The organism is Paraglaciecola arctica, assembly GCF_018861065.1.
Lineage (GTDB): Bacteria > Pseudomonadota > Gammaproteobacteria > Enterobacterales > Alteromonadaceae > Paraglaciecola > Paraglaciecola arctica_B.
Map to the genome: position 1 here is coordinate 163,743 of NZ_JAHKQO010000019.1, position 55,218 is coordinate 218,960.

General features: G+C 39.9%; 47 protein-coding genes and 1 pseudogene (1 of these 48 cut by a window edge). 31 read left to right on the plus strand and 17 right to left on the minus strand.

Going from position 1 to position 55,218, the window contains the following annotated elements; genetic code table 11:
* Window positions 1-387, plus strand: the 3' portion of a protein-coding gene (locus KO534_RS08230) for an NADPH-dependent FMN reductase (protein ID WP_215929166.1). 186 nt of this gene lie to the left of the window's left edge; the window shows 387 of its 573 coding nt (coding positions 187-573); its start codon lies beyond the left edge, outside the window; the stop codon is at window positions 385-387.
* A 47-nt stretch (window positions 388-434) separates the two neighbouring features.
* On the opposite strand, the gene KO534_RS08235 is transcribed toward KO534_RS08230, so the two are convergent.
* A complete protein-coding gene (locus tag KO534_RS08235; protein ID WP_215929167.1) occupies window positions 435-875 on the minus strand; it encodes an ATP-dependent zinc protease family protein in 441 nt (146 codons plus the stop codon).
* 12 nt (window positions 876-887) lie between these two features.
* Complete coding sequence (locus KO534_RS08240) at window positions 888-1,925, minus strand: succinylglutamate desuccinylase/aspartoacylase family protein (RefSeq protein WP_215929168.1); 1,038 nt, start codon at window positions 1,923-1,925, stop codon at window positions 888-890.
* A 243-nt stretch (window positions 1,926-2,168) separates the two neighbouring features.
* On the opposite strand from KO534_RS08240, the gene KO534_RS08245 reads away from it, so the two are divergent.
* The 5 genes from KO534_RS08245 to lysS all read left to right on the plus strand — a co-directional run bounded on the left by KO534_RS08245 (window position 2,169) and on the right by lysS (window position 12,248).
* Window positions 2,169-2,993: a mechanosensitive ion channel family protein gene (locus KO534_RS08245; protein ID WP_215929169.1), complete on the plus strand. Its 825-nt coding sequence runs from the start codon at window positions 2,169-2,171 to the stop codon at window positions 2,991-2,993.
* Window positions 2,994-3,257: 264 nt separating this feature from the next.
* The gene (locus KO534_RS08250; protein ID WP_215929170.1) at window positions 3,258-7,085 is read left to right on the plus strand and encodes a hypothetical protein; all 3,828 of its coding nucleotides are present in this window, start codon (window positions 3,258-3,260) and stop codon (window positions 7,083-7,085) included.
* A 263-nt stretch (window positions 7,086-7,348) separates the two neighbouring features.
* Complete coding sequence (locus KO534_RS08255; protein ID WP_215929171.1) at window positions 7,349-9,484, plus strand: winged helix-turn-helix domain-containing protein; 2,136 nt, start codon at window positions 7,349-7,351, stop codon at window positions 9,482-9,484.
* Window positions 9,485-9,570: 86 nt separating this feature from the next.
* Window positions 9,571-10,669 (plus strand): peptide chain release factor 2 gene (gene prfB, locus KO534_RS08260; protein WP_215929172.1). Its coding sequence is split into 2 segments (ribosomal slippage): window positions 9,571-9,645 and window positions 9,647-10,669, totalling 1,098 coding nucleotides; the frame shifts between segments, so codons are not numbered across the junction.
* A gap of 34 nt (window positions 10,670-10,703) precedes the next feature.
* Window positions 10,704-12,248 (plus strand): lysine--tRNA ligase, encoded by a 1,545-nt coding sequence (gene lysS / locus KO534_RS08265; protein ID WP_215929173.1) that lies wholly within the window; start codon window positions 10,704-10,706, stop codon window positions 12,246-12,248.
* A 96-nt stretch (window positions 12,249-12,344) separates the two neighbouring features.
* On the opposite strand, the gene KO534_RS08270 is transcribed toward lysS, so the two are convergent.
* The 3 genes from KO534_RS08270 to KO534_RS08280 are packed head-to-tail and all read right to left on the minus strand — an operon-like array spanning window position 12,345 to window position 14,523.
* Window positions 12,345-13,253, minus strand: a complete 909-nt coding sequence (locus tag KO534_RS08270) for a ketopantoate reductase family protein (RefSeq protein WP_215929174.1) — start codon at window positions 13,251-13,253, stop codon at window positions 12,345-12,347.
* On the minus strand, window positions 13,243-13,953 hold the full coding sequence (locus KO534_RS08275) for a TIGR01621 family pseudouridine synthase (RefSeq protein ID WP_215929175.1): 711 nt from the start codon (window positions 13,951-13,953) through the stop codon (window positions 13,243-13,245). Before KO534_RS08275 ends, KO534_RS08270 begins: the two co-directional genes overlap by 11 nt.
* Before the next feature lie 21 nt (window positions 13,954-13,974).
* The gene (locus KO534_RS08280; RefSeq protein ID WP_215929176.1) at window positions 13,975-14,523 is read right to left on the minus strand and encodes an Hpt domain-containing protein; all 549 of its coding nucleotides are present in this window, start codon (window positions 14,521-14,523) and stop codon (window positions 13,975-13,977) included.
* Between the two features lie 223 nt (window positions 14,524-14,746).
* On the opposite strand from KO534_RS08280, the gene gshA reads away from it, so the two are divergent.
* Window positions 14,747-16,336, plus strand: coding sequence for a glutamate--cysteine ligase (gshA, locus tag KO534_RS08285; protein WP_215929177.1), 1,590 nt, complete (start codon window positions 14,747-14,749; stop codon window positions 16,334-16,336).
* A 99-nt stretch (window positions 16,337-16,435) separates the two neighbouring features.
* Window positions 16,436-17,080, plus strand: coding sequence for a hypothetical protein (locus KO534_RS08290; RefSeq protein WP_215929178.1), 645 nt, complete (start codon window positions 16,436-16,438; stop codon window positions 17,078-17,080).
* Window positions 17,081-17,225: 145 nt separating this feature from the next.
* Here the strand turns inward: KO534_RS08290 and KO534_RS08295 are convergent, their stop codons facing one another.
* Window positions 17,226-17,972: a hypothetical protein gene (locus tag KO534_RS08295; protein ID WP_215929179.1), complete on the minus strand. Its 747-nt coding sequence runs from the start codon at window positions 17,970-17,972 to the stop codon at window positions 17,226-17,228.
* A 365-nt stretch (window positions 17,973-18,337) separates the two neighbouring features.
* Between KO534_RS08295 and KO534_RS08300 the strand changes: the two genes are divergently transcribed.
* Both KO534_RS08300 and KO534_RS08305 read left to right on the plus strand, forming a co-directional pair.
* On the plus strand, window positions 18,338-18,880 hold the full coding sequence (locus KO534_RS08300; protein ID WP_215929180.1) for a heme NO-binding domain-containing protein: 543 nt from the start codon (window positions 18,338-18,340) through the stop codon (window positions 18,878-18,880).
* Entirely contained in the window at window positions 18,877-20,403 is a 1,527-nt protein-coding gene (locus KO534_RS08305; RefSeq protein ID WP_252732020.1) for a sensor histidine kinase, read from the plus strand. The genes KO534_RS08300 and KO534_RS08305 overlap by 4 nt, the downstream gene beginning before the upstream one ends.
* Window position 20,404: 1 nt before the next feature.
* Here the strand turns inward: KO534_RS08305 and KO534_RS08310 are convergent, their stop codons facing one another.
* From KO534_RS08310 to KO534_RS08325, 4 genes are read right to left on the minus strand one after another with little or no spacing between them, the layout of a single operon-like run.
* Window positions 20,405-21,700 carry a response regulator gene (locus KO534_RS08310; RefSeq protein WP_215929181.1) on the minus strand — a complete coding sequence of 432 codons (1,296 nt, stop codon included), beginning with the start codon at window positions 21,698-21,700 and terminating at the stop codon, window positions 20,405-20,407.
* Complete coding sequence (locus tag KO534_RS08315) at window positions 21,693-23,354, minus strand: HAMP domain-containing sensor histidine kinase (protein ID WP_215929182.1); 1,662 nt, start codon at window positions 23,352-23,354, stop codon at window positions 21,693-21,695. Before KO534_RS08315 ends, KO534_RS08310 begins: the two co-directional genes overlap by 8 nt.
* Before the next feature lie 8 nt (window positions 23,355-23,362).
* A complete protein-coding gene (locus tag KO534_RS08320) occupies window positions 23,363-24,214 on the minus strand; it encodes a phosphate/phosphite/phosphonate ABC transporter substrate-binding protein (RefSeq protein WP_252732021.1) in 852 nt (283 codons plus the stop codon).
* A 20-nt stretch (window positions 24,215-24,234) separates the two neighbouring features.
* The gene (locus KO534_RS08325; RefSeq protein WP_252732022.1) at window positions 24,235-24,798 is read right to left on the minus strand and encodes a response regulator; all 564 of its coding nucleotides are present in this window, start codon (window positions 24,796-24,798) and stop codon (window positions 24,235-24,237) included.
* 201 nt (window positions 24,799-24,999) lie between these two features.
* Here KO534_RS08325 and KO534_RS08330 point away from each other — a divergent pair, with 201 nt between their 5' ends.
* Window positions 25,000-26,031 (plus strand): hypothetical protein, encoded by a 1,032-nt coding sequence (locus KO534_RS08330; protein ID WP_215929183.1) that lies wholly within the window; start codon window positions 25,000-25,002, stop codon window positions 26,029-26,031.
* A 22-nt stretch (window positions 26,032-26,053) separates the two neighbouring features.
* Window positions 26,054-27,793 carry an EAL domain-containing response regulator gene (locus KO534_RS08335; RefSeq protein WP_215929184.1) on the plus strand — a complete coding sequence of 580 codons (1,740 nt, stop codon included), beginning with the start codon at window positions 26,054-26,056 and terminating at the stop codon, window positions 27,791-27,793.
* A 211-nt stretch (window positions 27,794-28,004) separates the two neighbouring features.
* Here the strand turns inward: KO534_RS08335 and KO534_RS08340 are convergent, their stop codons facing one another.
* The gene (locus KO534_RS08340; protein ID WP_215929185.1) at window positions 28,005-28,166 is read right to left on the minus strand and encodes a DUF2986 domain-containing protein; all 162 of its coding nucleotides are present in this window, start codon (window positions 28,164-28,166) and stop codon (window positions 28,005-28,007) included.
* Window positions 28,167-28,312: 146 nt separating this feature from the next.
* On the opposite strand from KO534_RS08340, the gene KO534_RS08345 reads away from it, so the two are divergent.
* Together KO534_RS08345 and KO534_RS08350 are read left to right on the plus strand one after the other, a co-directional pair.
* Window positions 28,313-28,570: a Rho-binding antiterminator gene (locus KO534_RS08345; protein WP_215929186.1), complete on the plus strand. Its 258-nt coding sequence runs from the start codon at window positions 28,313-28,315 to the stop codon at window positions 28,568-28,570.
* 90 nt (window positions 28,571-28,660) lie between these two features.
* A pseudogene (locus KO534_RS08350) lies at window positions 28,661-28,992 on the plus strand (DMT family transporter).
* Between the two features lie 80 nt (window positions 28,993-29,072).
* Here KO534_RS08350 and smrB read toward each other — a convergent pair.
* The gene (gene smrB, locus KO534_RS08355; RefSeq protein ID WP_215929187.1) at window positions 29,073-29,648 is read right to left on the minus strand and encodes an endonuclease SmrB; all 576 of its coding nucleotides are present in this window, start codon (window positions 29,646-29,648) and stop codon (window positions 29,073-29,075) included.
* Between the two features lie 100 nt (window positions 29,649-29,748).
* Between smrB and prmB the strand changes: the two genes are divergently transcribed.
* The 4 genes from prmB to KO534_RS08375 all read left to right on the plus strand — a co-directional run bounded on the left by prmB (window position 29,749) and on the right by KO534_RS08375 (window position 33,686).
* Window positions 29,749-30,702 carry a 50S ribosomal protein L3 N(5)-glutamine methyltransferase gene (gene prmB, locus KO534_RS08360; protein WP_215929188.1) on the plus strand — a complete coding sequence of 318 codons (954 nt, stop codon included), beginning with the start codon at window positions 29,749-29,751 and terminating at the stop codon, window positions 30,700-30,702.
* A 55-nt stretch (window positions 30,703-30,757) separates the two neighbouring features.
* Window positions 30,758-31,864 carry a chorismate synthase gene (aroC, locus tag KO534_RS08365; protein ID WP_215929189.1) on the plus strand — a complete coding sequence of 369 codons (1,107 nt, stop codon included), beginning with the start codon at window positions 30,758-30,760 and terminating at the stop codon, window positions 31,862-31,864.
* 65 nt (window positions 31,865-31,929) lie between these two features.
* A complete protein-coding gene (locus KO534_RS08370) occupies window positions 31,930-33,099 on the plus strand; it encodes an MFS transporter (RefSeq protein ID WP_436836578.1) in 1,170 nt (389 codons plus the stop codon).
* 380 nt (window positions 33,100-33,479) lie between these two features.
* The gene (locus KO534_RS08375; protein ID WP_007617424.1) at window positions 33,480-33,686 is read left to right on the plus strand and encodes a cold-shock protein; all 207 of its coding nucleotides are present in this window, start codon (window positions 33,480-33,482) and stop codon (window positions 33,684-33,686) included.
* 451 nt (window positions 33,687-34,137) lie between these two features.
* Here KO534_RS08375 and ansA read toward each other — a convergent pair whose 3' ends face one another.
* Complete coding sequence (gene ansA / locus KO534_RS08380) at window positions 34,138-35,145, minus strand: asparaginase (RefSeq protein ID WP_215929191.1); 1,008 nt, start codon at window positions 35,143-35,145, stop codon at window positions 34,138-34,140.
* Between the two features lie 188 nt (window positions 35,146-35,333).
* Here ansA and KO534_RS08385 point away from each other — a divergent pair, with 188 nt between their 5' ends.
* Complete coding sequence (locus KO534_RS08385; RefSeq protein WP_215929192.1) at window positions 35,334-37,169, plus strand: DUF885 domain-containing protein; 1,836 nt, start codon at window positions 35,334-35,336, stop codon at window positions 37,167-37,169.
* Window positions 37,170-37,316: 147 nt separating this feature from the next.
* On the opposite strand, the gene KO534_RS08390 is transcribed toward KO534_RS08385, so the two are convergent.
* From KO534_RS08390 to KO534_RS08400, 3 genes are all read right to left on the minus strand, one after another.
* Window positions 37,317-37,862, minus strand: coding sequence for a hypothetical protein (locus KO534_RS08390; RefSeq protein ID WP_215929193.1), 546 nt, complete (start codon window positions 37,860-37,862; stop codon window positions 37,317-37,319).
* Window positions 37,863-38,155: 293 nt separating this feature from the next.
* A complete protein-coding gene (locus tag KO534_RS23395; RefSeq protein WP_252732023.1) occupies window positions 38,156-38,914 on the minus strand; it encodes a hypothetical protein in 759 nt (252 codons plus the stop codon).
* A 73-nt stretch (window positions 38,915-38,987) separates the two neighbouring features.
* Window positions 38,988-39,728, minus strand: coding sequence for a dienelactone hydrolase family protein (locus KO534_RS08400; protein ID WP_215929194.1), 741 nt, complete (start codon window positions 39,726-39,728; stop codon window positions 38,988-38,990).
* A 133-nt stretch (window positions 39,729-39,861) separates the two neighbouring features.
* On the opposite strand from KO534_RS08400, the gene KO534_RS08405 reads away from it, so the two are divergent.
* From KO534_RS08405 to KO534_RS08460, 12 genes are all read left to right on the plus strand, one after another.
* Window positions 39,862-40,329, plus strand: coding sequence for a hypothetical protein (locus KO534_RS08405; protein ID WP_215929195.1), 468 nt, complete (start codon window positions 39,862-39,864; stop codon window positions 40,327-40,329).
* Window positions 40,330-40,426: 97 nt separating this feature from the next.
* The gene (locus KO534_RS08410) at window positions 40,427-40,669 is read left to right on the plus strand and encodes a hypothetical protein (protein WP_215929196.1); all 243 of its coding nucleotides are present in this window, start codon (window positions 40,427-40,429) and stop codon (window positions 40,667-40,669) included.
* A gap of 290 nt (window positions 40,670-40,959) precedes the next feature.
* A complete protein-coding gene (locus tag KO534_RS08415) occupies window positions 40,960-42,156 on the plus strand; it encodes a capsule biosynthesis protein (RefSeq protein WP_215929197.1) in 1,197 nt (398 codons plus the stop codon).
* Window positions 42,157-42,323: 167 nt separating this feature from the next.
* The gene (locus KO534_RS08420) at window positions 42,324-43,364 is read left to right on the plus strand and encodes a KpsF/GutQ family sugar-phosphate isomerase (RefSeq protein ID WP_252732024.1); all 1,041 of its coding nucleotides are present in this window, start codon (window positions 42,324-42,326) and stop codon (window positions 43,362-43,364) included.
* On the plus strand, window positions 43,364-44,170 hold the full coding sequence (locus KO534_RS08425; RefSeq protein WP_215929198.1) for an ABC transporter permease: 807 nt from the start codon (window positions 43,364-43,366) through the stop codon (window positions 44,168-44,170). Before KO534_RS08420 ends, KO534_RS08425 begins: the two co-directional genes overlap by 1 nt.
* Window positions 44,170-44,838 (plus strand): ABC transporter ATP-binding protein, encoded by a 669-nt coding sequence (locus tag KO534_RS08430; RefSeq protein WP_215929199.1) that lies wholly within the window; start codon window positions 44,170-44,172, stop codon window positions 44,836-44,838. Before KO534_RS08425 ends, KO534_RS08430 begins: the two co-directional genes overlap by 1 nt.
* Window positions 44,798-46,024: a lipopolysaccharide biosynthesis protein gene (locus tag KO534_RS08435; RefSeq protein ID WP_215929200.1), complete on the plus strand. Its 1,227-nt coding sequence runs from the start codon at window positions 44,798-44,800 to the stop codon at window positions 46,022-46,024. The genes KO534_RS08430 and KO534_RS08435 overlap by 41 nt, the downstream gene beginning before the upstream one ends.
* On the plus strand, window positions 46,021-47,643 hold the full coding sequence (locus tag KO534_RS08440) for a polysaccharide biosynthesis/export family protein (protein WP_215929201.1): 1,623 nt from the start codon (window positions 46,021-46,023) through the stop codon (window positions 47,641-47,643). The genes KO534_RS08435 and KO534_RS08440 overlap by 4 nt, the downstream gene beginning before the upstream one ends.
* 15 nt (window positions 47,644-47,658) lie before the next feature.
* On the plus strand, window positions 47,659-49,881 hold the full coding sequence (locus tag KO534_RS08445; RefSeq protein ID WP_215929202.1) for a glycosyltransferase: 2,223 nt from the start codon (window positions 47,659-47,661) through the stop codon (window positions 49,879-49,881).
* Window positions 49,882-49,984: 103 nt separating this feature from the next.
* Entirely contained in the window at window positions 49,985-51,988 is a 2,004-nt protein-coding gene (locus tag KO534_RS08450) for a capsular polysaccharide biosynthesis protein (RefSeq protein WP_215929203.1), read from the plus strand.
* Between the two features lie 211 nt (window positions 51,989-52,199).
* Window positions 52,200-52,481 (plus strand): pyrimidine/purine nucleoside phosphorylase, encoded by a 282-nt coding sequence (locus KO534_RS08455; protein ID WP_215929204.1) that lies wholly within the window; start codon window positions 52,200-52,202, stop codon window positions 52,479-52,481.
* Between the two features lie 14 nt (window positions 52,482-52,495).
* On the plus strand, window positions 52,496-52,843 hold the full coding sequence (locus KO534_RS08460) for a Fis family transcriptional regulator (RefSeq protein WP_215929205.1): 348 nt from the start codon (window positions 52,496-52,498) through the stop codon (window positions 52,841-52,843).
* A 133-nt stretch (window positions 52,844-52,976) separates the two neighbouring features.
* Here KO534_RS08460 and KO534_RS08465 read toward each other — a convergent pair.
* Window positions 52,977-55,218, minus strand: a 2,242-nt coding sequence (locus KO534_RS08465) for a ligand-binding sensor domain-containing protein (protein WP_215929206.1), incomplete at its 5' end; no start/stop codon positions are given.

Sequence of the window (55,218 nt, forward strand, 5' to 3'; positions counted from 1 at the left end):
CAAAACTTCAAAGAGTTACTCATTAGTCATGATGGCTTTTTGATATCCTCTCCAGAATACAATAGCTCCTACAGTAGTTTGTTCAAAAATGCGATTGACTGGGCCTCAAGAAAAACCGCTGACGAAGCCCCTATGGCAGCGTATCGAGGTAAGATTGCAGCTATTATGGCGGCGTCACCCGGTGGACTAGGAGGAATGCGGGTTTTAGTAGTATTACGTATGTTACTTGAAAACTTGGGAACTATGGTGTTGCCTAATCAAAAAGCGGTAAGTGGCGCATTTTCCAAATTTGACAGTGATGGAAATATCACCGATGAAAAAACCGAAAAGGCGTTAAAGTCCCTAGGTAAAGAGCTAGTAGAAACCCTAACTAAGTTACAAGGTTAAGCTTAGTTAGGGGTCCACTCATTGAGTGAATAGAGCTGTCATATCAGTTAATGATTATTGGCTTCGGTCAATAGAAATTCATGTTCTGGATCAACAATTAAGCGTCCAGACATGGCTTCTCTGCCAAGTAACATCAGGTATTTCATTTCAGAGCGGTCTGTTAGTGTAAGCTCAATACTCCATTGCATGTCTGCTATAAAAATATCGGTTTCTATTACGTAGCGCCTTTGTTTGGTGGCGTTAGAGCTTTTAACTTTACGTACACTTTTAACTTTTGCTTCTCTTTGCATCAATTTGTTCACATCATGGGCGTCAGGGTGAATATCAAATCGTACCCATTTTTCATCACCTTTTTTAAATTTAACAATATTGTCTACATGGAGTGAAGACGTAGTCGCGCCAGTGTCAACTCTAGCTTCTAAGCCGAGTAATTTAAGTTGTGGTAAATCACACAATTCAAGTGCACCAACCAAATGTTTTTCAGTCATCAGGGTTACTCTTTATTCAACAATGGTAGGGATATCAACACCTAATTCATCTTGCAAATTATCTTGTAGTAACCCTAAATGTTCGGCCACTGAATCAGGTTTTCTGAAATAAGCAATGTGATACATAGCTTCACCTTCTTGGGTTAAAGGGATATTTTGCTTGCCAATCACTACACCCTCTTCGGGGCACAAGACTTTACACAATTCGGTACCATAGGGGTCTGCAATTATGGCTAAGATCCCACCTTTATTCACATGGTCACCTAGTTGCGCAACGTGGCTAACAAAACCACTTTCCGTTGCCCGTACCCAACCACTTTGACGTGCCACAAACTGAGATATTTTATGACCTTTGCGTTGGCGTTTATTTAACATGCCGATTTCGCGCATGACATTAATTATGCCTTTTACTCCCGCTCTAATAGAAAATTCGTCATATCTGAGGGCTTCTCCTGCTTCATAAAGTAGAACTTTTACGCCTGCATCTCCAGCAGCTTGCCTAAGGGTGCCTGGCCTAATGTCAGCATTAAGTAATACCGGTAATCCAAACGATTCTGCCATGGTTAACGTTTGCGGGTCGTCTAAATCAGCTCGAATTTGCGGTAAGTTACTACGGTGAATTGCGCCAGTGTGCAAGTCGATCCCTACATCACATTTAGTCACTATTTCGTTCAAAAATAAATGCGCCAACCTTCCAGCAATAGAACCTTTGGAACTACCTGGGAAACTGCGGTTTAGATCTCTTCTGTCAGGTAGGTAACGGCTTTGATTTAGCACTCCATAACCATTAACAATAGGCACCGCAATTAAGGTGCCACGTATAGATTTTAAAGCTTTGTTTTTTAGTAACCTATTGACGATCTCTATACCATTTAATTCATCGCCGTGAACCGCACCGCTGACAAACATTATGGGGCCTTCTCGCTTGCCACGCTGCACATGCACTGGCATGGACATTCTTGTATCTGTATACAAAGGAGGCATTGGCAACTCAATGCGTTTGGTTTCACCGCGTTTTATCTCTATTCCACCAATTTCAAGTTCTTTCATTTGGCCTGGTCCTTTATTTTTATTAGGTTTGGCATTTTGTAGCAGAAAGAATAACAATGCCCGTCACTTATATGTGAATTTCTAATTACCGTTGCACCCCCAAAACGCTTAAGTTTTGCATATTACGTGCAGCTGTAGCTTAACGTAAAGTGTTATTTTACTTAGGGTCTAAATCAAATTTAGCTGGACTTCATTGTTGTGTATACTTTGCGTTTTTAGCGCATACACAATCCAAAGAGTTATATGGAACTTATTAAGAACATTTTTGACAATAAACTGATCCTAACTTTTACTATTACGTTTGTAGCACTGTTAATTAAATACGTATTGGTAAAATTAGTGCGTAAACAAGCTAAAAGTAAAGGAGAGGACCGAAGAGATTTAGTTAACAATGTTAAGAATTTTCTTAATTTTGTACTGATAGTGAGTTTATTTAGCCTTTGGGCTGAGGAGATGCAAAAGTTTGCATTTTCAATCGCTGCTTTTTCGGTTGCCATAGTGTTGGCGACTCGAGAGTTTATTCAATGCATTATTGGCTTTTTCTATTTAGTGTCGACTCGGCCGTTTCGTATTGGTGATTGGATTGAAGTTGAACAATTTGTAGGAGAGGTATCTGCCACAGATTGGATCAAAAGTACCTTATTGGAAGTAGACATAAAAACCTATGAGTACACAGGTAAAACGTTATTTATTCCCAATAACAAGTTGATGATAAGCCCAATTAAGAACTTAAACTTTTTAAAACGTTATGCGACCCACCATTTTCAAATTGTCCGCGATCAAAGTGTTAATCCTTACGGTATTATTCAAAAGGTAATTAAAAATGCTAATGCTTACTGCGCAGATTTTCATGATGTTGCTGTGCGCTACAATCAAATGTTAGAAAGGCGACTAGACGTTAATATAGCTGGCCCTGAACCACACATTACCGTGTCTACATCTGAGATTGGCGATAACATTGTAGAAGTGACAATATTTTGTCCAACAGAGCGAGCAATAGAAATTCAACAAGCGATTACCCATGACTTCATGACGTATTGGTATGCCGAGAAACGTAAACACATTTGATGGCGAAGTTGATTCTTTAGCGCCATTCGCGGTTGTACTAAAACGACTAGCAATATTTAAATATTTATCAAACTTAGACTTTCCTTAGTTAAACCTTAGATTTTTTTTCCCATAATTTGTTATTTATTCCGTTGTAAATACCGGTTTTGTTTTAGCGCTGATGTAGCAGGGAAGTCATCTGAATAGTACTTAAAGCCAAATTGAACTTGGCCACAGTCAGTTTTGTTAAATTAAATATTGGCTTGGTACAAAAAGGAATATTTTATGCCAACTCATCGAGCACAAACGACAGCTACTGATTTCAGTCGCCCATTAAAAAAAGAAATCGATCTTAACCAAATAGCCGCTGGGGCATCGGCTGCATCTCATGGCAGAAATGATGCAAATGTCAAAGATAGTCCGCAAGTTGGGGCATCAATCAATCCAAGTTTGGGTTGTCATCATCGATTCTGCGAACGGCCTTCTGCTCCTGAGGAATTGTTACCTAAGATGGTAGGCACTGCTGTGCATTCTCATCGCTATTCCACATTTATTCGGGAGAAAGATTTACGCGCCTTATCCATTAGTTTTAATGATAGCTGCGGTGCATCTAAAAAACATTATGGTGAGAAGCCTAATGACGATCCGTTGATTAATATATTCAGTCGTAATCCTTGTCCAGTCTTGCATTTAGGTTACTTAGCGTCTCATCTTCAAAAATGGAAAAGCAAAGGTACTGCACTGGGCGAAGTGGTTTACAGTTTGTCGTTGGCTCCGGGAGAATCGCGTAATATTGCGGTGATTGATTTACGTCGTCGTCAACAAGGTCGGCGTCAAGAAGACACACAAGCTAACGAGCAGTTAATAAGTAACCAAGACCACAATCTAGCTTTACAAGAAGTGGCAACTGCTGTCGCCCTCGAACACCAAGCGGGTAAAACGAAAACTGAAGCCAATACATTGGTAACAGGAGGAGCATTTGTTGCAGCAGGAGCATTAGTGGGTGGAGTCGGTGGAGGTGTAGTGGGTACCTTGGTTGAACCAGGAGTAGGCACCGCTGTTGGTGCAGCAATAGGGGCGGGAGCCGGTGTAATTGCTGGTGGTTTAGTGTTCGCAGGAGCGCAAGCCATAGGTATGATTGAATCCGAAAGCGAAGGTGATCGCGATATTATGGCGCAAACCAATCAGCGTATTGCCCAGTCTACTAGCCAACAGTCAGCCCTTATTCGCTCCCTTTGGTCTACCGTTGTTACCGAAGATATACAACAAGAAACCTTGGGAGTACGCACGTCTAACATTACCAATTATAACCATATGCATGCGCTAAATATGGAGTATTACGAAATACTCCATAGCTACGATACGGTGACAGAATTACAAAACACCGCGCCCATTTTATATTTACCCTTTGGCGCACTACCTTTAGATAAGGAGGAGTTAGTTGATGAATTTTGGGACTCTATTCGACAGGGACTTTCCGAGGATTTAAAAACGAAAGGAGATCATGTTTTTGTCGAGCCGCCCCCAGACGAGTTCGTGCCGGCTGATATACCGGATGAACCTTTGGCTCCAGAAGCGTTAGTCGTGAAGACGAGTCCGAGCTTTGACCTTAGATTGGAGGTGTTATGGGATATGGAGTGGCTTGATTTGCTCACTTTGGGTTTTGATGATTCCACGCTAACCGCAGAGCTGAAAATAAAAGTAAACGATCATTTTATTATTCCTTTTAACGTTATTCGACTACACGACCAAGATAATTCACGAACAGTTTTTATTGCAAAGTTCAATAGAGTTGATGATGCGTTTGCAATAACAAGCGTAAAAGTTACCGTCAATTCGGCGATAGATATTTTTGATAGCAATGGCGTTGAAATTAATTTATTGACGGCTAGTGGTAGTTACGAACCAGTGGTAAAAGTTTTTGAAGGTGAATATATTGTTTCAAACGCACAATTGCCTTATACCTCGTCAGGGCATGGCTCAAAAACTTATCCTTGGGATCCTCTATCAGAACAAATAAGTGACAATGAATCAGCAAATCAAAATTACTTAACTGCGCTTGCTGAATATGAAGAGGCGATACAAGCCAATATAGACGGTGAAGCGGCACATGAAGCGTTACTCGCACAGCTTGCACAATGGAAAGAGCAAGTGTTGGCAGCTGTTAAGCGAGAGCCATACCGATTCACTATGATTATCTTGTCTGGAATGGAGATGGGTAGATTAACATGGATTTTAGATCGTCTTATAATCGGAGGCGATAGCGCGGGTGAACAAGGCCAAATTCCTTTACATGCGGTAGCTCATACCACGCCTATTGGGATTTCTGGCGACAGTGTTTTGTTGCGAATGAAAACATACAATATTGAGAATATAAAAAAATTCTTCGAGAAAATTAAAGCCGATAGTGACGACGAAAGCCATGGAGTGGATCAAGCTATTCTTAGTTATATATTCGAAAAGATTTCCGAACTGGATGTGGTTCAACAGATATCCAGCCTAATACAATCGGCCGACTCAGACACATTGCTTGATTTATTTTCATTACTTTTATGGCCATCAGCGCTTAAAAATAGATTTGAAGACGATTTGAATGATCTTTCAGTATGTAATTCTGTTTATCTACCTGGTGCAGGTGTTTTTTCTGAGGCCGTTCTTGGGCGTTCTAACGCTGCTGAATATGTTGACCCTGAACGTTACTGGAATTGGCAAGATTCGCCCATTCCGCACCAAGCACCGCAAATTTTACCGATTTCAACTGCGCCTCGAAATGAGACACCTCTGCCCACTGATCCTGTTGTACCTAATGCCAGTCTTTCGATGGCATCAGCCCCAGAGTTTCAAAACTCGGTTGGTTTAGCAAGTGTGCTTGGGGCATTACAAAACGGCGATATGTTCCGTGATATGTCGAAATCTGGTCAACTGACTAAAATTCTTGGAGGATTGGCAGACCTTGCGGCGAGTACCGCCAACTCAGCAGCTGGCATGACAGGTGATGCTGCCAGCAAAACATTGTCTTCTGCTACCGATATTGGCAAAACCGTTGCTTCTTTGGCTCAACAACTAATGAGTAAGGCTCCCGCTCAAGCGGCTAAACCACCAAGTAATCCTACAGTTTCAAGCGCAGCAACATCTGCCATTGAAAAATCACAAGGCAAATCAGCAGATGTACAGGACGCAACAAAAAATGCGTGGGGTATTCCAACTTCGTCGAACCCGTCAGGTTCAAGCGAGACGACATCTCGACCTAGCGTAATTCCTGCACAACCTTGGCGCCCGGAATTAGATCCCAGTACTTTCGCCGCGCCGGGGCAAGTATCAAATGCGCCAGTGTTACCAACGGAAATTCAAGAGAATGTAGAACAGGAATTAATCAACATTCTTAGTGCTGCAGGACAAGGTAATTCGATGCCAGACATGGATGCCATCACCGAGCAACTCGAAGTGTGGTATCGGGACAGTGTGGTACCATTACTGATTTATGCTCGGCATAATGAGCAATACCTTAACTCAGCCATTGGTCAATATCTTCAATGGTTAGCTTTAACATCACAAATGGGAGTTGATGAAGACGCATCACAAATGCAAGACCTTCATGGTGATGCAAATACATTGATTACTTTTGGGCTGAAAAATGCGATTAAAGTCGCTTATGGGCAAATGGAAGCCAATAATGATTTGGACTATATCAGTGACGTTTTAAATTGGATTGCGACAGCAGATTCACTTGGGTTAGGGGATGGAGATGATCCCGAGGGAGTATTTGATGCTAGTGGTAATAATCAAATAAATCCTATTCATGTTGTTTTAAGTGGCCCTTTAGATAACGGAGGAGAACCATTGGCAAACAGTGAACAATTTGATTTAACCTTACATGGAGGTTTAGCTATCGGAGCAAACCCTCCATTGGCGGGTAAAATAGTGACAGTGGCAATAAGTGTTTCTAATGGATCTGCGGTACCTGACACAGGACATATTCATCCTGCACTTAATATGCACTCAACCATAACCAGGACTGATGAAGAGTCAATGACAATTACCGTCAAAGGTACCACATCGTTATTATCTGGGGCGTGGGAGTTTGAAGCAGAGCAAACGGCCACCATAAATTAACACCCTTTGCTTATCAAGAATGGTGTAACTTTTTACCTACAATGACTTGAGAATGTTTGTCCTCCAGAAGATAGGCATTTTCAGGTCGGTTTTGAATATATTATTTCATGCTGTCTAGGATATATACCCGTTCGGTTTTATGCATATCCAAATACTCATTTAATTCAGGTAATTTTCCTTCCATGATGTGATCTGTTTCCTATAATTGTTTATCTTTAATACTCTAGGTATTAAGAGATTTCTATATTATGGTGCGACGCTAAATGGCCGCGTTTTTTAAGTTTGGCAACTGGGTCGCTCGCCCAGCAGATAATTTGTTGTGCTTTGACGGTAACGAAAAGCATATTGAGCCAAAAGCAATGGAGCTTTTAATTATCCTTGCTAAGGCGGATGGCGAGTTAGTCTCGAGACAACAAATTCAAGAGACCATATGGCATGGTCGTTTTGTTGCCGATCATTCACTGTATAACTTGATTTCTTTGCTGCGAAAAACCTTAGACGATGATCCTGAAAACCCTCAATATATCGATACACGCCCGAAGAAAGGTTATCGACTTGTCCCAAAAGTTGAGTGGCTTGAAAGTAAAAGCGCTGCTACCGAAAAAAGCGTAGAAAGTGTTAGAAATCGCTCTTATTACGCTTTAGGAGCTTTAGCGTTAATTTCTGTAATATTCATTTGGAGTTTTAGCGCATTCGTCATAAAGGATGACCAGCTTAACATTGAGTCTTCAATTGCTGTTTTACCCTTTGATGTCTTTGATGGTCAAGAGACAACCCGGTATTTTGCTGATGGGTTAGCCGAAGAAATAATACATCAGTTGACTGTTGTACCTGATGTAAAAGTGATTTCACGGACATCTTCGTTTTCGTTTCGCGATAAAAATGCAAGTATCAATGCTATAGCGGATCAGTTAAAGGTGGCGTGGATATTAGAAGGTTCTGTGCGTAAAGAACAAAATATGTTGCGTATAACCATGCAACTTATTAAAGCCACCGACGGTACACATTTATGGTCAAAAGTGTTCAATGCAGTTGATGGTAATATATTTAGTTTACAACAAGATATAAGCGATGCCGTGGTTGAGTCGGTTAGCCACAAACAATCCTTTGTTTCGCAAAAACAAATACGTATTCATCCAAACTCTGGTGACGCTTATATACATTATTTACGTGGTCGAGCGCTTAATACTAAGGGAACATCTGAAGGTTACGAACTAGCGTTAAAAGAATTTCAACAAGCGGTAGAGTTGTCACCGGAATATGCATTAGCCCATGCAGCAGTCGCATTTAACTATTTGTTATTGCATCAATACAAAGGTGTGCCGTTAGAACAAGTTAAAGTCAAGGCGTTACAAGCGATAGAACATGCTCTAGAGATAGATCCTGAATTGGCCGAAGCATATGCTGCAAGTGGATTATATTACATTTATAGCGACGACTTTGTGTTGGCTGAACAAGCATTTAATCGCGCCCTTAGTCTTAACCCTAATTCAGCGGTTGTTAGGCATAATATGGGGTTTATGTACTGGCAGCAAGGTAGAAAAAAGGAAGCATTGATTCATCATCGCGCAGCTTTGTCAGTTAATCCTTTTTCAGCGATTAGTAATTTTGCTGTGGCAGACGGTCTCACGTCCATCGGCCATTTGAATAAAGCACTACGCCAATTTCAACATTGCATGCTGCTTTTCCCGAAATATTTGGGTTGTGGTTTAGGTTTGGCTAATTTTTATCGACTCACAAATAGGATGGATGAAGCGCAAACACTTATGGAACAAGTTAGCCAGCATATACCTGCAACTAATAGTTATTTACGCAGTGCTTGGGCCGTGCAATATGTTTGGAATGATGAAATAGATAAAGCCGTCAGCTTTTTTTCTGAATCATTTGTAAACGATCCTACCGTGGATTTAAATGCACTTCATTTAGTTAAGCTGCGATCAGGTGAAGCTGTGGAATGGGAGCAAGTTTTGCAAACGGTCTTAAGTCAAAATCCTAATAATCCAAACATAAAAGTTGCCAGTGCTATGGCTGCATATCAGCTTAATCATTGCGCTAAAGCCATTCAATTATATGAAAGTCTATTTAATCAACATCCTAATTTTAACTTCCGTGGAAGTTTTCATAATGCAGCTATTGGAATATCTCATATTGCTAATATGGCCTATTGTTATCAAAAACTGGGACAACTTGATAAAGCTAATGAAAACGTCGCTTTACTAAAACAAAATCTGGATGAATTGCAATTAGACAAACATATTGTGCCAGGTGCTATGCTTTTGAAAGCGAAATACGCTTTATTGGTTGGCAAGCCACACAAAGCACAACATCTAGTAACTGAGATTAAACAGCTTAAATGGCCGCTAGTCTGGTTGATAAATACAGACCCTGCTTTTAAGTAATTTTTATACTGAAATTCACAGTGTTAATTAGCCTCAAAATCCGCTAAAATCCGCGTCCTTTTATTCGAATCTCAGTCTTAATATTTATGTTTGAAATCAACCCTATACACAATGCGCTAGCAGATATAAAACAACGTGCTGAATCGCTTCGGGGGTATCTTTGACTATGATCAAAAGAAAGAACGTCTTGAAGAAGTGAATCGCGAATTAGAAAGTCCGGATGTGTGGAATCAACCTGAGCGTGCACAAGCTTTAGGTAAAGAAAAAGTCGCCCTTGAATTGGTCGTTGAAACTATAGAATTATTAGAGCAGGGCAGTGAAGACGTCGAAGGATTAGTTGAACTAGCTGTTGAAGCTGAAGATCAAGATACCTTTGATGAAGCCCAGTCTGAATTAGCCGAATTGATGAAAAAGCTCGAAGTGCTTGAGTTTAGGCGCATGTTCTCTGGCCCCAATGACGCCAATTATGGGTATATAGATATTCAGTCTGGCTCGGGTGGTACAGAAGCTCAAGATTGGGCCAACATGTTACTGCGCATGTATTTACGTTGGGGCGAAGCCCATGGATTTAAAACAGAATTAATTGAAGTTTCTGACGGCGATGTAGCCGGTATCAAAAGTGCTACGATTAAGTTTAGCGGTGAGTATGCCTTTGGTTGGATCCGCACTGAAACAGGTGTACATCGTTTAGTCAGAAAATCGCCGTTTGATTCTGGTAGTCGCAGGCATACCTCTTTCGCCTCGGTTTTTGCTTATCCAGAAGTGGATGACGATATTGAGATTGAAATTGATCCCTCAGAATTACGCATCGATACCTATCGCGCTTCAGGGGCAGGTGGACAACACGTCAACCGTACCGACTCAGCTGTGCGGATTACTCATGAACCCACTAATATAGTGGTGCAGTGTCAAAATGACCGTTCACAGCATAAAAACAAAGCACAGGCTATGAAACAGTTAAAGGCCAAGCTGTATGAACATGAGATGCTTAAACAGAATGAAGAAAAACAAATCATGGAAGATGGCAAATCCGACATAGGTTGGGGAAGCCAAATTCGCTCATATGTATTAGATGATTCACGCATAAAAGATTTACGTACTGGGGTGGAAAGCCACAATACACAAGCCGTATTAGACGGCGATTTAGACAAATTTATTCAAGCCAGCTTAAAATCTGGTCTGTAATACCTTACTCAGCAAAGAAATATCAGGAAAGTTGATGACCGAACAAACACAAGATGAAAATAAGTTGATTGCAGAGCGCCGCGCTAAGCTTTCTCAAATAAGAGAAAACTGCGAATCCAATGGTTTTCCCAATACCTTTCGTCGTGAATTTTACAGTGATGAATTGCAGCAAGCTTTTGGTGACTATGAAAAACCGGCATTAGAAGAGCTAGGAAAAGTAGTGAGTATTGCTGGGCGAATTTTGGCTAAACGTGGTCCGTTTTTGTCATTGCAAGATATGACGGGTCGCATACAGTCTTATGCGTCTAAAGATACTCAAAAAGATATCAAAGAACGATACGGTAGTTTAGATATTGGCGACATTATTGGAGTAAAAGGCGAGTTACACAAATCAGGAAAAGGTGATTTGTATGTAAACATGTCTGAATACCAACTATTAACTAAGTCATTACGTCCGCTGCCAGAAAAGTTCCATGGTTTAGCCGATCAAGAAACGAAATATCGTCAACGTTATGTGGATTTGATCACTAACCAACAAACCCGAGATACTTTTGTTATTCGCAGTAAAATAGTCAGTGGTATTCGAAACTTTTTAACCGAACGCAATTTTATGGAAGTTGAAACTCCGATGTTGCAGGTAATACCTGGCGGCGCAACAGCCAAACCTTTCACTACTCATCATAACGCTCTTGATATTGATATGTACTTGCGGATAGCCCCAGAGCTGTACTTAAAGCGTTTAGTGGTAGGGGGAATTGAGCGTGTTTTTGAAATAAACCGCAATTTCAGAAATGAAGGATTGTCGACCCGACATAATCCGGAATTTACCATGTTAGAGTTTTATCAGTCGTACGCTGATTATCATGATCTAATGAACCTAACTGAAGAAATGTTACGAAAATTAGCGCAGGATGTACTGGGTACTAGCATAGTTAAAAATACTACTAAAGACGCTGAAGGCAATGTGGTTAGTGAAGTGAACTACGACTTTGGGAAACCTTTTGCGCGTTTAACTATGAATGAAGCGGTCATTAAATACTGGCCGCAAGCCAATGTCGAAGCAATTAATGATCCTGAAAACCATTTGCCAGAATTAAAAGCCATGGCTAAACAGTTACACATCAAAGAGCCGGAAGTAGACGGAATTTGGGGTGCAGGGAAATATCTATGTGAAATTTTTGAAGCGACGGCTGAAGAAAAACTTGATCAACCTACCTTCATTACGGCATATCCTTGGGAAGTTTCACCACTGGCCCGTAGAAACGACGAGGACAGTTTTGTCACTGACCGTTTCGAATTTTTTGTGGGCGGACGTGAGTTAGCAAATGGTTTCTCGGAGTTAAATGATTCAGAAGACCAAGCCGAGCGTTTTCGAAAGCAAGTTGAAGAGAAAGATGCTGGTGACGATGAAGCCATGCACTTTGATGAAGATTACATTCGTGCCTTGGAATACGGCCTCCCTCCAACCGCTGGTGAAGGCATTGGTATCGATCGTTTGGTAATGTTGTTTACAGACAGCCCAACTATTAAAGACGTAATTTTGTTCCCGCATATGAAGCCAGAAGTACCAGCAGAATAATTAGCAGAATCACCTTAAAAAGGACGCTACGGCGTCCTTTTTTTGTTGTTAGGAATCGACATTTAGTTCAGTCAATTTAAACATTCGCGGTAGTAGTTATTCGAGCCGCTTTATTTGTTCAAACATTCGTTGGTTATAAGGCACCTCGATGTGTGATTTTGTAGCTTGGGCGCTGACATAACCATTTATAAAGGCTATTTCACTACGACGCCTCAGTTTAATATCTTGATGCATTGAGGAATAATTATTAGCAGTCGCGCTGATTACCTGTAACACATTTTTAACTAGTTCAGCGTGACTAACTGAATAACCGGCGGCATCCATCACTCTGGTAATTTCTTCACAAATTCTGTTGATAGTTTCTTGATATTTAGGGTTCTTAAGTTCGCCATTTTTGATGTTGTGAATGGCAGTAAGTGGGTTAATCACTGCATTAACTGCTAGTTTTTTCCACAGCGCCAAACTGATATCTTGATGCCAATGACTAGGTGGAAGAAGTGCTGAAAGTATCGGCTCAATAGCGTGTTTTACAGATTCATCAACGTCATTTATCCATCCCAAATGAGTCTGCCCTAGTCCCGTCTCTATTAGGGTATTTGTATCAGGTTTAAATGCCCCGTAACTAGTGGTCGCAGCAATCAATGGGTTGTTAGGTAACATTTCTCTTACTTGTTCTACAGTGCCCATACCGTTATGTAGCAGCACTATTATGTGCTGAGGTTGTATGTATGAATGCAACTGCTCGAGCACTACCAATACTTGATAGGCTTTGACCGGTAATATCAGTAAGTCAAATGGCTGTGGTTCACTGATGAGTGATATTTCAGGCGTCAAACAATGGGATACGCCAGATATATCTGTCACCTGTAATGGTGATTGCTGTGATTTAACTAAATGTTGATAATCATAGCCAAGTTGCTGGCATTTAAAGCCGATTAACCCACCTATGGCTCCGCTACCAACAATGGCTAGTTTGGGGCGCGTAACGGGGGCACTATTGAGCATGATCGCGTTGATAATATTTATTGACGGGCCAATTTAATGCCCAAGGCGTTGTTAATTTTGCAATTTGCTGTTGAGTCTCAGCCCTCAAAAATACCTTGCCAATAGTAGGTGGGCACATCACACAAATAGGTTGTTGTTGATAGGCGAATCGTATGCAATAAGCGTGTAGGTAGGTGCGGTCAGAGCTTTCGCCTTTGTACAGACTATCCCCTAGTATTGGACTGCCAATGCTTTTTAAGGCCACCCGAATTTGATGGGTTTTACCGGTAAGCGGTTTGACCAAAAATAACCTAAGACCTGGAGAAGTCGCAAAACTAAAAAATTGGCTGACCGCAGCTGACGTTTTACTGGTGTCTAACATCCACTTTCCGTCTCGGACTTTTTTCATGCCGCCTGTGACGGTACCTTGTTTTTTCTTAGGTTTTTTGGACGAGAGCGCTAGATAGTATTTTTCTATGTGTTTATGCTCGAACAAATGACCAAAAACACTCGCTGCCTCTGGGTTTTTTGCGAGAATCAATATCCCTGAAGTGATCTTGTCTAATCTATGTACCAGCCATAATTTTTCAACGTTAAGTTGTTGGCAAAGCATGGGTAAAATGCCGGATTGCTGCGTTTCATTTTGTACTGAAATAGCATAAGGTTTATTGACTATTACAAAATCTGGGTGGTCGAACAATACTTCTATCGAAGCCGACATCGAATCTATCAAGACCTATTACTACTCTAACAATTGTAACGCGCGATCATAGTCCAAATTATCAATTGCAAGTTTAAGCTCTTCAAGTTTTTCGGCAGACAAATTTAAAGACGGACCGAAGTTCTTCATTTTACTATCAGAAATAAACTCACTGCGTTTTAAGGCTGCGATTAGTATTGCTTTGTCATCTTGTTCAGGCTCAACATCTGCGGTGGCTTCGCCATTATTTTCAGCTGAATAGTTTTTCACTAGAGTTAATGTTTGCTCAAGTACATTCAAGAATTTATCGAGAGAATGCTCGGTTGTTTGATTAGCTAAATCGCCTTCAAACTCTTTACAAGCAATGTGCAATGCCTTCAAGCCAATATTGCCACTGACACCTTTTACAGTATGCACTTCTAATTTGGCAGCACTATAATCTTGTTGGTGTATAGAGTCTTTTAGCAAAGTATCAAAATGTTGATATTGCTTAATAAATTTATCTAAAATTTTTACAAGTAACGATTGATTACCACTAAATTGGTTCATGGCAAACTGGGTATCAAAAATGTCTGTATCAGAGCCTGTCAAAATGGCGATTCCTTCAAAGTAGTTCGGCTTTTTATCATCTTAGGTATTCTAACAAATAAATTGCTGAATTAGATACTCGAAATATTTTGCTGAGATAACGGGTCGAATTAGGTTCCAATTGCAGACTATATTGGGAAGATAAACAGTCCCTAGTTACTTTATTTATAAACAGCAGGTAGACTACAACCCATAAGTAGTTTTTCTTTTTTAGTTGGATGGTATTTTGCAAGTAAAACAGACATCTTTTGTAGAACGTTTAAAAGTATTACAGGGCCAAGCAGTTGCACAAACTTTAACTGCAATTCGTCACGGCGTGGAGCGTGAAACCTTACGTATTAACCCTGACGGTGGTTTGGCGCAGAGTCCACATCAAAAGGCATTGGGTTCGGCGTTGACCCATGACTTCATTACTACTGATTTTTCCGAATCTTTGTTGGAATTCATTACACCGCCAGAAGTGTCAGTGCAAAAAACCATCGCACAATTAACTGACGTGCATAAATTTACGGTTTCTAATATAGGCGATGAACGATTATGGCCCATGAGTATGCCTTGTTTCATAGAGAATCAAGACGCTATCCCTTTGGCTAACTTTGGCTCGTCAAATGTAGGAAAAATGAAAACGCTCTATCGGGTAGGCTTAAAAAACCGCTATGGGAGTATGATGCAGGCTATTTCAGGGGTGCATTTCAATTTTTCACTTCCTGATGAATTTTGGCAAAATTGGCTAGAAAAAACTACAGGGGAGCAGGCCGATAAAGACGCAATTTCTGCTGGGTATTTTGCTTTAATTAGAAACTACCGTCGTTTTTGTTGGTTGATCCCATTTTTGTATGGTGCATCTCCTGCAATTTGTGGTTCATTTATCAAAGGCAAAGAAACTAAATTACCTTTCAAAAAATTAGGAAAGGGCACTTTTTACCTGCAGTATGCTACCTCACTTAGAATGAGTGATTTGGGATATACCAATAGCGCCCAGTCTGGTTTAAATATTTGTTATAACCAAGTCGATTCGTATATTGCTTCTTTAAGATCCGCAATTAACCTGCCTTCTGCAGTTTACCAAAAATTTGCGGGTAAAAAGGACGGAAAGTATCAGCAATTAAATGCCAATGTGTTGCAAATTGAGAACGAATTGTATTCTCCTATTCGACCCAAACAACCCACTTTGCCATTAGAAAAACCTTCTGTGGCGCTGGATAAAAGAGGCGTAAGCTACATCGAGGTTCGAGCACTAGACGTTAATCCATTTAGTGCTATTGGTATTGAAGAAAATCAATTCTACTTTCTTGATGTTTTTTTGTTGTATTGTGTTACTCATCCAAGTGAAATGATGGATGCAGAGCAATACCATGAAACAGAGTTGAATTTACGTGCGGTGGTAGATCACGGTCGTGATCCTCAAATTATGCTCTCTAATGAAGGGCAATCTCTGGGCTTAACGACTTGGGCTCTGCAGTTGTTCACTGATATGCATAAAGTGGCTTTGGTGCTTGATGAAGCAAATAATACTGATAAGTTTACAACTGCGTTGCAGCTTGAAAAACAAAAAATACTCGATCCCAGTTTGACCCCTTCCGCCAAAATCTTACACCAATTAGTCAGTCAAGAATGTGACAATGGAACCTTAGGATTAGCTTTGGCAGAAGACTATAAAAAACAACTGCTAGAGTCTGACTATCAATTTATGGACGCTGAAGTTTTGGCTGAGCACGCCAGATTGTCAATTGAAAAACAACATATTATTGAACAGCAAGATAAAGTTTCGTTTGACGATTTTCTAAGTAGTTATTTTTCGGTTGCAGATGTTTGATCTAAACCTTTAAAAAAAAAAGCCTGATAAAAATCAGGCTTCAAAGCTACTACCAGGGAAAACACATAATAACTAGAACACGTTAATTAAGAGTAGGATATGAATAAAAAGTTCACAAAGAAACAGCATATTTTTGTTGTTGTTTTTATCACAATGGTTAGCACCTTATTTTTAGGGGCTTGCACTACCACTCCTCCCCAAAATATTAGTAACATTTGTGATATTTTTACCGAAAAGCGAGACTGGTTCGAGACGGCGACCGACATGAGAGAAAAATGGGGGGTACCAATTCACGTACCTATGTCGATTATGTACCAAGAAAGTTCATTTAAAGCGAAAGCTCGTCCTCCGAAAGATTACTTCTTTTTTGGGTTAATACCTTGGGGGCATGTGAGTAGTGCCTATGGTTATTCACAAGCAAAAACTCCGACTTGGGATGACTATAAACGAGAAACCGATAACTCTTGGGCTGAACGTTCAGATTTTAGCGATGCCATGGATTTTATGGGATGGTTTATTAGCAAAACCAATAAAGTCAACGGGGTGTCTAAATGGAATGCTGAATTGCAGTACCTTAACTATCATGAAGGGTGGGGCGGGTATAGCCGCGGCAGTCATAATAACAAAGCATGGTTGAAGGACGTAGCAAAAACCGTTAATGCACGAGCTCTGAGATATGCGACCCAACTCAAAACTTGCGAAGAAGAGTTGTCTAAAGGCTGGTTTTGGAGGCTATTTAGTTAATCATTCGATAAAATGTAGTGCAGCGCCAGTCTCAAAGTTACGCAGATATTGCTTAGGAAGTTTATTGCTCTGTACTACATTGTATAACCCGCGCTGTTTGTGTATCTACATGGTAAAGGTTTTATAGTCAGCTAATCTATTTACCTCAAACAACTCTGAGGTATTTTATTTTATTCTTGAACCCATTAAATAGTTTCTTGACCAATTTTTCACTTCTTGGATCGCTAATGCTAACCGTCATATTTGGCAGTGAATAAAAATCACTTATTTCTTGATGTGCTTTAAGTTCTAGTGGCATAAAACACAATCCAAAGTCCTTACCTAAGGTTTTACCAGTATTGTATTCTAGTTCAAGACTAACAAAACGCTGAAAATCGGCATCCGCAGTTGTCTGACAAATAACCAATAAGTGAAACTCTTGTTTTGAACTCAAAGTTGCAGATATTTGTTGTAGCGCAGAATTCATAAGGTTCAAGTTAGAAGTCGGTTTTTGAATACTACTATTGCCAGTACATAACATTGTGACTTCAGAGCTTAATATTGCGTGATGCATATCGCATGATGCGACTAGGTTGTTTAGTCTGCGCACTTGCTTAAGTAGTGCTTTGAGTTTGAGATCAACCGAAGACACGCGGCCTTGGTTAACCGCATTAACTTTGCGGTGATCATGGTCAACCGCTATCACTTTATGACCCAAAGCCGCTAGTCCAATTCCAGTTGCAGCACCTGTTGTACCAAGACCAATGACACTAATTTTTAAACTATAGCGGCTGCTAGGTAAACGCTGACTTTTGTTCTGATCGTAACCCACAGTTAGAATTTTACTCAGCCCGTAGAGCTTAGGGTTAGTGGTTTGGGTGCTGGTTGAATAGTTAGATATTTGCTCAAACATGGAAATTACTCACTTTAGTTACACTTATGCTAGTCATATAGACATTTTTATTAAATCGAGTGAGTTATAGCAGTAATCATTCCAAGTGTGTTTTTGTATATAAAATCAATGGTTTACGTTTGTTTTGGGAGGTGAGTAGCTTATGTAGCTGTGTAACCTGTAATTAAGTGTTTCAATATTGCGACTTAATTCTTTGTGCTAGCCGCTAGTGTAGGAGTTGACAAATATGTCTAGATAGCGGGTTCTTAACAAGGTGATGGGTCCAATTTATACTGATGTAACTCATTAATTTATATATAATTAATAACTGGAAAATTAAAAAAAAGTAACCAATACTAATTTCAAATTTTCAAAAGAGATTGCTTATGAAAGGTATAGTGTTCGTAAAATTTAATGAATTTATTGAAGAGCTTTGGGGAGATGAATTTTGGGATACACTGCTCGATGAAGCAGATTTACCCAGTGAAGGCATATATACCTCTGTAGGCACTTATGACGATCAAGAGTTATTCACACTTATTCAACTAGTGGTAGAGAAAAAAAATATATCATCCAAAGACGCACAATTTGCATTTGGGAAATGGGTTTTCAAAGAGTTATATAATGTTGCTCCTGCAGGTGCGCATGACTTTAAAGACGTATTTGAGTTTTTACATGCAGTCCAAGACTTTATTCATGTAGAAGTAAAGAAACTCAATCCAGATGCGTTATTGCCCGAGTTCGAATTCTTGTCTGAAACCGCAAACACTTTGTCGTTTAATTACCTATCACCTCGTAAACTATGTTTCTTCTGCGAAGGTATAGTTCATGGTTTAGCAGAGCATACTGGGCAACAAATAACAGTCTCTCAGCTGGAATGTGAGCACGAGGGAGATAATCGCTGTGTTATTGAGGTAGTGAAAATTTGACGTTATCCAATGAACCTACTTTATCTAAAGAACTGAGCTTGTCCAAAGAAGAGTTAGAGAAACGAGTCGCAGTGCTCGAACGTAAAGCTGAAAGGGAAAAAAAGGCACGTAATTTGGCTGAGAACCAGCTAGAAAAATATTCTTTGGATATATATGAAGCCAATCAATCATTAAAAAGCGCATTGGCCTCCGCCACTCAGAAGCAGTCAGAGCTCGAATACTTAGCCCAAACATCGAGTAAGGTGGCATCAGAAGTACCACTCAGTGAAATGATTGATAAGGTTGTGGCCTTGACAGGTACCTTTTGTGCAGCTTGTTGCGGTGCTTACATTACAAGCGAACAAGGTAAAGAGGTTAAGGGGAAATCAGACGACGTTTGGCATCTAGACGATAGTTGGCAGCCCAATGATGAATTTAGAAAAGCCATTCATTCTACTTTACCTATTGCAGAATCTAGAGTGTTAGACTCTTGGGCCGTATTGGATCTTGAACCCAATTGTGTCGAAAAACACGCGGTATTTACTTCACTTTTTTACACCAACTTTGCTTTATCCGGTGATAAGGTTGGCTGGTTGGTATTTTTAACTAAAACTGGAGCTTTCAATCCAGACGTACTTTCTGTATTAAAAACATCAAGAGAGCACGTCTTGAGTGGGGTCCGCCGACGCTTAACTGATGTTCGAATATTAAAACGTAATGTTCAACTTCAAGATTCTTTGAATAAACTTGAAAAAGCTCGCCGGCAGCTGATTCAGTCTGAAAAAATGGCATCCCTAGGTCAGTTAGCAGCAGGTGTTGCACACGAAATCAATAACCCTATAGCCTTCGTACGCTCGAATATGGAAGTTCTAAAGGATTATCTCGCCGACTACAAATCATTTAATAACGAGTTGAAAGCTACTTTTGATAAAAATCAGACACTTGATGCCGCTTTGTTTGAAAAAATCTCTCAAACACTGGACTTAACGTACATTGAAGAAGACTCTGAAGACATACTTCAATCTAATTTAGAGGGCTTAGAGCGAGTAAAAGGCATCGTAGATAACTTAAAAGGTTTTTCACATGCCGGTGATGAAGCCTTAGTCGAAATGTCACTGAATACTTGTATATCCGCTGCCCTTAAGATTGCAGGAAACCTATTTAAATACGAACATAAAATTGACAATAAAATGTCAAATGCTTGCCCCAAAATATTGGGGAATTTAGGTCAATTACAGCAAGTTTTTGTCAATTTATTTGTTAACGCGGCTCAAGCGATGGAGACCGCAGGGCTACTGACAATTGATTATGGCGAAAATAAAAAAGGAGTGGTGGTACGTATAACAGATACTGGCAGCGGTATGGATGAAGAAACACTTAAGCAACTATTTACCCCCTTTTTTACCACTAAACCCGTGGGGGAAGGCACGGGTTTAGGTTTGTCTGTTTCTTACGCAATTTTGGAAGCACATGGAGCTGAGGTGTCTGTTGATTCAAAGCTCAATGTGGGTACAACCTTTACTATATTATTCCCGAGCATATAAACTAAGCTTCTGCTTTTTCAGGCTCAACTATTAAGCTCAATGGTTCGGGTTGGCTTTTTTCGAACTGTATTAATTTTGATATAGTTGCCTCACTAAAAATATGCCCTTCAGGTAAAACTAGAATATGGGTCGCAGTAAATATGTTGTATTTCAATATCATACCAGGCACAAGTGCATTGGTGGCAATAGTGTTCTCGACAAACTTATCAGAAACAATATTATCGGTGTTGACTAAAATATCCAACACATCAGCGGCGTAACGTGTACCAACTAATTTATTCATTTCTCTGAAAATAGCTTCGTCGTTCATTTTTTCTGGTGTGATACGACCCATAGAATAACGCCAATAATCTCTTGCGACGGCTAGAATTTTTGCTCCAATTGGAATGTGCTCGCTGTCTAATTGATTCGGCCCTGAACCATTAAGAAGTTCGAATTGGCAGGTGATAATATCCGACACATCATTCAAGTGGGTGGCTGGTGCAAGTACTAATTTAGCGATCCTAATTTGATCTAGATAGTCTTGCTGCTGATTATAATTGAGTTCTTTATATGGCTTGTTATAAAGCGATAAATCTGTTCCTAAAAGGCCTATTTCACATAATAAGGCAGCATAGGATATGTCATGAGTTTGTTGCTTTGTAAGTGATAGTTTTTCAGCTAAGCGCTTCGCTAGCAAACTGACACTGTTAGCAAAGCCACCATTCAGGTACGGGTTGATACTGATGAAATTGTATAGCACTTTTTGTGTGGCGTTATTGTTACGTTCAATTCTTTGCATCGCCAATTGGATTTGTTTGGTGCGCAGTTTAACTTTATCTTCAAGGTTTTGATTAAGCCCCTTTAGTAGCTGATTTTGTTTTTTAACCAGCTTTTGCAATCTGATATTTTCATATTGCATTGAGACTTTTGCTAGACCTTGTTCTATGGTGTGAATGAGTTCTTCATTATTCCAAGGTTTTTGTAAATACCGATGAATTTTACCTTTGTTTACGGCATCTATTGTTGATTCCATATCTGAATAGCCAGTTAATAAGATGCGGTAGCTATCTGGATAAGATATCGCTACTTTTTCAAGTAATTCGGCACCAGACATAGCGGGCATTTTCATGTCAGATATGATCAAGTGCACAGTATTCTGATGCATTATATCTAATGCCGCCGCTCCTCCCTCTGCCACTAATACGTTATAGTTTTGTTTATACAATAAACGTTTCATTGACTTGAGAATATTAACTTCGTCATCCACACAAAGCACTGTCATTGCTGTATCGGTTTCAAGCTTAATATCAGTCATTATTAACCTCCTTAACTTGCTCGATGTTGTTGCCAATAGGTAATATTATGCAAAAGCAACTGCCTTTATTGAGTTCACTGGCTACTGTTATTTCGCCATTATGTTCTTGGATTATGCCGTAGGAAATTGAAAGCCCTAGTCCAGTGCCTATTCCCACTTCTTTAGTAGTAAAAAACGGATCAAAAAGGTTTTTTAGATTTTGAGGTGCGATACCAGTGCCGTTATCCTTAATCGACACTAAAATTTTATTGTTTTGTAACTCTGTGACTATGGTGATTTTTCCTTGTTCACTAATTGCTTGCCCCGCGTTGATCAGTAAGTTTGTTAATACTTGACTGATTTTCCCGTAATTCATCCACACCTTAGGTAGCGAGCTATATTTTTTTTCTATATTGCAGTGATACTTAAGTTCATTGCTGACCATATTCAACGTTGTCGACACACAATCATTGATGTCACACCACTGTTTATCATCAGACTCTGCACGAGAAAATTGTTTAAGATTTTTTACTATGTTTCTTACTCGCAATAATCCTTCAATTGATTCTGCTACGAGCTCATCAGTATCGTCATTGATAAAGGTTAGGTCTTCATCTTTTATCCACTGCGATAATGCCTGTTGTTTGACAACTAACTGCTGTGGGTCATTAGTCGACAATAGTCGCGTAACTTGTTCTGAGAGTTGGCGATATGTCTTTGTGTATTGTTTTAGAGAACTTAAGTTACTATTGACGAAACCTATTGGGTTGTTAATTTCATGAGCAACACCCGCTGCGAGTTGTCCAATGGAAGCCATTTTTTCGGCGTGAATAAGTTGTTGTTGCGCTGAATGTAACTCTTGATTCGACCGCTGTAACTGCTCGTTTCGTTGATTTAATAAAACAGTCCGTTGTTGCACTTTTTCTTCTAACGTTTGGTTTAGTAGTTCCAATTCTCTTTGATAGTTTTCTTTTCGTTCACATTCAGCGTCTAACGTTGTCATCAGGGTATTAAACGCTTCAGTTACTTCAGCTAGCTCATCTTTTCCTTTAATAGGCAGTTGATTGTGGTTACATTTTCCACTTTTTACATTGTGAGATATTTCTCTGGCTGCAATACGTAAGCGGTTTAGGTGGCTAGTCAAATAGTTGCCTAATACAAATGAAAACAGTGCAACCAATAGCATCTCAACTAGCGCTATGCTTGTGGTCCAAGATTGAATCTTATCAATAGACAGTTTAATGTTTGTGATATCGATACCAAGCTCTACGCGTCCGTATATGTGTTCCGATTCGGAGATATTTGCAAAATTATCAAAAATTCCATCATTGACAGACTCTACTTTGTCATCTTTTATAAACGGGCGAGCGAGCAACTTGGCATCGCCTGCTTGAGCTAAAACTTGGTTTTCACTGTTAACCAATCGGACATAAGCAACATCAGGGTTGGTCATTAGTTCTGCACAGTAAGTCTCCAACGACGCTAAGTCATAGGTTAAAATGGCGTTTTTTGTGGTAGTGGCGAATAACGTGCTGATCGTAGACGATCGATCAACCAAATCTTGATGCAAAGTATCACGCATAAAATTGACGGCGGTAAATATTAGGATAATCAATAGCGCCGCTTCTATACAGGCTATGCTTAATATTGTTTTATTGCGTAATGAAAAATTCATTATGTTACCTATTGCGCAACTTTCGTTACTGACATAGACGTTTTAATATGTAGTGCTCTTACATCATCCCAATCTTTGTCTGCAGCGGACTCAAAGCCATTAAAATTAATGTTTTTGAGTAATTTAACTCCCTCTTCGGTATTACTCATGTTTAATAAAGCGGCTAATATTTTTTCACGAGTTTGAACGTCCAGTGTAGGGTGGGTGGCTATAGCATGAGGTGTGTATTCAGCACTTTGCCAAATTGTGGTTATCATTGATTGAGTTTCTACTGGCATATTGTTAAGTGTTCGCTGTATCCCTCCACCGGCTGGGAAAAAGCCCCGTGATACGTTCAAATAAACTGAATCATGTGAAGAGACGTAAGTTGGGGTGTAGGTAATACCCAATTTGTGAAGTTCAGCTTGAGGTAATATTGTTGCGGCAAAAGCTGCAGGAGCAGGAAATGCCAAACGTTGCCCGGCAAGGTCATGAATGCTCTTAATATTGCTTCCTTTCTTAGCAACAATGACTCCCTTAATTGATTTATCAATTTGTTTGGCTAAGGCGTTGTAACCGGCAGACTCATTAAACACCACATAGTGATAAGGATTCATGTAGGCGATGTCATATTGACCTAATTTAAGACGCTCTTCAAAAGTAGGAATGTCTTTGGCGGTAACGAATACAATATCTAAAGCACTTTGTTGACTAATGAATTGCAGAATCGGCGTCCATAGAACAGCTAACCGCTCAGCTGACTGCTGGGGGACAATGGCAAAGGTTAATGTGCTTTGTTTTGCTGCTATTATTTTGTCTTGTGCAGCCACGGCACAAGGAACAGCAATTAGTAAGCTAATAAACAACATTAATTTATACATTTTAATACCTCGTTGTTAGATCACTGGGTCAATTGATTTACTACACTGAGTAACTCATCATTTCTAAATGGTTTAGAAAGCACTGCATTTGCCCCTAATACGACGGCTTCATCTAGACTTTCTTGCTGCAACGCTGAAATAACCAGAATTTTCAAATCACGGAATTGTTCATCAGCTCTCAAATGTTTTAAAAGTTCAAAGCCATTTAATCCAGGCATAGTTAAGTCTAATGTCATCAAACTCGGTCGATGCTGCATTAATTTGCTTCCGGCCAAGAATCCATTAGTTGCTGTATCACACTCAAAACCTCCTTTTCGCAGTACTCGTTTTATGGCTCCCGCCATATTTTTATCATCATCTACTACTAAAACTGTCTTACTATTCGGCAAAAGCTCTGCGGGGACCGGCATCTTGTTCTCTTTTAAAAAAAGTACAAAATTATCTACAGTGACCCTGTTATTGCCACGTCCTGGCAACTTGTAGCCCTTTAAACTTCCTTTATCAATCCAACGAATAACGGTTCGTAGATTGACGTCACAATACTGAGCAATATCACCTGTACTCAGTGATTTAATGTTAGACATTCGGTTATTCCTAATTGAATTAATGTATTTATACCACAACAAGGCATGTGAGGCATATATGACTAAAGTATCATATACGACATTTGCGACATTGGCTATATTTGCATCACCAAATTAAAGATGTACCTAAACTAAAGTTTTGATGAGTGGTGGAGTGACATCGTTTCTGATAATGCAAAGTTGTAACTAGGAAAGACTAAAATGAAAATATTTGTAGTAGGTATCGTTTTATGGACCTTGTTAATAGCAACGAGTCGAGCGACTGAATTTGATGGCAGTGTGTTAGTTAGATACGAAAATGAAACTGATCAAATCAATCTCGCACCGCGTAAAAGGATTAGAGCCATCGCAGCTATTGGTTTTACCAATGAGTTTAATGATGTGTGGACCCTTGTTGCGCAGCTTAGAACTGGTTTGAAAAATAAACAGAATGTGCCTGCCATTACTTTGCATCAAATTACTGACCAAGCAGCCGGAGATAAGGATGTTTATCTGTCGCGTTTATATGCTAAAGCACAATTTGGGAAAATGACGTTATTTGCTGGAAAAATTCCTTGGAAAACACATCAGGTGACCGACCTATTTTGGGACCGGCATCTAAATCCAATTGGCATTCATCTTGATTACAAACTAGGAACCGCAAATAGACTCAAATTTGCGTCTTTCAAGCCATTGGATGGTCATAGCAACACTATTGGTCATATGTCAATTTTTCAATACCAAACAAAGCTGTCTACGGATTTTGGAGAGATCACGTTGTCTCCTTGGCTGGTGGACTATCGTGGTGATTCAGATGCCGTTTATGCTAAAAAAGACACTCAATTTGACAATCAATTTATACGTTTTTCAGGGGCCATTAAACGTGGTACGTGGCAGTTTGGAACCGATGTGGGTTGGTCGGTAAAAAATACCCCTTTGGAGTTTAGGGATGAATTTGATGGGCAAAATTTGAGTTATACCTTTGAAATCAAACACGGAGAATTGAAAAACATCGGTAGTTATTTAACCCAACTCAAGTATTTACACGTTGAGCGCTTTGCTGTGGTGACTGAGTTTGCCCAAAACGCTTCAAGTCGGTTTGCTACAAGTAACTTTAAAGGTTGGGATTTACGTATTCGCCACAGGTTAAGCAAAAAGTTGTGGGTTGGTGGACGTTTGTCTCGAACCCAACGTTTGCTAGGCGCCCCTGAACAGGGTGTTAGATTTAGATTAGAAACAAAATATACGTTTTAACAGAGTTTTAGGAATTATTATTATGTCAAATTTGCAACACAAGTATCTAACTTTAGAGCCGCCTGAACAATATAATCTCTTAGTTGTTGATGACGAAGAAGGTATTTTAAAAGCAATCAAACGCAGCTTCAATCGCACAAAATATCAAGTCTTTACTGCTAGCAGTGCAAAAGAGGGGTTAAAGATTCTTGAAGAACACGATTTCCAAGTCGTTTTATCGGACTTTCGGATGCCAGATGTTGATGGTGGCACTTTGGTTAAAACCATTAAAAAGTCTTATCCACATATTGTCTCTATGATCATCACTGGTTACGCTGATTTCGAGGCCGCCGTGGATGTGATGAATTCCGGCGCAGCTTACAAATTTTTATCTAAGCCGTGGAATAATCAACAATTAATTGATGAAGTCGAAGTAGCATTTCAAGAATACCAACAACGGCTTAACAATACCGCTAAAGAGCAACTCACTGAACTGTATGTTAAACCAGAGCGCGTAAGGTTTGACAAAACTATTACGGGCTTACTCAAAGAAAAAACTGAATTTGCACTAGCGTCAATCATTGTTTCAGATATTTCATTGTACGATCAATATTGGGAGCAAAGAGGCTCTCACGACTTAGCCTTAGACTCAGTGGCTAAGACAATTGGACTTTGTTTGCCGAAGGATTGTCAGATGTTTGCTGTGGATATTGACCAAATACTAGTTATTGTTCCTGAAGAACAATGTAATGAGCAATTGCACAGTCAGTTAACATTATTGGATAAAGCTCTATCACTCACTGCAGAGCAGAGCGATGGAGCTCCCGAGTTTCATTGTTATTTGGCTTATGCGCTAGCCCCTTTTGAAGGTATGAATATTCAACAACTGCTACATTCAATCCGAAACACTTCTGGACAGGATTATCGTGACAGCCAGCTTAGAGGTGATAAATCACATGTGGTTAAGATCGATGCGACACATGTCGCTGAAAAAAAGCGTAAAAGAATTATCCAAAATAGTATCCAGCAAGCGATCAACACCAATCAATTTAGTTTGTACTTTCAACCCAAAGTTAGATTAGAAGACGGTGTTGTTGAAAATGCCGAAGTGTTGATGCGCTGGGAGCATTCGTCTTTAGGATGGGTGTCGCCTATCGAATTTATTAGTCTAAGCGAATTGGATGGGCAAATTGAGAAAATTGGCAGTTGGTTACTAGACAATAGTATTACTCAACTTATCGGATTGAGAAAACAATACGGCGAATCACTAAATTTATCTATAAACGTTTCTCCGCGTCAACTAAAAAACAGCCAAATTGTTGATGAATTACGCTACCTATTGACAAGAACTGGGCTTGTTCCAAGTAGTCTAGAACTTGAGATTACCGAAGGTTGCGTAATAGAAGATTTACAGCAAACAGGAAAAGTCTTGTGGCAACTAAAAGAGCTAGGAGTGCGTATCGCCATTGATGATTTTGGTGCGGGGTATTCATCTTTTGCCTATCTAACTAAGCTACCTGTGGATGTACTCAAATTGGATAAAATTCTCATTGACGATTTGGAAACCAACAAGGATGTCATCAATATGCTGCAGAGTATTATTGGGCTGTGCAAAAGGATGGATATCGATGTGGTCGCTGAAGGTGTTGAGAACCAACGCCAAGTTGAATTACTTAAAGAACTTGAATGTGACTACATCCAAGGATACGTATACAGTCGACCTGTCACAAAAACAGACTTTGAAAAGGTGTTAATTAATCAACCTTTTATGCTAACTAAATAAATTGAACTGGTTAGTAGGAATAATTTAAACGAAGTTTTAAAGCTGTGATGTGCTACATACTTTTTTGGGGTGAAATTAAGTTGCTACAAAAAGACTTTAATTCCCGAAATTTGAATAATGGCCTCTTTTAAAACTTGTTACCATTGACCTTAGGTGAGTCGGTGCAATTCGTTTTTTACTGAATCGTTCAGTTACTAGTGAGCGTCTGAATTTATTCATCAGACACTGCGGTGGTTTCCTCGGCAGGAGTGTTACTCAACGTTTCTCTATCAGCTTTACTAATATACCTAGGTTTGTTCTTTGATGACAACTTAGCGTTCGCCTTTTTGGCCCGAGCTTTTAAAATTTGATTACCTTTTTTGCGTCTGTTCATAAGTCTCTTCTGTGTTTTTCCAGTACGTTATTATATCACTAAATATCTTCATCTTTGCAGTAACTGTATTTTCGTGTTGAATGGAATAATATCTTTAATAATCGGGTCATATGTCGTAGTAAAACATTGTGCTGAAGGTGGAATTTATGGAAGCAAATAAGAGCATCGCCTGTGACCTTTACGATTATCTCGAAATAGCTTGTATGTATAGGTATCAAGTTCGTGTGACCCTCAAAAGTGGCGAAGTCTTGGTTGGTGTTCCCAAAACTACTGTGATTGAAGATAAAAAAGAACTGCTGCTTTTAGAGTGTGAAAGCAATCAGCCGCAAAAAATAGCGACACTTAATCTTAAAACAATGGAAGTATTAACCGCCAATGCCAAGTTTACTCGAATAGAGTTTTAGAAGGTGCTCAAGCTATCAGTTTGTCAGGCTTTTAAGTCGCATCAGATTTGAGGTTTTGTCTGTGAATATCAGTGAGTATCAGAGAATTGTATGAAAAACTGGTTGTTTCTAGGGGGGCCGTTATTGCTGAGGTCGTTGCGACGTCGAGCTGAAAATCGAGTCAAGGTTTTACAAAACTTTGACCTAGTCTGTTAGTCATATTGGGGTACGCGGTCGTATTTTATTTTCTGTCTCTTACTCTAAAAACTATTCCTATTGGTACGGCATAGGCGGTTTGTGCAGGATTGGGTATCCTATTAATTTCGCTAGCAGGGTGGTTGGTTTTTGGCCAAAAGTTAGACTCAGCAAGTATGTTAGACATGGGATTGCTTGTGTCTGGTGTCAGAGTTATCAAGGTGTTTTCTAAATTGAGTGCGCATTAAGACAATGCATTGGTTGAATAGTGATAAGAGTTGTCGGAAAAATTAAAGCTCAATTCAACTAGTGAAAAATAGCGCCAGATTTAATACTTGCCTCTATGCAAAGGCAAATCAATCAATACGAGCAATGCGGCTTGTCCTCCCCATTCTTTTGGGGCTTGGTGAAACCCCAACACCGCAGGGTGTTGTATCAACCAGTTGGGAATGGATTTTTTGAGTACATAAGTGCCTTTGCCGTGCATAATCGAGACACAATACACATGTTGTTTTTGTGCCGCGTGAATTAGCGCGGCTATTTCGTGTTTGGCTTGTTCTTTTTTTAAACCGTGTAAGTCGAGGATTAAATCCGGTGGGTAGTCACCTCGGCGGAGGCGTTTTACTTCATGACTGTCGGCCTCAGGTTTGACATATTTTAGAGGTTGATCGATATCAAAGTGGCCCTCAAAACCATCTGAAAACTCAAATGCTGCTGCGGCTTGTTTAATTTCTGATAAATCTTTGTTGTTTTTTGGGGTAAGTCCCGAATTATGCTTGCTGGAATAGCGCTGAGGCGGTATTTTGTCCTGCTTTATTGGCGCTACATCTTTGAACTGATTTTTAAAAAGATCTGGTTCTTCATTTTCTGGTTGAATTTTTGGGCGATGTGGCGTGATTTTCATTCATTACAGGTACATATTTGCTATAGGCTTAGCATAACAAAGTTTGCTACAAGAGCATATGTATTCAGGGTTTACAAACCTAGATTTATTAAGCGATAACATGACCACAGATACTTTTACAGAATTAGAAGCCCAGCAAATAGCGCAAGACCTCCACACTATGTTAGATATGGTGAGGTGGTCAGTAACCTGTTTTAATGAGGCTGGCTTGTATTATGGCCATGGTACAGATAATCCGTGGGATGAAGCCGTGAGTTTAATATTACAGCTTTTGCATTTAGAGCAAAGTTTGCCGATGCAAACCGGTGACCAGTTGTTTCATAGTCGTTTGACCCTACCTGAAAAATTAAAAATTATTGCTATAGTAAAACGCCGCGTTGATGAACGAATTCCGGTACCTTATTTAACTAATCAAGCTTGGTTCTGTGATTTGCCGTTTTACGTAGATGAGCGAGTACTTATCCCTCGCTCACCTTTTGCTGAATTAATTAAAAACCATTTTGAAGAATGGATTGGCGACTCTGAGCCACAGCATATTTTAGATCTGTGCACTGGTGGTGGTTGTATTGCTATTGCGTTGGCGTATGCGTTTGAAGAGGCGCAGGTGGATGCTGTGGATATTAGCCAAGATGCCCTAGATGTTGCTGAACTCAATATCACAGAACATGGATTGAATCACAGGGTGTACCCCATCAATTCTGATTTAATGGGAGCGTTGCAAGGTCAGCAATACGATTTAATCGTGAGTAATCCACCTTACGTTGACGCCGAGGATATGGATGATTTGCCTCAAGAGTTTCACCACGAGCCAGAATTGGCGTTGGCCGCTGGCAATGATGGTTTGGATTTGGTCGACCATATTTTGCGTCAGGCCCCTATGCATTTAACCGCCAACGGTTGGTTATTTGTTGAGGTAGGCAACAGCGAAGTACATATGTTTAGCCGCTACCCGGAATTACCAATTCAGTGGGTTGAGTTTGAAAATGGTGGTCATGGTGTATTTGCTATAAGCAAGAACGATTTAGTTGAGTACTGGCGCTCTGTTGACCATTAAAATGCATAAATTGAGTTTAGAATAAACGTATATAAGACAATAGGATTTTAAAATTATGGCTGGAAACACTTTCGGTAAGTTATTCACTGTCACCACCTTTGGCGAAAGCCATGGTATTGCTATAGGTGGCATTATCGATGGGTGTCCTCCCGGTTTAGATTTAAGTGAAGCAGATTTACAAGTTGACTTAGACAGACGCAAGCCCGGTACCTCAAGATATACCACTGCCAGACGTGAAGAAGACGAAGTGAAAATTTTGTCCGGAGTGTTTGAGGGCAAAACCACAGGTACCAGTATTGGTTTATTAATCAATAACACAGATCAACGCAGTAATGATTATTCCAAAATCAAAGATACCTTCCGCCCAGGACATGCTGACTACACTTATCAACAAAAGTATGGATTGCGGGATTATCGAGGCGGTGGTCGTTCTTCTGCGCGCGAAACCGCTATTCGTGTTGCGGCTGGTGGCGTGGCCAAAAAGTATCTCAAACAGCATCATGGAGTAGAGATCCATGGTTACTTGTCGCAGTTAGGGCCAATCAAAGTAGAAACCGTTGATCATAGTGTGACGAATACCAATGCGTTTTTCTGCCCCGACCAAAGTAAGCTCGAAGCGCTAGATGCTTATATGCGCGACCTCAAAAAACAAGGTGACTCTATTGGTGCCAAAGTATCAGTGGTTGCCACTAACATGCCAGTTGGTTTAGGTGAACCTATTTTTGACCGACTTGATGCGGATTTAGCTCATGCGATGATGGGTATTAATGCAGTTAAGGGGGTAGAAGTAGGAGACGGTTTTGCTACTGTGGAACAAAAAGGCAGTGAACATCGCGACGAATTAACCCCTGATGGTTTTGCTTCTAACCGTTCTGGTGGCGTATTGGGAGGCATTTCTACTGGGCAAGATTTAGTGGTGCATATGGCACTTAAACCCACTTCTAGTATCAGTGTCCCTGGTGAAACTATCGATATACACGGCAATACTGCAGAAGTCATTACAAAAGGTAGGCACGATCCTTGTGTGGGGATCCGTGCAGTACCTATTGCAGAAGCCATGATGGCATTAGTGGTGATGGATCATTTATTAAGAGATCGTGGCCAAAATGCGGATGTCCATAGCGCTACACCGGTTATTCCAGCACAAGTAAAAGCTCGATAAGCTTTGCTGACATTTAGGCGTGTTCTTGTGGAGTACGCCTAATTTATTTTTCATCTATTTAAGTATTGCCCTTGCCTAAATCTGCCTTTTCAAACTCTAATTTAATTTTACTCGCGATTACCTATCTTTTTTATTTCGGGCAATTTGGCGTGTTGATGCCTTACCTTGGGGTATTTTTAGATGGCAGGGGATTTTCGTCCACTGAAATAGGTGAACTTTTTGCGTTGATAACTGTGGCCCGCATAGCAGGTCCTAACTTATGGGCAATACTCGCAGATAAATCGGGTAGGGCGCTCAGGGTATTGCAACTTGGCGCATTGTTAACATTCGCTACTTTTAGCTTAGTATTTTTTGTTGATGGTTTTTGGTCGCTAACATTAAGCCTTGCGCTGATGATGATGTTTTGGACCGCAATTTTGCCGCAAATTGAGGGATTAACCTTAAATTGTGTATATGGCCACGCTAGCCGATATGGACGAATTCGATTGTGGGGCAGTATTGGATATATTTTGCTCACTATCTTTACTGGGAAAATGATTGATGTTTTCTCAAGCGAAGCACCTATTTACGTAGGTGCATTAGTATTGTTTAGCCTTTTTATCATCACCTTATGGCTCAAAGCGCCCAAGGTTGAAAAAAGCACTAACCCACTACATGAGTCGATTTGGCATAAAATCAATACGCCAGTCTTTTACGCATTTTTACTCTCTGTTGCTTTGTTACAGCTTAGTTTTGGGGCTTATTATGGTTTTTTTGCGCTATACCTAGTGGATTTAGATTATAGCGGTCAAGCGACTGGGTGGCTTATAGCTATCGGAGTGTTGGCGGAAGTGATCATTTTCTTGCAAGCCGGTAAATTGATTAAGTTCTTTGGTGTTAAGTGGATTTTGGTCATCAGTACTTTACTCACTGCACTTCGTTGGTATCTGTTAGCTGTAGCTGCAAACAACCCAGCGATATTAGTGTTTAGCCAAATGTTGCATGCATTTAGTTTTGGCATGACACATGCGGCATCTATGCACTTTATTCATCATTATTTTGGCAATAGGTTTCAAAGCCAAGGACAAGCTATTTATCTCAGTGTGGGTTTTGGTATTGGCGGGGCAGTTGGTGGCTATGGAGCGGGGTATTTTTGGCAACAAGGTCACGGAGCCGAGCAAACCTTTACTTTAGCTGCTATTGCAGCTGTGTTTTCTGCAGTAAGCTTATTTTTTGTGTCTTCTAAACGTATGTAATATTTTCGAATAGACAAATATTAGGATCAGTATTTAGATATCAACATCTAATAGTGTATGACTTTATTGGATTGATTGATATATAAACAGTTAATTGAGCCTAATCGTTACCAGTAAAGATAGCAAAAATATGACAGATTTGTGACTAACTTGTTGAAACAAAAAGCCTTGTTAGACCAGTTTCTTGATAATAGTTGTTGACCTGCAGTATGTTAGATATATACTACCCATGCTTGAAAGTAAGTTTGATATTTATGTACATTGTTTCGACGTTCCATTGTAGTACCCGGTCTCGTAGCTCATAAGTAATTGCAACACACTTCAGCACAACTAACGTCTCTTAGGAGACACAATTACTCTTGAAAAATATAGGAAAGACTATGTCTGCAACTACTGGTACAGTAAAATGGTTTAACGAATCTAAAGGTTTCGGTTTCATTCAACAAGAAAACGGCCCTGATGTTTTTGCTCATTTCCGTGCTATCACAGGTACTGGCTTTAAAACTTTGGCCGAAGGTCAAAAAGTTGAGTTCACTGTAACTCAAGGCCAAAAAGGTCCTCAAGCTGAGAACATCGTAGTACTTTAATTATCGAATAATTAAATTCTATAAGAAAAAGCAAACTCTAGAGTTTGCTTTTTTTATGCCTGTCATAAAGTAAATAACCTGAACTCGGGATAAGCCATACCGTCCAGCACCGCTATTATTGCGCCTATCTTCGTTGAACTTGCTCGCAATAGCTGGCTATTGCTTCACAATCTCGCCTTGATAAACGCAATAATATCAGCACTGGATGCATTAAATTGGCGGCTAAATAAGTAATTAAATTATAACCTATTGTTTTTATTATATTTACTTTAGAGGAAGCGGCACGTCTTAACCCGAGCTCAGGTTAAATATGAATTGTCATCTAAAGATTCCATAGTATTCAATGGCTTGAGGCGCACAGATCACTGAGGAAAAATGAAAGAACATTCACTTTGCTCATAATCGTTATCTGTTCAACGACATGACTAGGTTGGTGCCATCATTGGGGACGTTACTCTGTCAACTCTCCCCGCAAATTATCAATAAGTTGACGCTTGATAAGGCTAGGTGGAAGGTCTTTACTGAGTAAATAATGTAATTTTGCGAGTGCCGCTTCTGGTGTCATATCTTGGCCTGAGACAACGCCGACTTCTCGTAAAACGTGACCATTCGCGTAACCGGTCATATTAACTTTGCCACGAACACACTGAGTACAATTTAAAACAATAATACCTTGTTGGTCAGCGGAAGATAGTTGCTCTAAAAGTGCTGCGTTTTGTGGTGCGTTTCCTACTCCAAAGCTTAATAAAATTAAAGCTTTAACCGGCTGTTGTAGAGTGTTTTTTAACACCTCTGCGCTGATCCCCGGATATAAAGTCACTACCCCAATAGGCTGTGATTTGACTGGACTTACATGGAGCTTTTTATCCGCGGTGATACCCAAAATATTTTTATCCACTTCAATATTGATACCCGCTTTGAGTAATGCTGGGAAATTAGGAGAATCAAAAGCGTTAAAACCATCCGCATCAAGTTTGCGGCTGCGGTTGCCTCTAAATAGCTGATTGTTAAAAAACAGCGTAACTTCAGCGATGGGATAGTTGGCTGCGATATATAAGGCGTTAAGGAGATTAACTTGACCATCTGAACGTAATTGAGCAAGTGGAATTTGCGAGCCTGTTACTATGACAGGTTTACCCAGATCCTCTAAAATAAAGGATAGCGCTGATGCAGTGTACGCCATAGTGTCGGTGCCATGGAGAATGATAAAACCATCATATTGCTGGTAGTTCCGAAAAATGTCGTTGGCAATTTTTTGCCAGTCACTTGGATCCATATCCGAGGAGTCAATCAAATTATCGTATTCATGGATCGTAAAATTGGGCATTTCATTACGGTGAAATTCGGGCATGTTGGCTACGGTTTCGCTAAGAAACCCCGCCGCTGGAACAAATCCAAGGGAAGAAGGGCGCATACCAATGGTTCCGCCTGTGTATGCGACATAAATGTGCTTTTTCATATATTGAAATAAAACGCCTTTTGACTATGTTGTAAACTACTGTAACCCCTGCGATCGAATTTAACCATCCATTCCAATCACTTACTTCGACTGAACTTGATGGGCTAAACCTGAATCCTGACGGCCTTTTGTTACCCAGAACCTTAAAAGCTAAGATACAATGAAATCCTAATTAAAGAGGATATTACATGAATAAAAAACACCTTGCTCTTACTGTTGTTTTTTCAGTGGGGTTGGTTGCCTGCAATCACACCAATTCGGCAAAAACTGACAATTTGGGCGCGAGAATAGACACCAATAGTGCGCAAGTAATACAAACCGAGTCACAAAAATCCAATGCGCTGTTTAAAGCCTACTTCGCTGAAAGAATGCAGATGAATCCAATATCTGCAACGTACGTAGGCGTTAGTGATTACAACGATAGGTTTAACCCACCCATTAACCAGCAAACTTTGACCGAAACCTTAGCTTTTGAACAAAAGTACTTAACTAAGATACAGGCTATTGATGCTTCTGCATTGAGTGGACAAGACCTGTTAAGTTACGAAATATTCTTGCGAGACCGAAAATTAGCGCTCGAAGGCGCAAAATTTCCAGGGCACCTTATTCCTATCCATCAAATGGGCGGGGCACATAGCGCGTTTGCTTCTCTTGGCTCTGGAAAAAGTGCTCAACCTTTTAATACTGCAGATGATTATCGTAACTTTATGAGTCGTGCTAATGGTTTTGCTACTTATATGGATAGTTCCATTGAAGCAATGAAAGAAGGCATAGAAAAGACTGTGGTACTTCCTAAGCCGTTAATTAAAAAAGTATTGCCTCAGTTGCAGGCGCATATGGTTGAAGATCTCACCGAAAGTGTCTTTTATGGACCGTTACAATCCCTCGAAGAAAACGACAACATAACGGATCTCGATAAAGCGCAAATCAAAAGCGACTACCTTAAAACCATACAAAACGTGATTATTCCAGCGTATCGCCGAGTATATACTTTTATGTCTGAGGAATATTTACCCAATGGCCGCGATACCTTTGGTCTAGCAGACTTACCTAATGGTAAGGCGTGGTATGACTATAAAATTAAAACCAACACAACTTTAGCGCTAAACGCTGAAGAAATTCATAACTTTGGGCAACAAGAAGTCGCACGTATTTTAGCTGAAATGACCAAAGTAAAAGAAACCGTTGGGTTTGAAGGCGATTTAGCGGCATTTTTCGAATTCTTACGCACAGACGAGCAATTTTTCTTTGATTCAGAGCAAGCGTTGATCGATGGTTATACTCAAGTTAAACAAAAGATTGATAGCCGTGTACCGTTATTGTTTGAAGTTTTTCCAAAAGCAGATTATGAGGTAAGAGCTGTTGAAGCGTATCGTGCTGCATCATCGGCGGGCGCCAGTTACCAAAGTCCAGCACCTGATGGTTCAAGGCCCGGTATATTTTATATCAATGCCTATAACTTAAAGGCGCAGCCTAAATATTTAATGGAAACCCTAAGTGTGCATGAAGCAGCGCCAGGCCATCACTTCCAAATTGCCATTCAACAGGAAGTAGAAAGCCTGCCAGATTTTCGTAAATTTGGCGGATACACAGTGTTTGCAGAGGGATGGGCTTTATATGCAGAAAGTTTAGGCAAAGAAATGGGCTTATTTAGCGACCCTTACATGTGGTACGGGCGATTATCAGACGAGCAACTTCGTGCCATGCGATTAGTTGTTGATACGGGTTTACACGCCTTTGGTTGGAGCAGACAACAAGCCATTGATTTTATGACAGACAACTCCTCTCTTGCATTGACTGACATCGAAGCCGAAGTAGAACGTTATATCGCCATTGGCGGACAAGCGGTAAGTTACAAAATCGGACAACGGCATATTCGCATGCTCAGAAACAAGGCCCAGCAAGCGTTAGGAGATAAATTTGATGTGAAAAAATTTCATACTCAAATATTAATAGACGGCGCTTTGCCTATGCCTATTCTTGAAGCCAAAATTGACCGATGGATAGCGAAGCAAACAATTTAGTATTTTGGAAGGGAGCCAAACTTAGAGGTTGGGTTTCCTTGCTATAAAGAGGTTTCTATAAACCATAATTAACTTAGAATCGCCGTTGGTGTTCACTTAGAATTCACTTATTTGCGTTTAGACAAATGTTTAAACAAAATGATTGTGCTAAATGCGTTGAAATTTTGTCAGATCAAAACCGTGCCAATCATTCAAATGCGTTCTTGGCGATACACGAAACCGATAGTCAAACTTAGTCCCGATCCCTTGACTTGTTGCCCTAATATCAATGGCAGAAGCAATTACCATCATATTATATCTTGCGTCGAGTACTTTAGTTGATAGTTCCTCAGAGGTATCTAACATGTAGTGCGATGCAGATTTGGCATTCAGCATACTTTTAAAAGTATTTTTTATGGCTTTAGTGGATTTCCAGATTCGAGAATAGCTAAAATGCACAGCCTTAGGACCTAGGATGTACCAGCTTGATACATCATCGCCACCTATACCTTTTAAATTTTCGAAAGTATCTTCCATCTGTTGCTGATTTGTACCTGGTGTCACGTGAGTAGCGATTAACGCATTGCCTCTTACACCTATAATGGCAAAGCACTGTATGATCCCGGGGCAAGTAACATCGAACGTGCCTACACCAACCTCTCCCTCGGCTAAAGACAGATTTGCTGACATAGGTAATAATTTAACATCACTCATTGTTATCTCCATTTATTGTTGATAAAGCCTTTGTAACCGAGACTTAAAAAAAGTCGATATCGTGCATTTTTTACTCGAATTGTCGAAAAAGAATAGACCTTATATATGGGCTATGCAATAGCTGCTAATTTGGTTGGGTAGCACAAATAAGTGCAGCTCTCCGCTACTTCGAGATAACACGGCAGAAGACCATTGAGGTAGGTCTTTTAGGTAGAAAGCCAAATTCAGTGCCAAGGTTCGAAGTCACTGGTATTGAATCGTAGATGCCAATTTAAGCCTTTCAATTTTTAACTTTATTGAACAAAAACCTCAGGATACAACTCTCTAGCTGCGAGGTTTTTGAAGTCGTGAATTAATTCACTAAACAGCTTGTCTTCGATGAGTCCATCAAGGGAGGTAATGACGTCTTCCAGGTTATGGTCTTGTTCACGGCAACACTCCTGATAAACATTGATCAGTTGCGACAAATTGATTTTATGTTTCCTTTGTAATTTAGAGTCAGCTAATACAAAAAAATAGGCGCTGCCCCAATAGGCGGCTGGATACTGCTTATTGTCCATGAGTCTACTAGCAATCGATGCTGCGCTTAAGTCACTGTTAAACCAACGTAAGTGGGGGCTAATTTTTGCAGTGTAGTTGTTAGTTAAACTTCCCTTTAATATTCCAGCCTGCGCCATAATTTGATATTGCATGAAACTGGCAAAACCTTCTGATAACCAGCGATATTTTGCTCCTAAATAAGGCAGAGCCATATGGGCTAGTTCGTGATAAATAGTCCAATCATCGACAAATTTAGTCAGGCCGAATCGTGGGTCTACATAAAAATGAACGCTGCCTTTGTTGTCACGTCGTGTAAAGGCCCAAGGCACCGGTTGATTGGACTTTCTAGGATAAAGATGCAGTGACAGCGGGGTAGGGTAAATCCCTAAGGTAGCTCGCGTGGCGTTAACACCTTGGGTTAGCCAATTTTGCAACATATTGGCTTGCTCTTCCTCAAAGCTAGATAAACCATGAACACTAAATTGATCAACAGTCACCGCTTTACACGGCATTACAGAAACGACTAACAATATAAAAATAGGTAGTCTAAGCTGCCTCAGAAGCATCGTATGGATCATAGCTGAGTTAGTGATGTTGAATACTGTGAAAAAAATCAATCGCCATTCTATACATTTGCATAGCTAGTGCTGCGTCGTACCTATCACCTTCGTCACGCATAAAAGCATGTTGGGCGTTAACTTCATGCCAATTAAAGTTGCACTTATTTTGACTAAGAGTTTGATGAATTAGTTGGCGTCCGTCTGCAGACACATGGGGATCTTGTTTACCAAACACTAATATCATAGGGCAGCGAATATCCCCACTTCTACTCAAAGAATCATTGTCTGGCTTGCATGGTAAAGTGTTCGAGTGAATATCTGTAGGATATAAACAAAACGCCCCAGCCACATAGGGGTTTAACGCCGCTCTGAATGCTAGGTGGCCTCCAATACAGACACCCATCACTGAGATTACTCCGTTGCAGTAACTTTGTTGTTGTACAAATTCAACCATGGCCTGGGTATCAGAGTCGTGATCTTCTAGGGGTTTTGTAAATTTGTCTGCATTGCCTTTGTCTTTTCCTGGGTCGTCATAGGCTAATACCGTTCCAATTGGGTTGAGTTCATGAAAAATTTCAGGGACTAGTACCACAAAACCGTGACCTGCCAGTATTTGTGCACTGCGGGTAATAGGACTAGTTTGTTGAAATATCTCTGAGTAGAAGACTATGGTAGGAAAACTTCCTTCCTCAGCTGGGCGAATTACCGATGTACGCATTAGGCCTGTTTTAGTTTGAATATCACTATATTGATGCTGGATTATCATGGACTTCCTCACATAAGTCTTACACATTTAGGTCGCTAAATAGCTTGACCTGTTTAAATTGAATTCTATTGCTTGTGTTTTCGCGACCTGCCTACATTTAGATTACTATGAAAGCGTTAATTCTCAGTAAGTTATGAATCGTGTATTCGGCAAAGTGGTGGCGATATTTTTTGCTGCTTGTTTTGTGACGGTTCAGTTTCATTATCTTGATCATACTGAAAATAAACACAACACTGGTCGAATCTTTCATATTGAAGATGCTAGAACAAGTGAAATAGATAGGAATATTCATAATAATTCTATCCGTGCGCGAGTTGTTCAATCAAATCTTAGCGAGTTATCGCAGCGCCATTTACTGCAGCAAAAACACAACCTTAAGCAACAGTACCAATTCAAGTGGATGTTAGATCGCAGGGTTAGGCGAGAGTTTCAAAAGGAGCGGCAAAGCTGTTTCGCTGTTTTTTGTGAGGTTTACCTAGTTAAACTTTCTACTAGATTTAATTTTTTACAGACATTAGCGCTCACTTTCGAGCCCACACCTACTTTGAACGTTCACCATAAGCAGATTCAAAGTGATGAATCTGACAATCAAATTTCTTAATTCAAATTTCGAGTCGGCAAATAACGTTATTGACATTTTGCCTTACAGCAAATTTTAAGGCTGGCTGTATTGGGTTGGTCATTTATTGAGAAAGATTATGGATATTTTAATTGTTTTGTGGCAAATTCTGAAACCTTGGGTATATTTTTTGGGCGTTATTTACTTTTGTATAAAAATGATAACTTGGGCTAAAAATCGCAAAGCAGGGGCGATTGCCTTTGGATTGTTTTTTCAAATGATCTTGCCTGATCCAAGTGCTGAAACCACTATTAAAGCAGTGACCGAGCGCAAACAGGAAGTGAAAAAACAACAAGAGGGCGATAAAGAGCCCAAAGAATAAAATTGATATTCGGTATAGTCATAGTGCTATCACGTTAAATTTGTAATGGCAGAAGGAATTGCGGTATTTCTAGTGTTCCACGCCCGCCACTATTTTATAGCAGTAGGGCATTTTTCAAGTCAAATCGAATTAAAGCCACCTCTGATTTGTTAAGTGTTTACTCTTTTTTGCGCAAAAAATTACCTTACAAAAGACTCAGTTACATTTTGTAGTCGGTTCAATTACATTTTGTAATAGTTTTAATTTTCGGGAAGTTTACTATTCTGCTTTCCAGCTCCCATAGGTTTAAGATGCACAAAAATATACTATTTTTACAGGGCCCCGTAGGCTCGTTTTTTAGACAATTAGCAGACTTCATGGCAAAACAAGAAGATGTCACAACCTATCAAATTACCTTGAATGGTGGTGATGATATTTTTTCTCGAAGTAAACGCACCACAGCCTATGTAGGAAAGCCACAAGATTGGTCTGAGTTTTTGAAAGCGTACGTAAGCAAGCATAATATTACGGATATTGTGGTGTTTGGCGATTGCAGATTTTACCATCGTATAGCTAAAAAGGTCGCTTCAGAACAAGGTATGCAGCTGTGGGCATTCGAAGAGGGGTATTTGCGCCCATCATTTATCACCCTTGAACGAGAAGGGGTGAATAGTAATTCATTATTTTCCTACGAGTTATTTGAACAGTTTAATGAAACTGGTTTATCACTATCCGAAGGCGAAAACTTGACACGAAAAAACTCATTTTGGTTTATGTCAGTAAACGCATTTATTTATTATTTTTTTAAACTTATCTATGCCTACAAATACAAACATTATATTCATCATAGGCCTTGGTTGTTCAGCGAAGAAACTTATAGTTGGATTAGAGCTGCGGTAAGGAAAGTGACCTACGCATACAACGATTATAAGTTATCAAAGTCCGTTAAAAGTAGTCTCTCTAAACAGTATTTTCTGGTGCCATTACAAGTCAGTGTAGATAGTCAAATTCTGTTTCATTCACCGTTTGGCTCTGTCGAAGAATTTATAAGCACTGTGATTGAGTCCTTTGCAAAAAATGCTGATAAAGATGATTTTCTAGTCTTTAAACATCACCCAATGGATAGAGGTTTTACTAATTACCAAAGATTCATCAAGAAGCTTTGTTATGCATACGATCTTAATCAGCGGGTGATTTATTGTCATGACACCCACCTGCCTACCTTATTAAAACATGCAAAGGGGACGATTACGGTTAACAGCACCGTGGGTATTTCATCACTTCATCATGGCACACCAACTAAAGTGCTAGGTAACGCAATCTATAATATTGAAGGCATGACGAGCCAAAAAGAACTGCATGAGTTTTGGAATATATCTTGTAAACCTTGCGTTGATAAGTTTTCGAAATTCACACGATTCTTGAAGGAAAACAACCAAATACCTGGAAGTTTTTATATGAAACCAACTAACACTTTCGCGGCTATTTCAAAAATCATACTCAGTTAATCTCAGTGAAAAGTGGACATTGCCTTAACCAGGCTGAAACCATGGTGTTGCGCGAATTAAACAACAAGTTACTTCACTGGAATTAATCGAAGTAGTCGCTGTGATCTCAAGCGACGGAAATTCCATTTCAATTTTTATATTGAATTAAATTATTAGGAAAAATGGCTATGGGTGAATATTCAATAAAGGTACAGGCAGCAATAGACGTTGTTAAACCTTTTGCACATCCAACCCAATTGCATGATGGCGTTGATAGAAATAAGTTAAAAGCAGCTGTTCGTGAAAGTAAAGAATCGATCGTCACTCAAAGCCTGCAAATAAAAAACATGGCTCAGCACTGCGAACAGGGTTTAGAGCAAGCATTGTGTTTGATTGCTGCTAGCACAGGCCGGGTAATTGTTTCAGGTATGGGCAAGTCAGGACACATTGGTCGTAAGATTGCTGCGACTATGGCATCAACGGGCACACCTTCATTTTTTGTGCATCCAGCCGAAGCTTTTCATGGTGACTTGGGTATGACCCAGCCAAGTGATGTTGTGGTGTTGATTTCAAACACAGGTGAAACGGATGAAATCCTCAAGCTGATCCCATCTTTACAGAACTTTGGCAATAAAATTATTGCTATCACAGGTAATACCCGAAGTAGCTTAGCAAAAAATTCAGACGTGATTTTAAATGTAAAAGTAGAGCGTGAAATTTGCCCAAACAATTTGGCTCCCACCTCTTCTACTACTGCAACTTTGGTTATGGGTGATGCATTAGCCGTCGGCCTGATTCATCTAAGAGATTTCAAACCCCACCATTTTGCGCTCTATCATCCCGGCGGTAGTTTGGGGAAACGCTTGTTAACTCAGGTTAAAGATGTAATGCATAGTAATGATTTACCTCTAGTGACAATGAACCAGTCAATGCAAGATGTAATTCTAGCTATGACACGCTCTACCTTAGGTTTAGCTATAGTCGAAAACAATGGCGAGCTACAAGGGATTATTACTGATGGTGATTTACGTCGTTCTCTGGTTCGATGTGTCGATTTTAAAGACCTTACTGCCAAAGACATGATGACCATTACTCCTATTACCATCTCTCAAGAGCAGCGGTTAATAGAAGCGGAACAGTTGATGCGCGAGAATCATATTAAAAGTGTGATTGTGGTTAATGACGTGAATAGGCAAAAAGTAGTGGGTGTATTGGAGTATTTTCAGTAATGCCAAGTTTTTCTGAACTTACCCATGCCGCACCGAGCAGAAACGCCTTTAAAATCATGTGTGATACCGTACATGCACTTTTAATGCGCGAAGTGAAAGCTCGCTTCGGCTCTTCAAAATTAGGATATTTTTGGGCTGTTGCCGAGCCTATTGCACAAGCCGCGGTGTTAGGATTACTTTTTACTCTCATCGGCCGAACTAGTTTAGCTAATGTGCCGGTTGTCTTGTTTTTGTTTACGGGCATTTTGCCCTTTAAGCTGTTTTCCAAACTATTACCTCAGCTTTCGTTAGGTATAGCTTCTAACAAAGCGTTGTTTGCATACAGGCAAGTCGCACCTATTGACCCTGTTATTACTCGGTTAGTCATTGAAATTGCCACTTACGCGATAGTGTACATGGTGATAATGGCTGTTTTGGCATGGTTAGGATTTGATGTAGTACCCGACCAATTATTGCCATTTTTTATGGCGAATGGATTGCTTATTATTATCAGCTTTGGTTTGGGCCTAGCCCTGTGCGCTGCAGTGCAACAATGGGATGACACACCAAAACTTCTGTCTATGGTAACTACCCCAATGTTTTACGTATCAGGTGTGTTTTTTGCAGCGACTATGATCCCTGCTCAATATTGGTACCTGCTCAACTGGAACCCAATATTTCATATTATTGAACTCAGTCGTGACGCCTATTTTGAATCTTACACCACACCTGTAGGTGACTGGCAGTATGTTACGCTTTTTGCATTAGGCTCGCTGTTTTTAGGATTAGGCTTGTATCGTATCAATAGGGTGAGGTTTTCAGCCTAATGATCATGTTTAAACAACTCAGTAAATATTATCCCACCAAACAAGGGCGGCGTTATATCTTTAAAGATGTCAATTTAAGTCTGCCAATGGATAAAAGTATAGGGGTATTGGGCCCTAACGGCGCGGGTAAATCAACACTGATTAAAATATTAGGCGGCGCCGATTACCCGTCAAAAGGTAAAGTCACTAGCCCCCTTAAAGTTAGTTGGCCTTTAGGGTTGCGGGGTGGGTTGCAGGGCTCAATGAGCGGTCGTGAAAATGTGCGATTTGTTGCCCGTATTCACGGTTTCACTGATACCAAAATGGTTGAAGAAAAGGTCAGTGATTTCGCTGAAATAGGTATCTATTTTGACGAACCAGTTAAAACCTACTCTAGCGGAATGCGCGCCAGAGTGGCCTTTGGTTTAACCATGGCATTCGATTTTGATTTTGACGTGTTATTAGTCGATGAGCTAACAGCTGTTGGAGATACCAATTTTAAGAAAAAAAGTGAAAAGGTACTTAAAAACAAATATGAAAATACCAAAGTGATCATGGTTAACCATTCAGCCAATGAACTTAAAAAATATTGCCAAGCAGGTTTGTTAATAAAAGACCAAAATTTACATTATTTTGACGAATTAGACCATGCGTTACAAGAGTACCAATCCTGCTATGTCACACACTAATCATTCTCTTTCTGCCACCCAGCGTAAATTGCGAAAGTTACGAACCAAGCCTGTGTTATTTGTCAAAGATTCGCAACCCTACTTAAGAGCGATAAAAACGGCTTATGCCACTTGGGCTCGTTTGGGCTCGTTTTTATTGGTTTTATTAACTTCTCTGTTGGTAGTGGTTTATTACGGTTTAATTGCTTCGCCTCGTTATGTTAGCCAAGTCATATTTGTGGTCGAACAAGCCAATGGTCAAGAAGTGACCTTAGGTGGTTTAGCGTCTTTAGGGGCGACATCACTAAGCAGTAAAGATGCCTATATTATTATGGCCTTTATTGAGTCCCGTGAATTAGCAGAAAGACTCGATACTAAATTACAATTACAAAGCCACTATGCTTTACCAAAATGGGATTGGTTTAGTCGCTTGAATGATAAGGCTACAGCCGAAGAATATTTGGCATTTTATCAAGGTCACACAAGGGTTAGTTACGACGAGCTAGCAGGTATTTTAACCTTGGAAGTGCAAACATTTTCCCCCGAGTATTCACAAAAAGTAGCGCAACTAATTTTGACTGAAAGTGAAGCTTTCATAAATCAACTCGGGGTCAAGATGGTAAATAACCAAATGGATTTTGCCAAGCTTGAAGTGTCTCGGGCCCATACTGCATTTTTACAACAGCAAAAGGCTTTAGTGTCGTTTCAAGACACCAACAAATTATTTAATCCTGAGCAGCAAAGCGGCGCTTTGTTGGAAGTGATTAATCAACTTGAGTCGTCCTTAGTTGTTTTAGAGTCAGAGCTTAAAATTCTATTGACGTATATGCATCAAAGCGCGCCCGAGGTGGTAACAAAACAAAATAATATTGAGGCCTTAAAAGCGCAGTTATTAGAAGAGCAAGCCCGCTTAACAACGGGTGATGCGAGCTCACTCAATAAAATCAACTCTGCATTTCAAGAGATAAAACTCAATACTGAATTAGCGTTACAACTTTACAAAAATTCCTTAGCGGGGTTAGAGGCAACCAGAGTCGAGGCATATCAAAAACTTAAACATTTGCTGATCATTCAGTCGGCCAAAATAGCCCATGAAGCCAGCTACCCAAGACGGCTTTACAGCATATTTACGTGGTTTGTTAGTTTGCTGATCATGTATTTGGTAGCAAAACTAATTGTGGCAATTATTAAGGAGCATGCCGAATGAAACTGGTTTGTATGGGGATAGTACTGGCGTTTGTGTTAACCAGTGTTGCTAAGGTGGCAAATTCTGCCGTTACCTTATCCCAAGAACTAGAAACGCAACCTAATGCACTGACCCCAATACAGCCTGGCCATACCTATGGTGATTGGTTATTTAACGGCAATTTTAATAAAGTTGGATTTAGTGGTTTTAACCCTGATTACCATCTGTCTATCGGAGACAAGGTACTAGTGCAGCTATGGGGCGGATTAGATTTCCAAGGTGAACTAGTAGTGGATGTGCATGGCAATATTTTTATACCTAAAGTAGGCCCAGTATTGGTCAAAGGTGTCAAAAATAGTCAATTAAATGATGTGGTTAAAAAATCCATCAAGCGGGTATATAAATCTAATGTAGAGGTGTACGCCAACTTAGCTACCAGTGAACAGGTAAAAGTATTTGTGTCTGGCACAGTTTCTAAGCCTGGTTTGTACCAGGGGCATAGTGCCGACAGCATACTCACTTTTATTGACCAAGCCGGCGGAATCCGCGCTGATATTGGCAGCTACCGCAATATCCAGATAAAACGTAATGACAAAATATTAAACACATTCGATTTATATGGGTTTCTAAATCAAGGTCAGTTACTCAACACCCAATTTCAAGACGGTGATCTAATCTTTGTGGCACCGAAATTGGCAGAAGTGAGCATAGAGGGCCAAGTTGGCTATAGCGGCAAGTATGAGCTTAAACAGGGTGTTAACTTTTTAGAAGATATTTTGAAGTCTGTGGCGATCCAAGAAAAAGCCACTCATGTCACTTTGGTAACACCAATAGGGCGAGAAGTCGTCGCCAGTCAATACAGCGTTAATGAACTGGCTAATGTGGAAGTGCAGCCGGGCACTTTGATAAAAGTGAGCTCTCAACTTCGCGCTAAAAGCATTAGCGTAACGGTAATGGGTGAACACAACTCTCAACAAGAATTAGTCTTGCCATGGGGCGCAACATTAGCTCAATTAACCGAACAAATAGTGTTTACACCGCTTTCGAATAGACAAGCCATGCAGTTATTTCGCCCTGCAGTAGCCGAACGCCAAAAAGCGATGTTATTAGAGTCCCTTACTGCATTAGAACAAAGTGTGCTTACGGCGCGCTCAGAAACTAATGAAGCTGCGCAGCTTCGCAGTAAAGAAGCAGAAACCATATTAACGTGGATAGACAAGGCTAAAAAAGTACAACCCAACGGGCAAGTGTTGTTATCTCACCACAATGCTAGCCACCCCATCTATTTGCAGCAAGGGGACAAAGTGGTGATCCCCGCAAAACGAAATATTGTGATGGTACATGGCGAAGTGTTATTCCCTACCGCCATCGCCTATCAAACAGGGTTGTCAGCAAAAGACTTTATCCAACAAGCTGGTGGCGCAATGCAAGATATGGATGACGTCAACGTATTAGTCATGAAACCTAATGGCAACGTAATAACAGTTAATAACAGACTAAATAAACATAAAGTAATCACCGCAGGTGATGAGATTTTTGTCTTAGCTAAGCCGGATGAAAAGTCCTTTCAGCTCACCAAAGATATCACCCAAGTGATTTATCAAATTGCAGCCAGTGCAGCTGTGATTTTAGCAATTTAGAGGCGGTTTAGAAAAATGGTAAATGTAAATGGTTATGAATTGCTCAGTGTAATCATTCCGATACGAGTAAGTGCAGATCGCGAATACGTGTTAGCGAATTTAGAAAGGCAATTGGCTGACATTGATGGTGTTAAGTTAGTCAATTTTCTCGTTGTTGACTCAGGAAGCAATGAACACTACTCAAAGATAATAGAGAACATCTGTAACAGTCACAATGTAAAATATTTGTTTCATGAAAGCAGGGGCGAGACTCTTGCTGTGGGAGCCGCACGTGATTTTGGTGTGCAACATGCAAAATCAGATATTGTCATGTTTATGGATGTCGATTTAGTCTGGGATACTCACTTTTTTGAAAAAATTATTGACGAAATTAAATTGAGAAACATGACTGTGTGTATCAATTCTTTTTTTCTTGTTCCTTGCTTTTATCTTAGTGAAAACAGCAGCCATGAGTTTTTAGAAATGGATAGAAAGCTCGCTTTTCATCAAGTTAAACGTTGGCATGAATATCAGACATTTGGAAAAATCGACTCCTATGCGCCTTCGACGTCTGTCACTGTAGTGAACAGAGCACACTATTTGTCTCTGGGAGGTCATAGAAAAGAATTTTATGGACATGGATGTGAAGACTTTGAGCTGATTCATCGATTAGCAGCTAACTTTCCTAAATACGCTAGGCCTAAAAATTATTATTTGAACCGTGGCAATTACGACTCTATAGAATATGAGGGGTTTAGAGCGTTATTTGGATTATACGGAGAAATAGCGATGCGTTCTTCTCTGTTCTTAATTCATATATGGCACCCCAGACCGAGTAGAGGAGCCTATCATGGAAGTATGCATAGAAATAAAAAACTACTCACCGAATTAATGAAGAAATATGACCAAGATAAAATTGGACCTTCGCCACTTGCCGATCTTAATTTAAACGCAAAAACCTTGATACTAGGGGTAAAAGGCGATCAGTCATGGTTATCTATTAGACAAATTCTTCCCTACCTAGGCGAGCTAGAATATAGAAGTGAATTCACTTTTAATTGCAACGAAGATTTCGAAAAATTTCTTAAAAGGAACAATATTCAAAGGTTGTTTTTTTGGAATCCTTATGGCAACGAAACAAGGTTAAAACTTTACCAGTGGGCAAAAAGCACAAATTTTCCTTTCATGGTTTTTGAGAGAGGTGCCTTGCCAGATTCATGGTTCATCGACGAAACAGGATTTAACGCTGACAGTACTAAATATGGTTACCAAAACTGGCAGCATATTCAAGGTGATGTGTTGCACGAAACCAGTTTCTATATTGATAACTTGATTGAGTGCGGTAATACACTCGAAGAAAATGGGGCAAGATTAGGCAAGGATTTGTTGCGAGAAAAGTTAGATAAGCTTTATCGAATTGGTAGCAAAAAAGTCTTGTTTATTCCTTTTCAACGACCCAGTGATACGGTTATTAAATATTTCTCTGGTGATGTAGGCGGGTATGAACAATTTTGTGAGTTAGTGACCAATGTACAACGCAAGCTTGATCCTAACGAGTGGGTTGTTTTAGCTAAGAAACACCCGCTGGAGACGCAGCGTCCCATTGTTGGAGCTGATGTGATATTTGTTGAAGATGACACTCACATCTACGATTTATTATCGTTAGCAGATAAAACCTTGTTGATGAACTCAGGAGTTGGGGTGTTAGCCATGCTGTTTAAAACGCCACTTTGTTATGTTTCTGATTGTTTTTACGGAATCGAAGGTGTTAACAAAAAAGCCAGCAATTTAGATGACGTGATGAAATTCATAAATGAACCCCAAAGCGTTGATTGGGAAAAAGTACTGCAATTCATTACTTATTTGAAAAACGATTTTTATTCTTTTGCGAGTACTTCCACCTATCTTAGGAAAGAAGAAGATGGCTCCTTGCGCTCTATTACCGAAAAACTAACTTTCACGGAAATAAAACAACTCAGTAGTCGCCCATTGTTTTTCCAATACGATAATGCACAAGTACCTTGGAACTCAAAAGCCTACGGCGAATTTTTGCCTAGTGTGATTAGAACCATAAAAAATAACAGTGACAAAAATGCTGACACATATGGAGAGAATAGTTCTTCAACTCAGCTACTTAGCGCTAAAAAAGTAATCATAGATAACTCGCTTAAATCGCGTTCATTTAAAGAGAGGTTTGAGAGGAAAAGTTTAAAATTGATTAGAGAGCCAGTCACATTTTTTAAAGATGCTCTTCGCTAGTGAATGACAAAAATAGACAAATAAGCAGATACTAAAATATACCTATGACACATCAAAATGTGTGTTTACCAAGCAAACATAATGACCAAGAAACTATTTTCCTATGACAATTTTAACTGTATCTAAAGGGATCATTAAACGTAAGGCTTTAATCGAACATTGTTTTAATCAAACACTATCAATGTTTTCTTCTCGAGTTAACTACTCGTCAGAGGATGTAGTGGTGGGGTGGGGCTTGAAAGCTAACACCCTAAAAGCTAAAAAAATTGCAGATACACATAACTTGAAATATTTGCATCTTGAAGATGGTTTTATTGGTTATATTGGACATCCCGCTCGTAAAGGGCATGTTGTCGCTCTAATTGCCGACGAGTTAGGGGTTTATTATGATGCCCGTAAACCTTGTTTGTTAGAGTCTTATATTGCCGAAACCTTAAGCAGTATTCAACATGATCGCACCCAGAAACTCATCGAAAAAATAGTGGATATTGGCGCCACCAAATACAACTGTTATGAATCTGCTGAGTTACCGGCTGCGTTAGCCAAAAAGTTATCTTCTGATAAACGCCCTTGTATTTTAATCGTTGATCAAGTTGCTGGTGATTTATCGATTGCAGGAGCAATGGCAGATCAAGATAGCTTTATTAAGATGGTTACCCAAGCTAAAAAAAATCATCCTAATGCTCGGTTGTTGTTACGTACGCACCCTGATACCCGGTTTGGCAGAAAACTCGGCGTGTTAGCCCAGTTAAGAGCCAAGTTAGCATTACCGCAAGTAGAAATAATCGACGAGCACTGTCATCCTCACGCATTAATCAAAGCGGTAGACGCGGTTTACACTGTTTCTTCTCAAATGGGCTTCGAGGCCTTGTTATACAATAAAGCTGTTTATTGTTTTGGTTTGCCTTTTTACGCGGGATGGGGGTTAACACATGATATTTTGGTTTGTGAGCGACGTGGAACAGCGACAGTTGAGCAGTTAGTACACGCAGCCCTAATTAAGTATACAAAATACTACGATCCGACCATGCAGCAAGCTTGTGAACTTGAAAACGTCCTGACACTCATCGAACTGCAATACACAGCTAAGGTGCCTTATCGTCGATTATTCTTAGTCGGGTTTTCGTTATGGAAACGAGGATTTATGCGGCATTTTTGTCGGCATTTGTCGGCCAAGCTAATTTTTGTGAATAAACCGCCGATTAGTTTGGCCTTCAATGAAAAAGTATTGGTTTGGGGGACTAAGTATCCAGAGTTAACAGATTGTATTCGCGTTGAAGATGGTTTTATTCGCTCCAGTGGTTTAGGCGCTAATTTATCTCGACCGTCTTCGTTGTCCTTTGATAAACGAGGGATCTATTTTGATAGCCGTACTGCTTCTGATATAGAAACTCTATTAAATCATTCGGTAGTGACGGCGAGTAATAAGAGTAGAGCTGAATCGTTAATTCAGCTTCTTCGTCGCTCTGGCGTCAGTAAATACAATGTTGGCCAAGATGGCAATTTTGAAATTGATGCCAAAGATAAATTAGTCATTTTAGTGGTTGGGCAAGTTGATGGTGATGCATCAATCACCACCGGTAGCCCGCATATTAAAAGTAATGAAGCATTACTCAATGCGGTGCGTGAGGCCAATCCCGAATCACACATTATTTATAAACCTCACCCTGACGTAGTCTCTGGTAATCGTTCAGGTAGTGTTTCAAAGCTGTGTTTGCAGAAGTGTGTTGACAGTATCGTGACTGACTTTCCCTTGACGAGTTTGTACTCAAAGATAGATGAACTGCACACAATGACATCATTGAGCGGCTTTGAAGCATTAATTCATAATGTCAAAGTTCACACTTGGGGCCAGCCTTTTTATGCTGGTTGGGGCTTAACAACGGATCATTACCCACCACCTAGAAGGGAAACTCAACGGTCGTTATTAGAACTTGTCTATGTGGCATTAATCGAATACCCGCTTTATATCGACTGGCAAACGGGTCTGTGGACAAGCCCAGAAATACTCATTTCAAAATTAAGCAACATCAAAAATGCGAGCATAAAAAAGCGATCATTTATTTCTCGCAATGTGTTAAAGCTTAATAGCATATTGGGTAGGTAATTGGACTCGGCCTAACAGGAAAACCCCAGCTCTAGTCACTTTGTTTGCTAATTGTATGCGAGGCAACACTAATACATCTAGAGTCAAAACAACGCAGGTTAAATAACTCTAGTACTTTTGCTTCTAATTTAGGTTTTGTTGGTGGCTTATTACTGCCTTAAAAACTGTTAAATTACACAATAAGTTTTGATTATTATTAAAGAGAAAGTTTATGTTTGAAGTAAATGAATATTTTGGTGGCAAAGTAAAGTCTATTGCTTTTGATTCCGATACATTACCGGCCACCATGGGAGTGATGGCCACGGGCGATTATGAATTTGCGACTAGTCAGTTTGAGACCATGACGGTGGTTAGCGGTGCAATGACAGTGCAATTACCTGGTAGCGATACATGGCAAACCTTCGGTCAAAATGAACAATTTACCATCGAAGCACAGCAGCGTTTTAAAGTGCAAGTGAAAAGCAATACTGCTTATTTATGCACCTATGGCTAGCTCTAAGGCTTAGGATGAACAAAACGGTTAAAAAGCTAGACAATAATGTGGTCAAAGCGCTGACAATTGTTTGCGAAACGGCTAAAGATCAAATTGTTGGTTTTGAGTGGCTTACCCACAGTGCCGATTATTCCAATTTCCCGAGTAGTTTAGTGATTACCTGTGTATTGGATAATGTTCTCTCATTAGAACTGATGTTAGCCAGTCAACAAGACCAAGAATTGCGGAAGCATATTCAGAAACAGCTTTTAAAAGCAGGCTTCTTGCTCAAAGATGTTAGGCGACATGTATTCTTTGACACTGAAGAAGCCTGTTTGTTGGAACATAATGGTGACTGGAAACGTAGATTGCTGAAGAACTAAAAGAAGCAGGGCGCTAGGTCTTGATGTAACTGAAGCGACACGATTAAACATCTAGGTTATACCGCTGTGAAAAAGTTAAATTCAAAGACGTTTGGACACAATTAGCCTAAAACCTTTATTGTCGTTGGTTGTTTTAGGTCCACTTAATTTCATCTGAATTGGGTAAAGAACACTCAACCGCTAATTGATTTGAATTAATCAACCCCCGAGTATTTTGAGTAATAGTTGCAAACAAATTTTCTTCTTCACAGGCTATATCGTTAAGTCCAATCCATGAGTTTCTCGATGAGTTTTTGGCTGCATACAAACAGTGGTCGGCGATATCTAACACCCGCTCCCAATCCAAAGCTTTTGGGTCATGCATTAAAAAAGGGAAGCTAGCAAAACCTATGGAACAGGTTTTTTTAATAATGTTTGTGTCGCCGATCACAAACTCATGCATTTCAACAGTGTGTCTTAACCTTTCTGCCAGCTCAGGAGCATTTTTTCGATCTGAAAAACGCGCCACAACCAAAAATTCTTCGCCTCCCCATCTGACAAGGTAATCAGTTTCCCTAAATACCTGCGTCAAAATTGATTTAACTTGCATTAACACTGCGTCACCTGTTGAATGCCCGTAAACATCATTAACCTGTTTGAAATGGTCTAGGTCAATTAAGAAAAAGATCAGATCTGATTCACTGATCTTATTAGTTGGATTACCAGAACTTGATGAACGATATTTCCGTAATATCAGGTCAATATCATTCTGCAAATTACGTGTAATAAAACGTCTGTTTTTTAGTCCTGTTAGTTCATCTGTTGTGTTTATTTTTTCTAGTTTTTCATTTGCCTTTTGCAAACCTAAGGTACGTTCTTTAACTTTAGACTCTAAAGATTCATTCACTTGTTCTATGAAAAGTAACTTTCTACGTTGTGAGCGAACAAACAAGCCAACAATAAAAACTATTGCTAAACCATATAACGAATAGGACCACCATGATAACCAAGGTGGCGGTAATACTGTTATGTTTAGCGCTACGCCCTGCTCATTCCAAATGTCGTAGGGATTACTGGCTTTTACACGTAAAACATAATCCCCAGTTGGCAGATTGGTATAAGTTGCCCGTCGATTTTTATAATTAGTTTTTATCCAATTGTTGTCGAATCCTTCCATTTTATAAGCAAATTGATTTTTTCTAGGGTTGGAGAAATGCAAAGCGCTAAATTCAAAAGACACTAAGTTTTGCCTATGGGTTAGGGTAATTTCCGAAGTAGAATGAATCGATTTTGCTAAGGAATATTTAGTTTTTTTGGTGCTGTTAACATCGTTGGACTGAACATTGTCATTAATAACCGGAACGGATTGATTAGACAAAAGCATATCCGTAAAAACCACAGTAGGCGGTAGGTTGTCACCAACAATTTTATGGGGGAAGAAACGGTTGAAACCATTAATACCGCCAAAAAACAATTCCCCATCTTTACTCTTAAAAGAGGCATCAGCATTAAATTCGTTACTTTGTAAGCCGTCATGCATATTGTAATTCTTGAAGGTTTGGGTGTTGAGATCAAAATTAGAAATGCCAAGGTTGGTACTTAGCCAAATTCTCCCCTTTGTATCTTCTTCAATTCGATAAACTACATTATTGGCTAGACCATCTTGTTCAAAAAAGCGAGTGAAATTTCCTGTGGTCTTATTGAATAAATTGAGTCCGCTGGCTGTTCCTACCCAAAGGTTACCTAATTTGTCTTCTTTAATGGAATAGACAGTATCATCACTTAAGCTATGGGGATCTAATGCTTGATGTTGGTAATGGGTAAACTGCTCAGTGATAGGGTCGAAATGGTTGAGTCCTTTCCATGTACCTATCCACAAAGTACCTTGTTGGCTTTCGGTAATGACCCTGACACTGTCAGAACTTAGACTATTAGAATTTGCTGCTTGATGGCGGTAATGGGTAAATTGTTTGGTGTTAGGATCAAAACGGTTCAAACCTTTCCAAGTGCCAATCCAGAGTATTCCTTGTTGATCCTCTGTTATAGCGCTAACCGCGTTATCACTTAAACTATTAGGGTTTGCCGAGTCGTGTCTGTAATGTTCAAACTGTTCGTTGACTGGATTAAATCGATTCAGACCGCTGCTATCTGTTCCAATCCACAAGTGGTTTTGTCGATCTTCAGTGATTACATAGATTTTATCATCGCTCAAACTGTTGGGGTTGTTCTTGTCATGTTTGTAGTGCGCAAATTGTTTGGTCGTTGAATTAAAGCGATTGAGGCCTCCTCCCCATGTACCGACCCACAATATGCCTTGCTGGTCTTGCATAATGGCTCGAACAATATTATTACTTAAACTCTGCGGGACTTTATCGTAATGGCGGTAATGGGTAAAT

Bases quoted from the DNA above. Each gene is read 5' to 3' on its own strand.
- KO534_RS08235 (WP_215929167.1), bottom strand. From the start codon at position 875: ATGACTGAAAAACATTTGGTTGGTGCACTTGAATTGTGTGATTTACCA.
- KO534_RS08240 (WP_215929168.1), bottom strand. From the start codon at position 1,925: ATGAAAGAACTTGAAATTGGTGGAATAGAGATAAAACGCGGTGAAACC.
- KO534_RS08245 (WP_215929169.1), top strand. From the start codon at position 2,169: ATGGAACTTATTAAGAACATTTTTGACAATAAACTGATCCTAACTTTT.
- KO534_RS08250 (WP_215929170.1), top strand. From the start codon at position 3,258: ATGCCAACTCATCGAGCACAAACGACAGCTACTGATTTCAGTCGCCCA.
- KO534_RS08255 (WP_215929171.1), top strand. From the start codon at position 7,349: ATGGCCGCGTTTTTTAAGTTTGGCAACTGGGTCGCTCGCCCAGCAGAT.
- lysS (WP_215929173.1), top strand. From the start codon at position 10,704: ATGACCGAACAAACACAAGATGAAAATAAGTTGATTGCAGAGCGCCGC.
- KO534_RS08270 (WP_215929174.1), bottom strand. From the start codon at position 13,253: ATGCTCAATAGTGCCCCCGTTACGCGCCCCAAACTAGCCATTGTTGGT.
- KO534_RS08275 (WP_215929175.1), bottom strand. From the start codon at position 13,953: ATGTCGGCTTCGATAGAAGTATTGTTCGACCACCCAGATTTTGTAATA.
- KO534_RS08290 (WP_215929178.1), top strand. From the start codon at position 16,436: ATGAATAAAAAGTTCACAAAGAAACAGCATATTTTTGTTGTTGTTTTT.
- KO534_RS08295 (WP_215929179.1), bottom strand. From the start codon at position 17,972: ATGTTTGAGCAAATATCTAACTATTCAACCAGCACCCAAACCACTAAC.
- KO534_RS08300 (WP_215929180.1), top strand. From the start codon at position 18,338: ATGAAAGGTATAGTGTTCGTAAAATTTAATGAATTTATTGAAGAGCTT.
- KO534_RS08310 (WP_215929181.1), bottom strand. From the start codon at position 21,700: ATGACTGATATTAAGCTTGAAACCGATACAGCAATGACAGTGCTTTGT.
- KO534_RS08315 (WP_215929182.1), bottom strand. From the start codon at position 23,354: ATGAATTTTTCATTACGCAATAAAACAATATTAAGCATAGCCTGTATA.
- KO534_RS08320 (WP_252732021.1), bottom strand. From the start codon at position 24,214: ATGTATAAATTAATGTTGTTTATTAGCTTACTAATTGCTGTTCCTTGT.
- KO534_RS08325 (WP_252732022.1), bottom strand. From the start codon at position 24,798: ATGTCTAACATTAAATCACTGAGTACAGGTGATATTGCTCAGTATTGT.
- KO534_RS08330 (WP_215929183.1), top strand. From the start codon at position 25,000: ATGAAAATATTTGTAGTAGGTATCGTTTTATGGACCTTGTTAATAGCA.
- KO534_RS08335 (WP_215929184.1), top strand. From the start codon at position 26,054: ATGTCAAATTTGCAACACAAGTATCTAACTTTAGAGCCGCCTGAACAA.
- KO534_RS08340 (WP_215929185.1), bottom strand. From the start codon at position 28,166: ATGAACAGACGCAAAAAAGGTAATCAAATTTTAAAAGCTCGGGCCAAA.
- KO534_RS08345 (WP_215929186.1), top strand. From the start codon at position 28,313: ATGGAAGCAAATAAGAGCATCGCCTGTGACCTTTACGATTATCTCGAA.
- smrB (WP_215929187.1), bottom strand. From the start codon at position 29,648: ATGAAAATCACGCCACATCGCCCAAAAATTCAACCAGAAAATGAAGAA.
- prmB (WP_215929188.1), top strand. From the start codon at position 29,749: ATGACCACAGATACTTTTACAGAATTAGAAGCCCAGCAAATAGCGCAA.
- aroC (WP_215929189.1), top strand. From the start codon at position 30,758: ATGGCTGGAAACACTTTCGGTAAGTTATTCACTGTCACCACCTTTGGC.
- KO534_RS08375 (WP_007617424.1), top strand. From the start codon at position 33,480: ATGTCTGCAACTACTGGTACAGTAAAATGGTTTAACGAATCTAAAGGT.
- ansA (WP_215929191.1), bottom strand. From the start codon at position 35,145: ATGAAAAAGCACATTTATGTCGCATACACAGGCGGAACCATTGGTATG.
- KO534_RS08385 (WP_215929192.1), top strand. From the start codon at position 35,334: ATGAATAAAAAACACCTTGCTCTTACTGTTGTTTTTTCAGTGGGGTTG.
- KO534_RS08390 (WP_215929193.1), bottom strand. From the start codon at position 37,862: ATGAGTGATGTTAAATTATTACCTATGTCAGCAAATCTGTCTTTAGCC.
- KO534_RS23395 (WP_252732023.1), bottom strand. From the start codon at position 38,914: ATGCCGTGTAAAGCGGTGACTGTTGATCAATTTAGTGTTCATGGTTTA.
- KO534_RS08400 (WP_215929194.1), bottom strand. From the start codon at position 39,728: ATGATAATCCAGCATCAATATAGTGATATTCAAACTAAAACAGGCCTA.
- KO534_RS08405 (WP_215929195.1), top strand. From the start codon at position 39,862: ATGAATCGTGTATTCGGCAAAGTGGTGGCGATATTTTTTGCTGCTTGT.
- KO534_RS08410 (WP_215929196.1), top strand. From the start codon at position 40,427: ATGGATATTTTAATTGTTTTGTGGCAAATTCTGAAACCTTGGGTATAT.
- KO534_RS08415 (WP_215929197.1), top strand. From the start codon at position 40,960: ATGCACAAAAATATACTATTTTTACAGGGCCCCGTAGGCTCGTTTTTT.
- KO534_RS08420 (WP_252732024.1), top strand. From the start codon at position 42,324: ATGGGTGAATATTCAATAAAGGTACAGGCAGCAATAGACGTTGTTAAA.
- KO534_RS08425 (WP_215929198.1), top strand. From the start codon at position 43,364: ATGCCAAGTTTTTCTGAACTTACCCATGCCGCACCGAGCAGAAACGCC.
- KO534_RS08430 (WP_215929199.1), top strand. From the start codon at position 44,170: ATGATCATGTTTAAACAACTCAGTAAATATTATCCCACCAAACAAGGG.
- KO534_RS08435 (WP_215929200.1), top strand. From the start codon at position 44,798: ATGCGTTACAAGAGTACCAATCCTGCTATGTCACACACTAATCATTCT.
- KO534_RS08440 (WP_215929201.1), top strand. From the start codon at position 46,021: ATGAAACTGGTTTGTATGGGGATAGTACTGGCGTTTGTGTTAACCAGT.
- KO534_RS08445 (WP_215929202.1), top strand. From the start codon at position 47,659: ATGGTAAATGTAAATGGTTATGAATTGCTCAGTGTAATCATTCCGATA.
- KO534_RS08450 (WP_215929203.1), top strand. From the start codon at position 49,985: ATGACAATTTTAACTGTATCTAAAGGGATCATTAAACGTAAGGCTTTA.
- KO534_RS08455 (WP_215929204.1), top strand. From the start codon at position 52,200: ATGTTTGAAGTAAATGAATATTTTGGTGGCAAAGTAAAGTCTATTGCT.
- KO534_RS08460 (WP_215929205.1), top strand. From the start codon at position 52,496: ATGAACAAAACGGTTAAAAAGCTAGACAATAATGTGGTCAAAGCGCTG.